66 protein-coding genes and 3 pseudogenes (2 of these 69 cut by a window edge) are annotated in these 55697 nt (G+C 43.1%); 48 read left to right on the top strand and 21 right to left on the bottom strand.

Annotation, left to right across the window (positions count from 1 at the left end; all coding sequences use genetic code 11):
* From ACUUHJ_RS18030 to ACUUHJ_RS17920, 23 genes are all read left to right on the top strand, one after another.
* Positions 1–222 carry the 3' end of a phage tail protein gene (locus ACUUHJ_RS18030; protein ID WP_472299554.1) on the top strand. Its footprint begins 360 nt before the window's first position, so only the last 222 of its 582 coding nucleotides appear in the window; its start codon lies beyond the left edge, outside the window; its stop codon occupies positions 220–222.
* Positions 223–226: 4 nt separating this feature from the next.
* The gene (locus ACUUHJ_RS18025) at positions 227–676 is read left to right on the top strand and encodes a hypothetical protein (protein WP_472299553.1); all 450 of its coding nucleotides are present in this window, start codon (positions 227–229) and stop codon (positions 674–676) included.
* A complete protein-coding gene (locus ACUUHJ_RS18020) occupies positions 676–999 on the top strand; it encodes a hypothetical protein (protein WP_472299552.1) in 324 nt (107 codons plus the stop codon). The genes ACUUHJ_RS18025 and ACUUHJ_RS18020 overlap by 1 nt, the downstream gene beginning before the upstream one ends.
* The gene (locus ACUUHJ_RS18015; RefSeq protein ID WP_472299551.1) at positions 999–2447 is read left to right on the top strand and encodes a phage tail sheath family protein; all 1449 of its coding nucleotides are present in this window, start codon (positions 999–1001) and stop codon (positions 2445–2447) included. Before ACUUHJ_RS18020 ends, ACUUHJ_RS18015 begins: the two co-directional genes overlap by 1 nt.
* Before the next feature lie 17 nt (positions 2448–2464).
* Positions 2465–2986, top strand: coding sequence for a phage major tail tube protein (locus ACUUHJ_RS18010; protein ID WP_472299550.1), 522 nt, complete (start codon positions 2465–2467; stop codon positions 2984–2986).
* Positions 2987–3000: 14 nt separating this feature from the next.
* A complete protein-coding gene (locus ACUUHJ_RS18005; RefSeq protein WP_472299549.1) occupies positions 3001–3354 on the top strand; it encodes a phage tail assembly protein in 354 nt (117 codons plus the stop codon).
* 164 nt (positions 3355–3518) lie between these two features.
* On the top strand, positions 3519–6032 hold the full coding sequence (locus tag ACUUHJ_RS18000) for a phage tail tape measure protein (RefSeq protein WP_472299548.1): 2514 nt from the start codon (positions 3519–3521) through the stop codon (positions 6030–6032).
* Entirely contained in the window at positions 6032–6241 is a 210-nt protein-coding gene (locus ACUUHJ_RS17995; RefSeq protein WP_472301216.1) for a tail protein X, read from the top strand. Before ACUUHJ_RS18000 ends, ACUUHJ_RS17995 begins: the two co-directional genes overlap by 1 nt.
* Positions 6241–7257, top strand: a complete 1017-nt coding sequence (locus tag ACUUHJ_RS17990) for a phage late control D family protein (protein ID WP_472299547.1) — start codon at positions 6241–6243, stop codon at positions 7255–7257. The genes ACUUHJ_RS17995 and ACUUHJ_RS17990 overlap by 1 nt, the downstream gene beginning before the upstream one ends.
* Complete coding sequence (locus tag ACUUHJ_RS17985; protein WP_472299546.1) at positions 7257–7730, top strand: phage baseplate assembly protein V; 474 nt, start codon at positions 7257–7259, stop codon at positions 7728–7730. The genes ACUUHJ_RS17990 and ACUUHJ_RS17985 overlap by 1 nt, the downstream gene beginning before the upstream one ends.
* On the top strand, positions 7700–8101 hold the full coding sequence (locus tag ACUUHJ_RS17980) for a phage tail protein (RefSeq protein ID WP_472299545.1): 402 nt from the start codon (positions 7700–7702) through the stop codon (positions 8099–8101). The genes ACUUHJ_RS17985 and ACUUHJ_RS17980 overlap by 31 nt, the downstream gene beginning before the upstream one ends.
* Positions 8102–8106: 5 nt before the next feature.
* Entirely contained in the window at positions 8107–8424 is a 318-nt protein-coding gene (locus tag ACUUHJ_RS17975) for a hypothetical protein (protein ID WP_472299544.1), read from the top strand.
* A complete protein-coding gene (locus ACUUHJ_RS17970; protein ID WP_472299543.1) occupies positions 8411–9523 on the top strand; it encodes a baseplate assembly protein in 1113 nt (370 codons plus the stop codon). The genes ACUUHJ_RS17975 and ACUUHJ_RS17970 overlap by 14 nt, the downstream gene beginning before the upstream one ends.
* The gene (locus ACUUHJ_RS17965) at positions 9516–10160 is read left to right on the top strand and encodes a phage tail protein I (protein ID WP_472299542.1); all 645 of its coding nucleotides are present in this window, start codon (positions 9516–9518) and stop codon (positions 10158–10160) included. Before ACUUHJ_RS17970 ends, ACUUHJ_RS17965 begins: the two co-directional genes overlap by 8 nt.
* 18 nt (positions 10161–10178) lie before the next feature.
* Positions 10179–10538, top strand: a complete 360-nt coding sequence (locus ACUUHJ_RS17960) for a hypothetical protein (protein WP_472299541.1) — start codon at positions 10179–10181, stop codon at positions 10536–10538.
* Between the two features lie 5 nt (positions 10539–10543).
* Positions 10544–10864 (top strand): hypothetical protein, encoded by a 321-nt coding sequence (locus ACUUHJ_RS17955; protein ID WP_472299540.1) that lies wholly within the window; start codon positions 10544–10546, stop codon positions 10862–10864.
* A 1-nt stretch (position 10865) separates the two neighbouring features.
* Positions 10866–11420: a hypothetical protein gene (locus ACUUHJ_RS17950; RefSeq protein ID WP_472299539.1), complete on the top strand. Its 555-nt coding sequence runs from the start codon at positions 10866–10868 to the stop codon at positions 11418–11420.
* Between the two features lie 16 nt (positions 11421–11436).
* Positions 11437–13110, top strand: a complete 1674-nt coding sequence (locus tag ACUUHJ_RS17945) for a hypothetical protein (RefSeq protein ID WP_472299538.1) — start codon at positions 11437–11439, stop codon at positions 13108–13110.
* Entirely contained in the window at positions 13107–13283 is a 177-nt protein-coding gene (locus ACUUHJ_RS17940; RefSeq protein ID WP_472299537.1) for a hypothetical protein, read from the top strand. The genes ACUUHJ_RS17945 and ACUUHJ_RS17940 overlap by 4 nt, the downstream gene beginning before the upstream one ends.
* Entirely contained in the window at positions 13270–14442 is a 1173-nt protein-coding gene (locus tag ACUUHJ_RS17935) for a polysaccharide deacetylase family protein (protein ID WP_472299536.1), read from the top strand. The genes ACUUHJ_RS17940 and ACUUHJ_RS17935 overlap by 14 nt, the downstream gene beginning before the upstream one ends.
* A gap of 83 nt (positions 14443–14525) precedes the next feature.
* Positions 14526–14984, top strand: a complete 459-nt coding sequence (locus ACUUHJ_RS17930; protein ID WP_472299535.1) for a phage holin family protein — start codon at positions 14526–14528, stop codon at positions 14982–14984.
* Between the two features lie 2 nt (positions 14985–14986).
* Entirely contained in the window at positions 14987–15733 is a 747-nt protein-coding gene (locus ACUUHJ_RS17925) for a peptidoglycan DD-metalloendopeptidase family protein (RefSeq protein WP_472299534.1), read from the top strand.
* On the top strand, positions 15730–15867 hold the full coding sequence (locus ACUUHJ_RS17920) for a hypothetical protein (protein ID WP_472299533.1): 138 nt from the start codon (positions 15730–15732) through the stop codon (positions 15865–15867). The genes ACUUHJ_RS17925 and ACUUHJ_RS17920 overlap by 4 nt, the downstream gene beginning before the upstream one ends.
* Positions 15868–16355: 488 nt before the next feature.
* On the opposite strand, the gene ACUUHJ_RS17915 is transcribed toward ACUUHJ_RS17920, so the two are convergent.
* A complete protein-coding gene (locus ACUUHJ_RS17915; RefSeq protein WP_472299532.1) occupies positions 16356–16811 on the bottom strand; it encodes a hypothetical protein in 456 nt (151 codons plus the stop codon).
* A 192-nt stretch (positions 16812–17003) separates the two neighbouring features.
* Here ACUUHJ_RS17915 and ACUUHJ_RS17910 point away from each other — a divergent pair, with 192 nt between their 5' ends.
* The gene (locus tag ACUUHJ_RS17910) at positions 17004–17342 is read left to right on the top strand and encodes a YolD-like family protein (protein WP_472299531.1); all 339 of its coding nucleotides are present in this window, start codon (positions 17004–17006) and stop codon (positions 17340–17342) included.
* Positions 17343–17650: 308 nt separating this feature from the next.
* Positions 17651–17980 carry a helix-turn-helix domain-containing protein gene (locus tag ACUUHJ_RS17905; protein ID WP_173606711.1) on the top strand — a complete coding sequence of 110 codons (330 nt, stop codon included), beginning with the start codon at positions 17651–17653 and terminating at the stop codon, positions 17978–17980.
* A 371-nt stretch (positions 17981–18351) separates the two neighbouring features.
* Here ACUUHJ_RS17905 and ACUUHJ_RS17900 read toward each other — a convergent pair whose 3' ends face one another.
* Complete coding sequence (locus tag ACUUHJ_RS17900; protein ID WP_289673388.1) at positions 18352–18906, bottom strand: site-specific integrase; 555 nt, start codon at positions 18904–18906, stop codon at positions 18352–18354.
* Positions 18907–19595: 689 nt separating this feature from the next.
* Positions 19596–20003 carry a transposase gene (locus ACUUHJ_RS17895; RefSeq protein ID WP_289673387.1) on the bottom strand — a complete coding sequence of 136 codons (408 nt, stop codon included), beginning with the start codon at positions 20001–20003 and terminating at the stop codon, positions 19596–19598.
* A 226-nt stretch (positions 20004–20229) separates the two neighbouring features.
* Here ACUUHJ_RS17895 and ACUUHJ_RS17890 point away from each other — a divergent pair, with 226 nt between their 5' ends.
* Positions 20230–21597: a DJ-1/PfpI family protein gene (locus ACUUHJ_RS17890; RefSeq protein ID WP_289673386.1), complete on the top strand. Its 1368-nt coding sequence runs from the start codon at positions 20230–20232 to the stop codon at positions 21595–21597.
* A 678-nt stretch (positions 21598–22275) separates the two neighbouring features.
* On the opposite strand, the pseudogene ACUUHJ_RS17885 reads toward ACUUHJ_RS17890, so the two are convergent.
* A pseudogene (locus tag ACUUHJ_RS17885) lies at positions 22276–23025 on the bottom strand (SDR family oxidoreductase).
* 174 nt (positions 23026–23199) lie between these two features.
* Here ACUUHJ_RS17885 and ACUUHJ_RS17880 point away from each other — a divergent pair.
* The 5 genes from ACUUHJ_RS17880 (at position 23200) to ACUUHJ_RS17860 (ending at position 27725) form a co-directional block, all read left to right on the top strand.
* The gene (locus ACUUHJ_RS17880) at positions 23200–23775 is read left to right on the top strand and encodes a TetR/AcrR family transcriptional regulator (protein ID WP_472301215.1); all 576 of its coding nucleotides are present in this window, start codon (positions 23200–23202) and stop codon (positions 23773–23775) included.
* A gap of 587 nt (positions 23776–24362) precedes the next feature.
* Complete coding sequence (locus tag ACUUHJ_RS17875) at positions 24363–24965, top strand: tyrosine-type recombinase/integrase (RefSeq protein WP_472299530.1); 603 nt, start codon at positions 24363–24365, stop codon at positions 24963–24965.
* A 204-nt stretch (positions 24966–25169) separates the two neighbouring features.
* Entirely contained in the window at positions 25170–25550 is a 381-nt protein-coding gene (locus ACUUHJ_RS17870) for a DUF6262 family protein (RefSeq protein ID WP_472301214.1), read from the top strand.
* A 120-nt stretch (positions 25551–25670) separates the two neighbouring features.
* Positions 25671–27296 carry a WG repeat-containing protein gene (locus ACUUHJ_RS17865; protein ID WP_472299529.1) on the top strand — a complete coding sequence of 542 codons (1626 nt, stop codon included), beginning with the start codon at positions 25671–25673 and terminating at the stop codon, positions 27294–27296.
* A 237-nt stretch (positions 27297–27533) separates the two neighbouring features.
* On the top strand, positions 27534–27725 hold the full coding sequence (locus ACUUHJ_RS17860; RefSeq protein WP_472299528.1) for a leucine-rich repeat domain-containing protein: 192 nt from the start codon (positions 27534–27536) through the stop codon (positions 27723–27725).
* Positions 27726–27980: 255 nt separating this feature from the next.
* Here ACUUHJ_RS17860 and ACUUHJ_RS17855 read toward each other — a convergent pair whose 3' ends face one another.
* From ACUUHJ_RS17855 to istA (ACUUHJ_RS17840), 4 genes are all read right to left on the bottom strand, one after another.
* On the bottom strand, positions 27981–28640 hold the full coding sequence (locus ACUUHJ_RS17855) for an SOS response-associated peptidase (protein ID WP_472299527.1): 660 nt from the start codon (positions 28638–28640) through the stop codon (positions 27981–27983).
* A gap of 99 nt (positions 28641–28739) precedes the next feature.
* Positions 28740–29078, bottom strand: coding sequence for a hypothetical protein (locus ACUUHJ_RS17850; protein ID WP_472299526.1), 339 nt, complete (start codon positions 29076–29078; stop codon positions 28740–28742).
* 35 nt (positions 29079–29113) lie between these two features.
* Positions 29114–29833, bottom strand: a complete 720-nt coding sequence (gene istB / locus ACUUHJ_RS17845) for an IS21-like element helper ATPase IstB (protein ID WP_092272886.1) — start codon at positions 29831–29833, stop codon at positions 29114–29116.
* Positions 29830–31332 (bottom strand): IS21 family transposase, encoded by a 1503-nt coding sequence (gene istA, locus ACUUHJ_RS17840; protein WP_472298126.1) that lies wholly within the window; start codon positions 31330–31332, stop codon positions 29830–29832. The genes istB (ACUUHJ_RS17845) and istA (ACUUHJ_RS17840) overlap by 4 nt, the downstream gene beginning before the upstream one ends.
* A gap of 423 nt (positions 31333–31755) precedes the next feature.
* Between istA (ACUUHJ_RS17840) and istA (ACUUHJ_RS17835) the strand changes: the two genes are divergently transcribed.
* Together istA (ACUUHJ_RS17835) and istB (ACUUHJ_RS17830) are read left to right on the top strand one after the other, a co-directional pair.
* Entirely contained in the window at positions 31756–33159 is a 1404-nt protein-coding gene (istA, locus tag ACUUHJ_RS17835; RefSeq protein ID WP_472299525.1) for an IS21 family transposase, read from the top strand.
* The gene (gene istB, locus ACUUHJ_RS17830) at positions 33156–33899 is read left to right on the top strand and encodes an IS21-like element helper ATPase IstB (protein WP_087349016.1); all 744 of its coding nucleotides are present in this window, start codon (positions 33156–33158) and stop codon (positions 33897–33899) included. The genes istA (ACUUHJ_RS17835) and istB (ACUUHJ_RS17830) overlap by 4 nt, the downstream gene beginning before the upstream one ends.
* 99 nt (positions 33900–33998) lie before the next feature.
* Here the strand turns inward: istB (ACUUHJ_RS17830) and ACUUHJ_RS17825 are convergent, their stop codons facing one another.
* Both ACUUHJ_RS17825 and ACUUHJ_RS17820 read right to left on the bottom strand, forming a co-directional pair.
* A complete protein-coding gene (locus tag ACUUHJ_RS17825; protein WP_472299524.1) occupies positions 33999–34502 on the bottom strand; it encodes a hypothetical protein in 504 nt (167 codons plus the stop codon).
* Positions 34487–35551: a hypothetical protein gene (locus ACUUHJ_RS17820; RefSeq protein ID WP_472299523.1), complete on the bottom strand. Its 1065-nt coding sequence runs from the start codon at positions 35549–35551 to the stop codon at positions 34487–34489. The genes ACUUHJ_RS17825 and ACUUHJ_RS17820 overlap by 16 nt, the downstream gene beginning before the upstream one ends.
* A 507-nt stretch (positions 35552–36058) precedes the next feature.
* On the opposite strand from ACUUHJ_RS17820, the gene ACUUHJ_RS17815 reads away from it, so the two are divergent.
* Positions 36059–37273, top strand: a complete 1215-nt coding sequence (locus ACUUHJ_RS17815) for an IS256 family transposase (RefSeq protein WP_064203457.1) — start codon at positions 36059–36061, stop codon at positions 37271–37273.
* Positions 37274–37387: 114 nt separating this feature from the next.
* Here the strand turns inward: ACUUHJ_RS17815 and ACUUHJ_RS17810 are convergent, their stop codons facing one another.
* Together ACUUHJ_RS17810 and ACUUHJ_RS17805 are read right to left on the bottom strand one after the other, a co-directional pair.
* Positions 37388–37651, bottom strand: coding sequence for a hypothetical protein (locus ACUUHJ_RS17810; RefSeq protein ID WP_472299522.1), 264 nt, complete (start codon positions 37649–37651; stop codon positions 37388–37390).
* A 3-nt stretch (positions 37652–37654) separates the two neighbouring features.
* On the bottom strand, positions 37655–39013 hold the full coding sequence (locus ACUUHJ_RS17805; RefSeq protein WP_472299521.1) for a tyrosine-type recombinase/integrase: 1359 nt from the start codon (positions 39011–39013) through the stop codon (positions 37655–37657).
* A gap of 115 nt (positions 39014–39128) precedes the next feature.
* Between ACUUHJ_RS17805 and ACUUHJ_RS17800 the strand changes: the two are divergent.
* A pseudogene (locus ACUUHJ_RS17800) lies at positions 39129–39494 on the top strand (SOS response-associated peptidase); the annotation flags it as partial.
* 592 nt (positions 39495–40086) lie between these two features.
* Here the strand turns inward: ACUUHJ_RS17800 and ACUUHJ_RS17795 are convergent.
* Complete coding sequence (locus ACUUHJ_RS17795; protein WP_472299520.1) at positions 40087–40296, bottom strand: hypothetical protein; 210 nt, start codon at positions 40294–40296, stop codon at positions 40087–40089.
* A 544-nt stretch (positions 40297–40840) separates the two neighbouring features.
* Between ACUUHJ_RS17795 and ACUUHJ_RS17790 the strand changes: the two genes are divergently transcribed.
* Complete coding sequence (locus ACUUHJ_RS17790) at positions 40841–41407, top strand: DUF4062 domain-containing protein (protein WP_289673379.1); 567 nt, start codon at positions 40841–40843, stop codon at positions 41405–41407.
* Positions 41408–42213: 806 nt separating this feature from the next.
* Here the strand turns inward: ACUUHJ_RS17790 and ACUUHJ_RS17785 are convergent.
* Positions 42214–43038 carry a DUF6492 family protein gene (locus tag ACUUHJ_RS17785; protein ID WP_289673378.1) on the bottom strand — a complete coding sequence of 275 codons (825 nt, stop codon included), beginning with the start codon at positions 43036–43038 and terminating at the stop codon, positions 42214–42216.
* A gap of 1011 nt (positions 43039–44049) precedes the next feature.
* Between ACUUHJ_RS17785 and ACUUHJ_RS17780 the strand changes: the two are divergent.
* Positions 44050–44550 (top strand): annotated as a pseudogene (locus ACUUHJ_RS17780) (DNA methyltransferase); the annotation flags it as partial.
* A 63-nt stretch (positions 44551–44613) separates the two neighbouring features.
* Positions 44614–44961, top strand: coding sequence for a DNA methyltransferase (locus ACUUHJ_RS17775; protein ID WP_289678111.1), 348 nt, complete (start codon positions 44614–44616; stop codon positions 44959–44961).
* A 56-nt stretch (positions 44962–45017) separates the two neighbouring features.
* On the opposite strand, the gene ACUUHJ_RS17770 is transcribed toward ACUUHJ_RS17775, so the two are convergent.
* On the bottom strand, positions 45018–45212 hold the full coding sequence (locus tag ACUUHJ_RS17770) for a tautomerase family protein (protein WP_289673377.1): 195 nt from the start codon (positions 45210–45212) through the stop codon (positions 45018–45020).
* A gap of 233 nt (positions 45213–45445) precedes the next feature.
* Between ACUUHJ_RS17770 and ACUUHJ_RS17765 the strand changes: the two genes are divergently transcribed.
* From ACUUHJ_RS17765 to ACUUHJ_RS17745, 5 genes are all read left to right on the top strand, one after another.
* A complete protein-coding gene (locus ACUUHJ_RS17765; protein ID WP_472299519.1) occupies positions 45446–45688 on the top strand; it encodes a hypothetical protein in 243 nt (80 codons plus the stop codon).
* Complete coding sequence (locus tag ACUUHJ_RS17760) at positions 45663–45836, top strand: hypothetical protein (RefSeq protein ID WP_472299518.1); 174 nt, start codon at positions 45663–45665, stop codon at positions 45834–45836. Before ACUUHJ_RS17765 ends, ACUUHJ_RS17760 begins: the two co-directional genes overlap by 26 nt.
* A 213-nt stretch (positions 45837–46049) precedes the next feature.
* Positions 46050–46427 (top strand): PH domain-containing protein, encoded by a 378-nt coding sequence (locus ACUUHJ_RS17755; RefSeq protein ID WP_015891615.1) that lies wholly within the window; start codon positions 46050–46052, stop codon positions 46425–46427.
* 772 nt (positions 46428–47199) lie between these two features.
* Positions 47200–47409 carry a MerR family transcriptional regulator gene (locus ACUUHJ_RS17750; protein WP_289673374.1) on the top strand — a complete coding sequence of 70 codons (210 nt, stop codon included), beginning with the start codon at positions 47200–47202 and terminating at the stop codon, positions 47407–47409.
* Positions 47396–47767, top strand: a complete 372-nt coding sequence (locus ACUUHJ_RS17745; RefSeq protein WP_289673373.1) for an SDR family NAD(P)-dependent oxidoreductase — start codon at positions 47396–47398, stop codon at positions 47765–47767. Before ACUUHJ_RS17750 ends, ACUUHJ_RS17745 begins: the two co-directional genes overlap by 14 nt.
* 378 nt (positions 47768–48145) lie before the next feature.
* On the opposite strand, the gene ACUUHJ_RS17740 is transcribed toward ACUUHJ_RS17745, so the two are convergent.
* Positions 48146–48481 carry a hypothetical protein gene (locus tag ACUUHJ_RS17740; protein ID WP_289673372.1) on the bottom strand — a complete coding sequence of 112 codons (336 nt, stop codon included), beginning with the start codon at positions 48479–48481 and terminating at the stop codon, positions 48146–48148.
* Positions 48482–48809: 328 nt separating this feature from the next.
* Positions 48810–49448 carry a flavin reductase family protein gene (locus tag ACUUHJ_RS17735; RefSeq protein ID WP_289673371.1) on the bottom strand — a complete coding sequence of 213 codons (639 nt, stop codon included), beginning with the start codon at positions 49446–49448 and terminating at the stop codon, positions 48810–48812.
* Positions 49449–49941: 493 nt separating this feature from the next.
* On the opposite strand from ACUUHJ_RS17735, the gene ACUUHJ_RS17730 reads away from it, so the two are divergent.
* Complete coding sequence (locus ACUUHJ_RS17730; RefSeq protein WP_289673370.1) at positions 49942–50889, top strand: ABC transporter substrate-binding protein; 948 nt, start codon at positions 49942–49944, stop codon at positions 50887–50889.
* Positions 50890–50985: 96 nt separating this feature from the next.
* Here ACUUHJ_RS17730 and ACUUHJ_RS17725 read toward each other — a convergent pair whose 3' ends face one another.
* The 4 genes from ACUUHJ_RS17725 to ACUUHJ_RS17710 all read right to left on the bottom strand — a co-directional run bounded on the left by ACUUHJ_RS17725 (position 50986) and on the right by ACUUHJ_RS17710 (position 53036).
* The gene (locus ACUUHJ_RS17725) at positions 50986–51390 is read right to left on the bottom strand and encodes a hypothetical protein (RefSeq protein ID WP_289673369.1); all 405 of its coding nucleotides are present in this window, start codon (positions 51388–51390) and stop codon (positions 50986–50988) included.
* A 436-nt stretch (positions 51391–51826) separates the two neighbouring features.
* Positions 51827–51913 (bottom strand): YjcZ family sporulation protein, encoded by an 87-nt coding sequence (locus ACUUHJ_RS17720; protein ID WP_016743434.1) that lies wholly within the window; start codon positions 51911–51913, stop codon positions 51827–51829.
* A 287-nt stretch (positions 51914–52200) separates the two neighbouring features.
* A complete protein-coding gene (locus ACUUHJ_RS17715) occupies positions 52201–52413 on the bottom strand; it encodes an immunity protein TriTu family protein (RefSeq protein ID WP_436406369.1) in 213 nt (70 codons plus the stop codon).
* Positions 52414–52898: 485 nt separating this feature from the next.
* Positions 52899–53036, bottom strand: a complete 138-nt coding sequence (locus ACUUHJ_RS17710) for a hypothetical protein (protein ID WP_155801098.1) — start codon at positions 53034–53036, stop codon at positions 52899–52901.
* Positions 53037–53517: 481 nt separating this feature from the next.
* On the opposite strand from ACUUHJ_RS17710, the gene ACUUHJ_RS17705 reads away from it, so the two are divergent.
* The 4 genes from ACUUHJ_RS17705 to ACUUHJ_RS17690 form a co-directional block, all read left to right on the top strand.
* Positions 53518–54024, top strand: a complete 507-nt coding sequence (locus tag ACUUHJ_RS17705; RefSeq protein ID WP_289673368.1) for a TetR/AcrR family transcriptional regulator — start codon at positions 53518–53520, stop codon at positions 54022–54024.
* Between the two features lie 111 nt (positions 54025–54135).
* Positions 54136–55101, top strand: coding sequence for an SDR family NAD(P)-dependent oxidoreductase (locus tag ACUUHJ_RS17700; protein WP_289673367.1), 966 nt, complete (start codon positions 54136–54138; stop codon positions 55099–55101).
* A gap of 170 nt (positions 55102–55271) precedes the next feature.
* On the top strand, positions 55272–55616 hold the full coding sequence (locus ACUUHJ_RS17695) for an ArsR/SmtB family transcription factor (RefSeq protein ID WP_289673366.1): 345 nt from the start codon (positions 55272–55274) through the stop codon (positions 55614–55616).
* 31 nt (positions 55617–55647) lie between these two features.
* Positions 55648–55697, top strand: partial view of an SRPBCC domain-containing protein gene (locus ACUUHJ_RS17690; protein ID WP_289673365.1) — the start only. 466 nt of this gene lie beyond the right edge of the window; the window shows 50 of its 516 coding nt (coding positions 1–50); its start codon is at positions 55648–55650; its stop codon lies beyond the right edge, outside the window.

Raw genomic sequence — 55697 nt, 5'->3', positions numbered from 1 at the left:
AGCGGGCATGTCGGCGTGTTCAAGCGGGCGCGATCTTGGCGCCATAAAAAGGTCACGAGAAACGGACGAACGTACTGGTCTGGTCTCCCGATCCGTGAGCTGTACGGACCATCTGTTCCAGGTATGGTTGGTAGCCGAAAAGTTGTGGATCACGTTGAACAGGAAGCAAAACGACGTATGGAGACACGCTTGGACCATGAAATAAACCGATTGTTGAGGTGATGATATGACACCTGTATTGCTTATGCGCAGCTTGCAGACATATTTGGAGCAAGTCATCGCCAATGTTGAGCTGAGCAGTCCAAAAGGAGTGCTTACGCAACCTAAGGTTTTTCTGGAAGCCTTGCCACAAAAGGCTGCATCCAGCCAAGAAGAAGATTTCCCGTTCATCATTGTCAGAGCGATGGGCGGAGAGGATCAGGATGGCAAAGCGTCTGTCAGCATTAATTTGCTTGTTGGCACGCACTCGAAAGACGATGACGGCTTTATCGATGTGCTGAATATCATCGAGGATGTACGCCAAGCTCTATTAAAAAATCCAGTTGTCGGAGGAAGCTTTCGACTGGATTTACCCCTCAAATGGAAACTGTTTGACGAGCAGCCATACCCGGGGTGGATCGGGGAAATAAATACACTTTGGGAGATTCCTAGAGTAGCAACGGAGGTGTTTTTCTGATGGCAGTGAGAAAAGAAGAAGGACAAGAAGTAGTAAATCCTACAGGCGTTTCGGTACCAGATAAACGGCAAGAGAAAAGGGGAGCCAAGCAGCAGGATCAATTAATCTATGTTGGTCCAAATATCCCCGGCGGACACCTGATGCAGTACACGGTGTTTCGCGGTGGTGTTCCCGAGTATCTGAATGATCTTTTTGAAAAACAGCCCGCAATCCGGCAGCTGATTGTTCCCGTGAAAGAGCTTGCGTTATTCCAATCTCAGGTAGGTACGCCAGGAACGCTTGAACACACACTATTCCAACAAGTAAAGGACGGTGGTAAATAATGCGCCACGGAGTATATGTACGGGAGGTTCCGACGTCTGTTTTGCCGCCAGCCACAGCGTCTGCATCACTTCCAGTGGTCTTCGGAACAGCACCAGTTAACCTGTCCAAGCGAGATAAAGCGCCTGTGAACGAACCGGTCCTCTGCTATAGCTATTCAGAGGCGGTGGAAGCACTCGGGTACAGCGATGACTGGAAATCATATACACTCTGCGAGTTTATGTACTCGCATTTCCAATTGTTTCAGCAGGGGCCTATCGTATTTATTAACGTTCTTGATCCTACTGAGCACAAAAAAGATAGCGCGGAAAGCGAGATTCCTCTCGCCAAGGGTGTTGCCAAGATCAATCAGTCAGGCGTGCTATTAACTTCATTGGTGATCAAATTGGCGGTTGCTGGTCAGCCATTGGAAAAAGGAAAAGATTATGCTGCTGCTTTCGATGAAGACGGAAATGTCATGATTAACCGGATTTCTGGAGGCGCAATTCCCGATTCGCAGACAAGTTTGACCGTATCCTTTGCAAAACTGGAGCCTTCTAAGGTAATTGCCAAGGATATTATCGGCGGTGTGGACGTTACGACAGGCCAATTGACAGGACTGGAGTTGGTTCAGCAAGTTTTTCCGCGTTTCCGCCTACTGCCTGGGCTCCTGCTTGCTCCGGGATGGTCACAAGATCCGGTTGTTGGGGCTGTCATGAAAGCCAAGTCCACCAATATCAACGGGCATTTTCGATGCATGGCACTACTGGATATTCCAACGGATAAGGTCAAGAAGCATACGGATGCGCCTGCGTGGAAGGAACAGAACAACTACACAGCTGAGACACAGGCTGTTTGCTACCCAAAACTGAAGCTAGGTGACTATATTTTCCACCAATCCACACAATTGGCTGGTGTCATTTGCCAAGTGGACCAGAAAAACGAAGGTGTGCCTTATGAGTCACCATCAAATAAACCATATCAGGCGAACAGTGCGGTCATAGAAGATGGTACAGAAGTTCTGCTTGGTCTTGATCAGGCGAACTATCTGAATGGTCAGGGGATTGTTTCGCCATTGAATTTTACTGGGGGATGGAAATGCTGGGGGAACCGAACATCGGCATATCCTGCCGTAACAGACCCAGTAAAGAGCTTCATTCCAGTCCGCCGCATGTTTGACTGGATTGGAAACACACTGATTCTCACCTTCTGGCAAAAGGTCGATGATCCAGCCAACAAGCGTTTGGTGCAAACGGTGGTCGATAGCGTCAATATCTGGCTGAACGGATTGCAAGCAGCAGGATATATCCTGGGTGGCAGAGTTGAGTTTGTGAAATCTGAGAATCCGGTCACGGACTTGATGAACGGCACCCTGCGATTCCATGTTTTTGTGACACCACCGTCTCCAGCAGAGGAGATTCAGTTCTTACTGGAGTACGATCCATCATACCTGGGCGGCCTCTTCGCCTAGAAAGGAGATGAACGAAATTGGCAAAACAAGTATCTGAAAAGCTCATTAGTTATCGCGTGTACAAAGACGGAAAAGACTTCCTTGGAACAGCTGATGTTACCTTACCAAGCGTAGAATACCTTACGGAAACTGTGAAAGGAGCGGGGATCGCTGGAGAAGTGGACAGCCCTACGATCGGCAACTTTGGATCGATGGGCCTAACCCTGAACTGGCGAACCATCGAAGCGGATGCAATCCGGTTGGCTGCCCCGCAGGCACATGCATTGGACTTCTGGGGCGCACAGCAGGTATTCAATCAATCTTCTGGTACTTATGACAGCGTGGCCGTAAAAGTATCTGTTCGCGCTATTCCGAAAAAGTTCGATATCGGTAAGTTCGAACCCGGAGCGACCACGGACAGCTCATCTGAATTCGAGGTCATCTATCTGAAGCTGTCCCATAACGAAAGAACACTGTTGGAAATAGATAAATACAACTACATCTGCGTAATAGATGGTGTAGATTACTTGGCAAAAGTTCGTAGCCAGTTGGGCTACTAAGGGAGGAAAAAAGAATGTTGGAAAAAGAAGAGCGGAAAGATCACAACGATGTTAACGATGTTAACGAGGAAAATGAGGATGTTGATGGCCTGATTCACTATAAACTCCGTCGTCCAATTGTGGTTGACGGTCAAACTTATTCAGAACTGATCGTTGATTTAGACAGTTTGACAGCAGAAGATATGATGGCGTGTGAACGACAACTGAACAAAACCAAAGAGTTCATTTACGTAAAAGAGATGTCCAAGCCTTATTTGGCCCTAGTCATTGCAAAAGCGGCAAAAGTGCCTGTGCATGTTGTCAATAAATTATCTGGTAAGGACTTTAGCAAATTAACCGTGCAGGCTCAAAATTTTTTGCTAGGCTAGGGCTTGCAGTGGAATACAGGGGGCAGCTACTGAAAGAAGTAGCTGTCTCTTTTTCTATTGCAACCCGGGATTCTACTAGCTACTGGCTAAACAAACCACTAGTTGAGTTGAAAGGGTGGGCCAAAACCATTAATGAGATACAGCAAAAAAGGTAGGTGTTAGCTGTGTCAAAGGTATACAAAATTGCGTTCGAGCTCGCGGGGAAATTAGAATCAAGCTTTTCTAGCTCGTTTACACAGGCTCTAGGTGATATGAACCGTCTTGAACAACGAGCGAGAGAAATCGGTAATATTCGTATTTCTGGGAGTACATTCGAGCAAATTCGGGACTCTGCACGTGAGGCAGCTAACGAACTGCGGGATGTAGAAAGGGCGCTACAGGCCATACGAGGGATACGCCTCACCGACCAAATGGGCCCTTTACGCGATGATCTTCGACGTTCGACCCAAGCAGCTGAGGAATTACAAAGGCAACTACGCGAGTTGGAGAGAACCAGAGGCCCACGGCTTGATCCGTTGCCTGATGACTTGGATGATTCCAGCGGCCAGGTGGACATTCTTGGTGGGAAATTTTCCAAGATGGCTGTGGCGGTAACAGCATCGATGGCAGCGGTTGGTGGGGCGATCATGGGCGCATTCAAAGCTGTATCCGTAAGTGATGAATACCAACAAGCCATGAATAAAATTGAAGCAGCAACAGGTACATCTGTTGAAAACATGGCAGAGATAAAAGAGACAGCAACCAACCTTTACAACATGAATCTTGGTGAGAATTGGGACGATTTGGCGAAAAGCATATCAGCTGCGAAATCGGTAACCAAACTCGAAGGTGCTGAACTCGAAAACACCACCAGAAACGCGTTGTTGATGAGAGATACATTTGAGTTTGACATCAAAGAATCTGTGAAATCAGCAGATACCATGGTAAAGAACTTCGGTATTACATCAGAAGAAGCGTATAATCTTCTGGCACAAGGTGCGCAAAATGGATTAGACAAGTCTGGTGAATTGCTGGACACAGCCAATGAATACAGTGCTTATTTTAGCAAACTGGGATTCTCCGCAAATGACATGTTTAACATCTTTAGTTCTGGATTAGAAGCAGGGGCTTTCAACCTGGACAAAGTTGGGGACGGGATCAAAGAATTCGGTATTCGCACAAAAGATGGGGCCAAATCCTCCTTGGAGGCCTATAAATCAATCGGTCTGAACGGCGAGGAAATGACCAAGCAGTTCGCCACTGGCGGAAAAACAGCTCAAGAAGCGTTTTTAAAGACGGTAAAAGCTATCAATGAGGTGAAAGACCCTGTCAAACGTAATGCTGCCTCCGTTGCTTTGTTTGGTACGCAAGCGGAAGACTTAGAAGAACGGGTCATCAAAGCTTATGGAAATATCAAAAAGACTTTCGACATGACGAAGAACACAATGGATGGAATGTCCAAAGTCAAATTTAATTCAGTAGGACAAGCATTCCAAAGAATCGGGAGACAACTTGAAACAGGCTTCCTTATTCCATTAGGAAACGCTGTCTTACCACTTTTAGGGGAACTATCTGAATCCATTTCTTACATGCTACCCGTTGTAAAAGAAACGTTCAAATCAATGGGCGGCGAAATGATGGGATTCTTTCAAAAAATTAAATTTGGAGATACCTTTGAGCCAATCAAACAGCTTGCAAATGAGGTCGGCCCGAAATATCTAGGGTTTATGAAGAGTATATGGAGCGCGACAAAATCCACGTTTCCCGTTTTCGAGGGACTGGCGGGCATAATCGGGAATACGCTGAAGTCAGTCATCAAGTATGCGGCTCCAGTAGTTACCTATTTCGGAAATCAGCTTTATCCGATTCTGCAAGACGGCTTTCAGTTCCTAGCAAGCGAAGTATTTCCGGCAATATCATCTGCCATCCAACGATTTTCGCCACAAATTCAGACCGTCATTAACAGCCTGGGACGCGGCTTTACAGCCGTTTGGGGAGTCATCAAGCCCGTTTTAGACAAATTGTTTGCCACATTCCAGTTTGTTTTCCCTACCATAAAACAAACGGTCGTGAAATCAATAAACGTTATATCTGGTGTAATTGGCGGGCTTCTTACCACGCTAAGTGGAGTTATCGACTTTGTTACAGGTGTTTTTACAGGCAACTGGGGTGTCGCCTGGCAGGGTGTAAAAACCGTATTTACTGGCATTTTTGAGACGTTAGGAGCTGCGCTCGCAGCACCAATTAACGCAGGAATCGATATGATCAACGCAGCGCTCAAAGGAATCAATTCGATCAAGATCGATGTTCCTGAGTGGGTTCCTGGTATGGGCGGACAAACTTTTAGCTTCAGCATCGCCGAAGTACCTAAAATTAATGGATACGCGAATGGTGGCATTGTCAATAGACCAGAACTCGCTTGGATCGGCGAAGGCGGAGATACAGAGGTCGTTGTCCCGATTAATAACTCGCAGAGATCGCTTGACTTGTGGACTGCTGCAGGTCGGATGCTAGGCGTTGGCGGAGCGCCTACTGGTGGATCGACGTCGGTTGGCGACTTTATTTTCTCTCCGTCCTATAACTTTTATGGGAACGCTGACCAATCGGCAGTTAAGCAGATGGAAAACGCAACGCGGAGCGACTTTGAACGGGAGTTCAACGAATACAAGCGCCAGATGGGGAGGGTTGCATTTACGTGATGAAAACTTACAACACCATTCAAGGCGATATGTGGGACACAATCGCCTACAAAACGCTTGGAAGTGAGTACCACATGACCGCCTTGATCGATGCTAACCCCAAGCATCGCGAGACGGTCATTTTTTCCGGTGGCATAACCTTAACTATCCCAGAAATAGCTGAACCTCAACCGGAGACGCTACCACCGTGGAAGAGAGGAGGAGACTGATGAGCAACACGCGCCGAACACACCTGGAACTCAAATATGAAAACGTTGATATCTCCGCAGACCTGCAGCCGCATTTGAAGAGTTGGACTTATACGGATAATCTCAGCGGGCAAGCAGATGACATTCAAATCACGCTGGAGGATACGGCACATAAATGGATCGGCTCTTGGATGCCAAATACTGGTGCAGTCCTGAAAGGTGCGATTATTCGCGAGAATTTTGAATCGGAAGGGAAGTCTGACAAACTCCCTTTGGGGCAATTTGAAATTGATACGATCGATTTTAACTTCCCACCGAGCGAGGTCACGATAAAGGGGATTTCCGTACCGGAATCCTCTTCTTTGCGCGGGCAAGCAAAAAGCAAAGCATGGGAGAAAACCAAGCTCTCTGTTATCACAGGAGATAAAGCAAAAAAAGCAGGCTTAAAACTACTCTTTGATGTCAACGAGAACCCGGAATATGACCGGATCGAGCAAACAGAAGAGACGGATCTTGCCTTTCTCATGCGGCTATGCAATGACGCGGGATTGTGTCTGAAGGTCACAGGGACACACCTGTGCGTTCTGGATGAAGTCAAATATGAACAGCAGGAAGCTATTCTAACCATCCGAAAAGACTCAAACATCAAGAGTTTTCGGGCGAGCATCACAACAACCGGGCTATATAGCTCTTGCCGTGTAGAGTATCACGACACTAAGTCAAAGAAGACCATCAAGGCAGTCTTTACGCCGCCTAAAGCGCCGAAGACAGGCAGAGAACTATTCATCAACCAGAAAGTTGCTTCCGTTGCCGAAGCGCAGCGATTAGCAAAAAAGAAACTGCGAGAAGCAAATAAAAATGCCGTAAAAGTCTCCCTGGCGATGGTTGGCGATCCAGTGTACGTCGCGGGTGTCACTTTGAATCTTGCTGAATTTGGTTTCTTTGATGGAAAGTACATCATTACGCAAGCCACGCACAGCCAGCAGAGCGGTTATGATACTTCACTTGAGTTGCGCAAATGTCTGGAGGGGTACTAATGCTGAAGCTGATCCAATCGATTGTAAAAAACCTGATTCGTGTCGGCATTGTCTCCTCTGTAGACTATCGCAAGGGTACCGCGAAAGTCGCTTTTGAAGACCGTGATCAGGTAGTGTCCCATGACATGGACGTTTTGGGGAAAAACTCATTTCGTAACAAAGATTATTGGCTCCCTGATCCTGAAGAGCAGGTCCTTTGTTTGTTTCTGCCAATCGGAAACGGACAGGGCTTTATTTTAGGGTCTTTGTATTCGATTGACGACAAACTGCCTATTAAAAATAAGAACAAGCGGCACGTCCGGTTTGGAGACGGGACATTCATCGATTATGACCGTGAGACACATACCCTCACAATCGATTTCTTGCACCCCGAAGGCGGTCATATTGTCATAAACAATGCAAAGGTGACCTATAACGAAACGACGCAGCGAGGTGAACCAGAATGGCGGTCATCGGAAGTTTTGGAGACTTGATTTTTGAGGTTTCTGCCGACAAGATTCGAACCTTTGACGAATTCTCTCGTTCTGCTTCAGGGCGCTGGACAGCCCACGAAATTATTGGTCGTAAGCCGATCTCTGAGTTTGCGGGGCCTGCTTTGGATACAATCAGTTTTAAAATGCGGTTTGATGTTCGTTTCGGTCTGAATCCAAAGTCAGAGATGGATAGGCTGCTTGCGCTTTGCCGTGAGGGGCGGGCAGAAACGCTCATCATTGGCGGAACAGCCATTGGTATTTACAAATGGGTCATTACTTCCGTTAAGCAGGGATGGAAGCATTTTGATGGAGCAGGTCGAGTCCTTATTGGTGAGGTTGACGTGACCATGGAAGAGTACATGAGGAGGTGATCGGGGTGGCGGAATACGAAGTGACGATAAATCAACAGCCGATTGATTTTGGAGCAGACGGGTCAAAGGCTATTTTACAGAATATCCGTATGATTATGGCCTCACCTGTATACTCCTGCCCAATGGATCGCGGTTTTGCTTGGAGTCCCGATGTCGATTCTCCATTACCAATTGCGCAAGCTCGAACGGCAGCTAGGATTACAGAGGCTATCCATACCAACGAGCCGCGAGTGGAAGTGGTCAGTGTTAAGTTCGAGGGAGATGGTCTCGAAGGACTGTTGAAACCGCGAGTGAAAGTGAGGATTCGCGATGGCACGATTTAATATGAAGAACATCACCATTACAGAGAAAGATCCAGAGAAAATTGAGAATGAAGCGGTAGCTATTTATGAATCCGAAACCAAAATCAAGCTTGTACCTGCTGATCCAAGGCGGAAATTCATGCAGGTGATCATCGCTCTTTTGGCCCAGCAAAGAAGCAATATTGATTTTTCAACCAAGCAGACTTTGTTGACCTATGCTATCGATGACAATCTCGACCACCTTGGAGTTTCCAGGGATACACCACGCCTGGAACCTTCTTTTGCGAAGACCACTCAGCGGTTCCACCTATCCGTTGCACAACCTCAAACAATACCGAAAGGGACGCGAGTTACTGCAGGTGACGGCGTCTTTTTTGTAGTTCAGCAAGACACGCCAGTCCAGATGGGGCAGTTGTTTGTGGATGTAGAGGTTTGGTGTACAGCGGCTGGGGATGCCGGCAATGGATATGTGCCAGGCGAGCTGAATCAATTAGTGGACCCACTTCGTTGGGTAGCAAAGGTGGAAAACATCACGAAAAGTGAAGGAGGAGCAGGTTGGGAGGAAGACGACCCATATGCAGATCGTATCCGGCAGGCCCCTGAAAAATTTTCGGTCGCTGGACCGGAGGGTGCTTACCGTTATTGGGCTCGAACTGCAAGTTCGTTAATCGTGGACGTATCTGTGAGAAGCCCGTCCCCTGGAGTCGTAGAGATCCGAACCCTATTGAAAAATGGTGCTATCCCGGGGCAAGAGATATTGGATTTAGTAACTGAGATATGCAGCGACCGGAAAGTGCGCCCATTAACAGATCTTGTTCGGGTACTTGCTCCAGAGGTTGTAAGCTACGACATGACAGTGACGTATTGGATCGGCCTAGACAAAAGTACGATAGCTGCCAGCATTCAGGCAGACGTAGAAAAGGCGATTGAGGCATATAAGATTTGGCAGAAATCGAAACTTGGCAGGGATATTAACCCTTCTGAATTGATTGCCCGGATAAAAAACGCTGGAGCGAAGCGTGCTGCGGTCACACTCCCCACCTTTACAAAACTGGAAGAATATCAGGTGGCTATCGAAAAGACTGTAAATATCTCTTACGGAGGACTGGAAGATGAGTGATATCTACAATATTTCGCTCCTCGACATCCTGCCTGACAGCCTCAAAAACGACAAAGACATGGTAGCGATGGCAAAAGCATTCACGCCAGAGCTGCAATCTTTATCCAAAGAAACGAAACTTTGCATGCTGCTGAAGATGATCGATCACCTTTCCTCCGAGTTGGTGGACCATCTGGCGTGGGAAATGCTCGTTGACTTTTATGATCAAACGTTACCACTTGAAAGTCGACGTGAGCTCGTCAAAACGGCAATTGGAGCTCATCGATATAAGGGCACGCCCTGGGCAATTGAACAGGTCGCATCCATCGTATTTAAAAATTCATCGGTCCGGGAATGGTTTGAATATGGGGGAGAGCCCCATCATTTTCGGATTGAAACGGAACAGTTGATATTTGAGCCGGGTGATTTGGCAAAGTTCCACCGTCTGGTAGAACGTGTGAAGCGCAAAAGTTCCTGGCTTGACGACATTGTTTTCAAAATCATAGCCAGCACGATCAAGGTAGATATTTCTTCCAAGAGTTTTATCGTTGATTACTTTGTGTGTAATACCTTCTACCCTGACGAAATTGTTGTCAATGCTCCAAGCATGCCAGTCTTTGTTGCGCCAGGCATGCCTATGTTTACTGCAATCGAATGATGAAGGAGGGAATCTCAGATGCCAATTGGCACAAAACATATATTACGTGACGGGGGTCTACTTCCGGTCCCGCAATACTTTAATGAGACGAAGGATGAATTCCAGGAAATTCAGGGCCATAAAGGCGCTATGTTCGTGCAACTTCGTGGGTTATCTGCGAAAGAGCCTTTTAGTGGTGCCGCAGATACTACGCAAATTTTCAAAGAGACCATGTACGGCTTTGTTATTAAGAACGACGGAACGAATGATCTGACATTTACGATTAACAACTACACTTTTACGGTCAAAGAAGACGAAGTATTTGACGAATCGTTTGAGCCGTTTACCCAAGTGATCATCAAAACAACTTCTCCATTTCGCGCTTATGGGAAGGGGTAATCCAGATGGCTATTAAGGTGGAACCTGCTTTCCTGGAATTTATCCGGAATACAGTGAGCGCGAAAATAAGTAACGCCACAATCACCGTGGACGGGAAACCTGTCATTCATCCAATTACACAGACGAAGCATCTTACCAGTGCCCAGAAAACGGTTGTGCAGTTGTACGTCTACTTGGACGCTGTGGACGCGGCAGGCACCATTACCGAAGCAAAGCTTGTTGACGCAAGCGGAGCGACAATGATTACCTCTGATGCACATATTACCTCGCACGAAACAGGGGCATTGTTGCTGTTCGAAATCCCTTTCGAAGTGAGGAGTGTGTGAAATGCCTTATGACCGGCAATATTGGGCTGACCGGCTTGTAAATCCGGAAACAGGTGAAACGATCCAAGAAGGAACGCGTTTTACAGCACGCCGTATGAATCACATAGAAGAAGGTATAAAGGACCTCGATGGCATTGTAATCAGATTAGAAAATCGCATTCTTTATCTTCACGCCAAAATCACGACAGGAGATAGGACTGCTGGGAATAGTGGGATCTTTGTTGATCTGTTTGACGGCATCCAGGATGCGGTCATTTCTTTGGACAAAACGAGAACAACCATTCAGTCGATTTCCGGTACGAATGTTACCGTTGCATCGGTGACAGGCTTTGCAGTGGGGCAAGAGGTGACGTTAGCCTCGGTCAACAATCAGGAGGAGCGTATCATCACGGCAATTAATGCATCGACAAAAATTATCACACTAAGCGCAGCTCCAACAGCAACCTATTCAGCAAATGCCGTCCTAGCAAGGTCAACCGTGGAAATTGATACAGTGGCGAAACGCATGCGACGAGGGTCAATTGATACTTATAGTGTGCAAATAGCCGTAACGTAAGAAAGGAGGCGTTTGGATGGCAAGCAAAACAACCGTTGTTAGTATCCCCGAATCCACATCACAAAGCCGGTCACAAAAGATAACCATTCTGAACCTAAAGCGTGTTGTTTCTATTGCAGTCAACACGGGCAAAGTGACCCACTCTGTCAATGGCAGCGAAGTGACGGTCAATGTCAGCGATGGCTCTTATACCCGATATACAACATCAAGCACCCCAAATACAAAAACCGTATCGGATACTCGTACCAGCAGTACGGATACTTTTCAATCGACCATCAGCTACAACGATGGTACTTATAGTGGAACCCTGTCCAAGTCAGGCGGATCAACTCCCTATCTAGTTAGCGGGAGTGGTCCCGATCAAAAAACAGCAACTGGTACTCGCAATTCTTGGTATGACCTCGGAACGTCTTGTAGTGGAGCGCAAAGCGGAGCATTGTCCGCGTTACCGTCATCGATTCCTTACTCTGATGGTGAAGGATACACTGGCACTTTACAACGTACCGGGTCTTCTGCGGGATCTTGTCAAAAATTAAGCGACGAGGGAGGCGGTGAACGCTGGTACGGTGCTTCCGCGACAGGCACCTATTCCGGTACGGTATCTAAGCCTGATACGCGTAAGTACAACTACTCCCAAAGCTATTCCGGTACAGTATACGGACCATCATCGGTATCTTATACCTACTACTACGCTTATACCGTAACCGTTACGTATGAGGACAACTTTGGTCAGACGCTCACGCTTACTGCTCCAGCAAGCGGGGTCAAGTTGTCTGTGGGTAATACTTATGCAGTCACTGGCACAACATTGGACACTGACCCTGGTGATATCGTATCCGTCTATGTACGTGTCAACAAAGGCACTCCCTATCGTATCCTGCAAGCATCAGCGGACGGCGTAAATCCACTCGCTTTTAGTAAAATTTTTACCTTTGCGGGCGGGGCCATTAAGGACGGTACGACAGCCGTTTCTGGGCTACTAGATGAGGGAACTACGCACCTGTTAGAAGTATGGTCGGAGGATACCAAAGGTGGTACTTCCATCATTGCTGAACGTACGTTTACCGTGATGTTGAATCGTCCGCCAACTCTTACACACACATTCGTGGCGAACAATGATAATTTGTCGGATGATTCGCCCATTACGATCAATGGGACGGTGTCCGATCCAGACGGACAAGCGGTATCCATGAAGTATCGTCTGAACGGTGGAGCAGATGTCCCCATATCGATCAGCAGTGGCGCATGGACGATAACCGTCACACCAAAGCAGATGGTTAATGGACCGAACAGTCTCGTCATAACAGCAGCCGACTCATTGGGAGCAACGACAGTCCTCACGTTTTCCCTGACCCGTTCGGTAACGAAATCACGCCTCAAAACTGCCCATGCTCGCTACAAGCTATCTCCTCAATCAACGACAGCTAAAGAAGTGCTTGCTTGGCTCCAGCATGAAACAGGAGATTTGATGGTAGATGGAGCTCTTTCCATCGTGGCTGCTGGCGCTGCCGAATCTTACAAGGCCATGACCAAAACGTCTGCTCCTGTTATTACTGGAATCGTAGAGAAGGAATTTATCGGAACGTATGCGACACCAGACGCTCAGCTCCATTTGAAATTTACACTGACTAGTAATGACGCCAACTCAACAGCTGCAGCTACGAATTTATCGGGGGCGATCAAAGCATGAAATACCGACAAAGAAATCAAGACGGGTCGTTAGGAGATTGGGTTTACACGCCGGCAGGCGAGGAAGAGCGACAGCAGGAAGAGGCACTACAAAAAGAGCTGGAAGAATTGCGGAAAGAAAATGAGAAGCTGAAAAATGCTCAAAAAGAGGGTGGAGCGAATGGCGTGGGCTAAGCCGACAGACAAGAAAAGCAAAGACTTGATTCTCGCCCAGGTCAGGGATTACAAGAAAGGCCGTCTTGTGGAGCCATTTAGTGATACAAACGTCTGGTTAAAAGCATATGGCGGCGGATCAGTGTCATTTAACAATGGCAAGCTGCAAGTCACCTCTACGGGTACATCGATTGCTGCTAGAAGAAATGTTTTTCTCAACCTTACGGGTGCAAAAACATTGAAAGTGAAATTCTATGTGGACAATTTGATAGACCTCTATGAGTTTCAAATTTATCTGGCACATGATACCGGCTATGCAGAATTTTTAGGCTACACCGTGCGAGGATGGCGGATGGCGCTGGGGTGGAACGAGCATATCATCGATGTCAGCAAGCTGGAGCCCGTGGGGTCTGCAAGTCTGACCCGGGATATCGTCTCGATGCAAATAAGAGCAAAGTCCAACGATAATACTACGGCGTCGATCGTTTTTGACTCGATCATTCGAGATGAATCGCAGCGCGGTAAGGTAATTTTCATGTTTGACGATGGTTGGTCTTCACAGTACACCGAAGCGTTCAAGTACATGGGAAAATATAATCTACCAGGTGTCATTGCCGTCATTCCGTCGCACGTAGGGTGGTCTGGCTATTGCACGCTACAACAGCTAAAGGAAATGTATGCTTATGGCTGGGACATGGCCAACCATACGATGTCCCACGCGACGCTCAAAGACCTGAAAGATACAGCGGCAATCGAGAAAGAGGTAGCGGACGCTGAAAAATGGCTGAACGCAAACGGATTTCCTCGAGCGTCAAATATCTTGGCATATCCATACGGGGCGTATGATGCCAGGGTACTGCAAGTTATGCAATCTCGCAGAGCGGGCCGAACCGTCCAAGAAGATACGGCGACCACACCGCCGCCGGATAAACGGACAATCAAGATTCGAAATGTGGATCATACAATTACACCTGCCACACTAAAAGGGCACATAGATGATGCGGCGAAGGTAGGGGGCGTGTGTTTGTTCATGTTCCATAAGATCGTTAGTGGTGAAGCCTCGTCCAGTATCGAGTACAACGTAAGCAACTTCCAAGAGGTTGTTGATTACGCCTATTCCAAGCGAGCTGACATCGATATCGTGACAATGAGCGAATGGCTGGACAGTTGCGGGTTGTAGTAAAGAATATTGTTTTTCATGAGGAGCTGCTAACGTGGCTCCTCTTACTTTTGCCCCAAGGAGGGTGAGGAGGACCGTAACACATGAAATTTCTACAGAGTTTAGAGAATGTAGCAACCCCAGCGAACGGTTGGGCGACCACAGCCGGTGCAATCGTATCGCCCGCCTTTCTCTATCTGTACGGCACGAACCGCCAGGATATCCTGATCGTGCTCTTTTTTATGATTGCTCTTGATTGGATCACAGGCATTTCCGCAGCGAAAAAGAACCAGTCGTATTCGTCCGATTATGGCATATCCAGAATTCCACGGACTTTGTTTCTATTTGCATTACCAGCTGTTGGTAATATGTTGGATCGGGTCATGGGCACACCAGGATTCCTGTTCTACGGCGTTACCTTCGGTCTAATCTACCACACTTGGACAAGCCTCACCGCCAATGCTCACCGCGCAGGCTGGCCTATGCCAAAATCTATCGAGAATCTGGTTGGATCAGAGATTAAAGCGAAAGCAGAGAGATCCGCACGGAAGGGGCACGAGTAATTATGATTCCAATGATGAAAGAGTATCGAGTAACCAGTCCTTACGGTCCACGAATGAGCCCTTTAAATGGAAAGCAAGAATTCCACACTGGGATTGACCTTGTAAAGCCTGCATATGCAAACATCCAAGCTTTCGTTGCGGGGACAGTTGTTTATGCAAACATGGGGAAAGCGGGTACTGGAGTCGGCGGTTTTGGAAACACAGTAATCATCAAAGACAAAGATAATCACTTACACATGTACGCACATCTCACGGATTACTGTGTTTCAGTTGGTCAGTTCGTTGCTCAAGGTCGGGTGATCGGTCGGCAAGGGAACACTGGAAAATCAACGGGCCAACACTTGCATTTTGAGGTTCGGAAAAATGGTCCGAGCTTTGGCTTTGGAAACCATGTTCATCCGGTGAAGTATGTCGACGATTTTTATGCGAGGGAATGTCCACAACTAGAGAATAAACCTGTGGATAAAGTGTCTATCGAGATCAATGGGGAGATGCTTCCGGTTCATGGCTACCTCAACAGTGGTGTCTCAACATTGCCAGTGCGTGCGGTTGCAGAGGCTGCAGGTGGAAAGGTGGAGTGGATCGGAGCTACACAAGATGTCCGAGTAAACGGCAAGCAGCTGACAGTCACAATTGATGCAGGAACGTCCTATGCTCCTGCTCGGGAGTTGGCTGCGGTACTCGGCTTGCAAGTGGAGTGGGATGGATCAAATAAAATTGTAAAGCTGAAAGGGAGTGTTAATTCTTGAAAGACTTTCTGAAAGAGCATAAGAAATCTGTGTTGCTTATTTTGACCGGGACGTTGGCTATTGCGGGAACATATGCAGGGATCGGTGAAGAAGCACAGCAGCAGATACTGAAAGCCATAGGAAGCTTATTTTAACGAGCGAAGCCCTCCTTCCGGTAAAACGGGGGAGGGCGTTTTTTATTTGAAAATGGACGTCTTTTATCACATGAATTATATTACAGTTTATTACAAATATGCGCATTAAGACCCATGGAATTTATTTCCAAATAACTTGGCGGTGTGGTATCATAATGAATAAAAAAGGGTTTCTTGTAGTATCATTCTGAAAAAAGGGTGATTGTTGTGACTGGAATGGCTATTAAAAAAATGCTTAAAAACTTCTCTATTTTTACTGTTGTACTAGTTGTTATGTTGGGCTTTATTTCGTATTTCCGAGTTGGATACGTAGACTACAATGATAGTTTCTATGTGTGGTTAATCTCATCACTCGCATATCTAAGCGTATTAGTTTTATTCGAATTAAGAAATAAAACAGGCAAGAATACCTCTGGTGATTGATTGGGGGTAACTTGCAACCGAAAAGACCCAACTCCTACCGAATAAGAGGAGTTGGGTCTTTTTCATTATTTCGGTGCGATGTCGCCGCCGTGATCTGCATCAGCTTCATACTCGATCACATCTTCATCAATAACCGTGTTGCCCATCTTTATTGTTGTTTCAACTCGATAGAAAGCTTTTGTCGGGAATTTAATCCATCTGTAGTATGTCGTTCCGGAAACTTTGATATCGCCAGTAACAGAGGAACTTGCCCCAGCTGAAATGGCAGCCGCAATAGGAGCTGACCATTGAACCGGCACTCCACGCTTTTCCAATAATTTAGCGATAGCGGCAGTTCCGCCAGCTATAGCAGCAATAATGGCACTTTTAGGAATTGTATAGCTGTTGCTAAAAGACCCATCCCATGTTGCTTTAGCTTGTGCTTCCTGAATTGCTCGGTCTTGAGGAGCAGCGAACGCAGGTGTAATGGCAGATACAGCCATTACAATAGCCATTGCTCCAGATAATAATACTTTTTTCATTTGAATCCACTCCCATTATTTGGATTATTTGTAAACAATTAGAGTATAATGGTTATTTCTATGAATGTCAATTATTGGAAGTTAATTCATATACTCATATTTCATCTTTCTGTTTGGAAAAAATTGTGGTTGCACGTTAGTATCGTGTTCTCATAAAATAGGAACAAACGTTCTATTTTGGAGAGATACGAATTGTCCATAAAAATTAACGACCCGATTGGAATGGGCTTCAAGCTGCCGGAGCATGTCGCGGCACTGATCAACCATGCATACGAGACTACGCTGGTTCCGAAGCCAGAGCTGGAGGATGACGAGATGGTGGACATTGACCGACTCATGCGTGCATCGATGACGGAAGATTTTGCTGTGACCGTTCGCTACTGGGTGGAAATGCGTCCTGGTCTTGGTGAAATCCATCAGATGTGGGGCGTGGTACAGAGGATTGATCCAGTGCGGAAACAAGCAAAAGTCGTAAACACCGCCGATATCATGTGGATCAATTTGAGCGATATTACAGCCGTCATCGGATAGCAGGAATGCCCGCAGGGACGTAATCCCTATCGGGCATTTTTTTAGTACCTGTCCATGTAATCAGCCAAATATACTAAATGCTTTCCTCCACCAATCATGTACCGTTTCAGTTTCTCCCGAAACACCTGGTCAGCGAGAGCCAGCTCAACAACAAATGCCTGGGCACTCCTTAATGACCGATTTGGTTTCGCCTTTCCATAAAATATCGGATTGTCCATTTTTTCGCGAATGAGGGCTTGAATAATCTTTAGATCCCTTGTCTAAACTGCGGATAAGGTCAGTTAAATAATTTTAAAAGGTGAATATAATTGAACAAATCCGTAGATATTCTCGAAGTAATCGTTCAGCAACTATTAGAGGATGATAGGCTGGTAAAGATGTTGATACCGAGATTACTAGAAAGGATGGAGACGAGAGGCGAGCCTACGATTGAAAAGTGGTTAACTGTTAATGAAGCAGCCAAATACCTGAATATTTCTTCTTACACGATCTACATTATGGTACGTGAAGGTACATTACCAGCATCTCGACTCGGATCATTAAGTTCACGAAAACCAGCACTTCGCTTTCAACTCAGTAAATTAAATGATTGGATGGAAGCTGGAGGGGTCCGCGATCCTGTTAACAAACAAACATGAAGGAAAGAAATTATTCCATATAGTAAAGTGCACCCAGGAGTTTGATGCCTCACGGGTGCACTTTTTTAAAGAATAGTCCTTTCGAATTTTGCCCACTTAGTTGCCCACTTTTTGCCCACTTTCTTACTACAAGATATTAACGGCAATTGATACTTTGGAAGAGAAAAGCCTGATTTATCAAGGTTTTTTAATGAGCATTTACAGGAATTTAACGTAAAAACATGTTCCGTACACGCGTTCACGATTGGGAGCGCGAGCAATACATGACTGCTTACTAATAAGCGAAACCCCTTGTGCCTGTAGGTGCGAGGGGTTTTTCTATTTGGTGGGTGCGGCTGTAAAAATTGTTTCACCCACAAATCACCCACAAATTACTCATAAATCTTCTCCATATGGTCTTCAAATTTTCTGATGTTGTCGCTTTCGATTTTTTTAGAAATGTGGGCATACACATCTGCGGTGATTTGCATGCTGCCATGACCTAGACGCTCCTGGATGTATTTCATATCCGCTCCAGTTTCCATGAGCAAGACTGCGTGAGTATGACGTAGTGAGTGGATAGGCATTGAGGGCATGTTTACTTTCTTTAGTATTCGTGAAAAGGCGTTAAACAATGTAGACTTCGGTATGAAATTACCATCTTTTCTACACAAAACGAGATTTAGATCATGATGGTAGAGTTCGTCGAAGCCTAATTTATTTTTGTTTTGGTAGGATAAGTGATGTTTGAGATCATTGATTAGTGATTGGCTAATTTTGATCGTCCTATTGGAGTTAAACGTCTTAGTATCACCAAAAAGCTCGGTTTTGTTTTTTGCTCCGAAATCGAGAGTCTTATTAATGCTAATCGTATATTTTTTAAAGTCTATGTCTGGCCACTGTAAAGCAGCTGCTTCACCTTTTCGCATACCAGTTTCAATTAACACTTAAGAATATCCAGTAGATGTAATCATATTGAAGGGTTGCCTGTAAAAAACGAGGTATGTCACTTAATTCCATGAACTTAATTCCATCATTTTTTGACTGACCTTTGATTGTAACTCCTAAGCATGGATTTTTCTCAATTTTAGCTAATGTGACTGCTTTCTCCATAGCATTAAACATTGTGGTATGGACGATCTTGATGGATCGTTTACTATAGTTTTTATCAGTAAGTTGATTTGAAAATTTTTGATACATGATTGGCTTTGCGTCTTGAAGCCTCATCCAGCCAAATCTGAAGAAAGCTCTTTAGTGTTATGTCACTCCGTTCATGAAACTCTAGCAATTTTTGTTCATCTTCAGCTGCTGCAAGTTGTGCTTCCTTTTTTCTGTGAAAATCCATTCGTTGAATAATTGCCAAGTAAGGAACGGAGTTTTTAGCTAAATCACGAAGTAACCAAAAATGGCAATAGAATGCCCGAGACATCGAATTTTTAGATGCCTGTATAGTCACCTATAAAAATGGACATAATAAATAAGTTCAAGAGGTAGTTGTTCAATCTATGTACGATTCCTTGTTAGACAACAAGTGCCTTTTTCTTGCCTCGACTAGATGCCAATTTCCAATACCTTGCAGACATATACGTGTTGCGCGTTCGAGATGCTGCCCATGCAGTTTCACAAAGGGCAGATTTTATGTGTGGATTCCCCTTCGGGGTGCGAACGGCTTTTTTTTACCCGCACTTTCATGATTGCCTGGACAAACACCAGCCCATGAAGCTAAATGGACAGCAGTTGGGAATTGACTCATATCAGGCCCCATTTCAGCAAGTAGAGTCGCTGCCGTTAGCTTATCAACTCCAGGTACGGATTGAAGAAGCTGTACTTCTGCCTTGTAAGGCTCCAAATATTTGTCGATTTCTTGGTCAAGAGACCGAATCGTTTTCTCCAAAAACACGATGTGGTTCCACGATTGACGGATCAAGAAGATTTGGTGATGAGTTATCGTACCAAATAACGAGTCCGAAATGTCTTTAACTTTGCTTTTGACTTTTCCTTTCACACAATTCAAAATTTCATTTTCATCAACAAACCTCTTCATAAACCAGCTTGAACGAGGTAGCTCCATTTTGGTTACCGTATATCATTTAAAAACATTTTTTGCATATAGCCCTTTCGAGTCACGTTTAGAAAAGGAAAGAGACCTGGGTCCATAGGTGGTTCCTACATTAGGCCAGCCCCGTAATCGGTCTACAGACTGATGATAAGTATATATTGGTTTGTTACATTTTATGGGTAAGAAATTTAGCCTGAGGGAGAGTAAACATGTGAAAAATGTATGGCGAATCAGTATTTATCTCATCGTTTTTGTTGTCGTAGTAGGAGGTGCAGGCACACTCGGGTTCGTCAATACAATGAATGAGGTAATGTCGGTTTACGATAAAGCCGCACCTGCATTGACGAATGTGCAGGTACCGAAATATGACGCAAACAAACCGACAGTGGCAGTGTTACTGGCGAATGAATCAACAGAAGTGTTCGATTTTCTCGTCCCATACGAGATGTTTGCGATGACGGAAGCTTACAATGTATACGGAGTTGCACCCGATCGTGAAATAAAATCACTAACCGGCGGACTCGATGTCGTTCCGCATTATTCGTTTGACGAAATGGATGCGATGCTCGGCAAAAGCCCGGACATTATCGTCATACCGTTTATGCCGATTCTAGATGAGAAAAAATATACGCCTGTCCGCGAATGGATTCAGAAGCACGCAAGCGACAAGACTTTATTGCTTTCCATTTGCAATGGGGCAGAAAACCTGGCTGATACTGGCTTACTTAACGGTAAATCTGCCGCGACGCACTGGGGAGACATCGACCGACTCATTAAACAATATCCGAAAGTCCAGTGGGTGAAAGATCTGCGCTACGTCCCACAAGGCAATATCATATCTTCTGCGGGTCTGACATCGGGAATTGACGCTACACTATATGTCATCTCACAGCAGTTGGGTGAGGAGGCGGCGGAGAAAGTAGCGGTAGAGATGAACTATCCATCTTACGATTACGTGAAAAAACCGCAAATGGAACCGTTCACTGCCGGGCTCAGCGATATAACGTTCATACTTAACAACGCTTATCAATGGAACAAAGTAAAAGCGGGTGTTCTGCTGTATAACGGCGTTGATGAACTAGATTTGTCCGCCGCATTCGATACGTACGCTGCTTCTGGCACGACTTCGACGTTGACTGTTTCCGGTGCAAATGAACCGATCGTAACGAAGCATGGCCTGAACTTAGTCGCGCGCTATCAGATAAAAAACGTGCCGAAACTAGCGAAAATGATTGTCGTCGGTGCCGATGCCGAATCAGCCGCCGCCAAAGACATCAACCAATGGAACGAAAGCGGCAACAGCGCGGAACTACTGTACTTACATCGCGAAGCAATGGATCGGTTTGCAATGGATCCTGCATTCGAGGATTTGGCCAAGCAGGAGGATATTGGGACGGCGAAATTTGCTGCAAAGCGGCTCGAATATCGCGCCACCGATCATCTGAAGCTAGAAGGTAGAACCTTCTCTTTTGAAGCGTTTGGCGTACCAATTTTGCTCGGCATCCTATCCTTGATCGTTGCTTTTTTCATCGATCAGCGCTTCTTCCGCAGGAAAAAAGATATAAGCGCATCAAGGTAGTGACATTCTATCCGACTTGAAGGTGGCCGATCAGGGGTGCTGGCTGAAAGAATAGACTGTTTTCTACGCCTCTCCATCTTTCCGATGAAAAAATGATTTATACTGGTGTTGTTGATCTAGTGATTTCTTAACCATAACTGCTCGTTAGTTGGATAACTTGCCGTCAGATTTTTGCATGGAGCAACAACCATTTCAACTAATGCGGAAGCCCTCCCTTGGACAATCTGGGAGGGCTTTTTTATTTGAACAACTTCTTAATTAGCGAGAAAATATCAAACGATGTTCACTGGTAAACCTTGTTGTGTACATACTTCTTCGGATTCCTAAACCATCCCCATCCCGAGGCTAGGCAAGAAAAGTGTCAGAAGTGTCGATGCTGGCAGTGAATGCGCCTCTGACGGTACTTTCGCTTAGCAGAAAGAGAAGATGCTCTAGATCACAATCGTGAAGGGGCACTTATATCTGGCCAAAGAAAAAGCCCCGTCCACCTTGTCGGTGGAGGGGGCTGCGACTACCAGACACTGTCGTAGGGTCTCGTCGAATTCCAGTTCAATGTCTCGATGCTTCTGACATTGCTGAACGGCAATCTGCTTCACTATGGTCTGTATGAAAGTCTTCTGTGATGGGAGACATCACAGTCATGTTCGTCTAAATTTTTGAAATTGAATTATAGGTGGATTAATGAATCTTTGGAGGCTCAGACTTCATCGTATCGTTAAGTTGGGTCACAAAACCACCTTCGTTCGGGCCAGGGTTATTTCAAAACATTTTCGCTTCTTCGACCAGAACTTCGTCTGTATCCGTACCAAGTATCTTTATCGTTGCATCAATGAATGACGCAAGTGGCATTGCACGCGGTTCATCGTTGTTGCTTTGAACCCATGGTGGCACAATTTCTATTACTTTTACCGATGTGTCTTTAAGCAGGTATCTTTGGGACAGCGTATAGGTATGAAGAGCTGCCTTCGTCGCGGAGTATACAGCAGTTGCCGCTAACGGAACAAATCCAAGTATCGAAGTCGTGTTGATGACAACGGCTTCTTCTTTGGACTTCAAATGGTCGATTAATGCAGAAGTCAACCGAATCGGACCTAACAAGTTTGTGGCGACTGTCGAAACCAAAATATCCTCATCAATCACGCCCGCCGCGTCATCGGGTTGAATGATGCCTGCGTTGTTAATCAAGACATTCAAATCCGGGAATTCTTCGATTAACTGCTTGGCAGCCCCTTCTATACTGGCAGGGTCTTGTACATTCAATTCCATTGGGGACATGCCGGGATTCGCTTTGATTGTCTCCTCCAAACGCTCTTTACTTCGACCAGAGATAATAACTTTATTTCCAAGATGGTGGAGTGCTTCTGCTAACGCACGTCCAATTCCCGAACCACCACCTGTAATGAAAATCGTGTTTCCTGTAAGTTTCATAATTATACCTCCTCTTAATTTGAACATATGTTCAATTACCAAAATATGTTTTATATAGTGAATGTATCAGTGCGATAAATGGGGTTCAATGGTTAAAACAAGCTCGGTTGTTGATTTTTCAACAGAGGGCTTTGAAGTGATCATTTTTTTGGATGGGATAAAGGGGAGAAGGATCTGGCCAGGCGTATTCAAAAATCGAGACAAGCGATTATAGATGCTTTTATGAGGCTGATGTCAGAAAAGGAATTCGAGAGCATAACGATCAATCAAATTGCGGTAGAAGCAAATGTCAATCGAGGAACAGTGTATTTGCATTTCGATGACAAGTACGATCTGCGCGAGCAATGTATAGCAGCTCAAATTAACCAGTTACTTCGACATTGTATGTCTGGAGATCACCTAGTTCATCTCCCTTCCAAAACCGCATTACTTCACACTTTTGAATATTTGGAGCAACATGCTTCTTTCTACTCCATAATGCTGAAGAGTAAGGGAAGCACAGTATTTCGAAATCAAATGGAGACCATGTTCGGGGAAAGTCTGAGTGAATATCTGAATTCAATCAATCTCGATAAGGAAATGAACAGGGACATTACAGTACAATTTTTAACTTCAGCAACAGCGGGTATATTGGAATGGTGGATTATCCGTTCGATGCCATATCCCCCATCGGTCATGGTTGAACAATTTTGGAATTTGCTGAACCGAGGTGTCGAAGGACACGAACATCTTTCCCATGGAAGTCGCTAATTTGGCGGCTTCTTTTGTATTAATGAAGGCTTGCAGATTAATGAAGAGTTTTCTTAGGTTAGATAGGGGGAGGGGGGATAATTGAGAGTATAAAAAAACATCTTGAACCTCGTATGAATGTGCGCAGTTTAAGATGGGATCTTTGATTATAATAAATGCACGTCTAATCTTACTTATTCATTGACTGTTAGAGCTTGTCGTTGCGGATGCCAATGTCTTTATGCCAATAAGTGGATTATATAGTACGTGCATTGAACTAATGGGTACGTTAGTTCAATGAAAAAGAGGCAGTATAGGACTTTATTTTCGTGTCCTGGACTGCCTCTGACTCTTTTAACAAGGGTTGTAGAAAACTGAAGACAGCTGATTTAGCAATGAAAAAAACTGATTAGATCAACAACGCCAGTCTAAAACTTATATCTCTGTACACTTATTAATCCTTCAAGCCTCCTTATATGAACTACCACTTTATAGCGTCAATGTTTTAGTATTGAGTCTTTAACATAATCTTAAGTATATAGGTTAAAAGCACGCGCTGAGACGCTCACTGAAAAGCAAGCCTTTCGCCGGCTGTTTGAGAAAAAACGGTGCGAGACGAGCTTGAAATAGAGGTACCGAAAGCATCCAAGAAATTACCCTATGTCCCGACTGAAGAAGAGTTAAAACGATACTACGAAGTAGTCTGGAAGACAAAGAATTTTCAGGACATGATGATCGTGAAAACTCTGATGTATACTGGTGTCCGTGTCAGCGAATTAATCAACATTAAGTTGACGGACATCGACTTTCATTACTGCCAGATCCGGATCAATAAAGGAAAGGGCAGCAAGGATCGGATCGTTCCTTTTCCACAGACCTTTAAAGAGCTGCTGGCCATGCACGCAGATTCGATGAAAAAGAAGCAGGCGGTTTATATATTTGAATCCTCCTGGAAGAAAAAATACACGGATCGGGGGATTCGCAAGATTTTGACCAAATATTCCGAGGCAGCCGGACTCACTCAAAATCTATCACCACACAAGCTCCGCCACTTTCTACTGACCTGGTTAAAAAAGCAAGGAATCGACGACGCGTTTATTCAGCCATATTCCGGCCATGAAAGTCGAAAATCGCTTGAGGTATATTCAAAGTTAGCTATTACAGATGCACAATTTGAATATAATGAGGTCATAAATAAGTTTCCCATATAATTTCTGCTACTTTGCGGGTGGTGTCAGCTACGCTGGTACTACCCCTACATCGAAAATGATTGATAGCCCAACAATATGGGCGCGAAGAAATTGCAGTTAAAAATCAAAAGAACTTAGATAGGTTACATGACATATATAACACAATTAAACAAGGCAACATCATCTTTGGGCAACTAGGTCGTGTTAAGCGAAAACAAGGGTCAAATGGTTAATTATGACCGAAAAAGGCAGTTACAGCTTCTACATGAACAGAGAAAGGCCAAAACCTTGATGAAGGTTGATGAGGCTATTAAGCGGCTTTTAAAGGCTTTTAAAAGCATTAATTTTAATAGTGTAGCTAACGAGTCAGGAGTTAGTAAAGCAACGCTCTATAACAATCCAGAACTCAGAAAGAGAATTGAGTCTCTTCGGCTAAAGCAAGCACTGGTCCCAACACCTAAACAACTTAACCTTGAGATGAACGAAAATAATAAAGATGCTATCATTGCATCTTTAAAGCGTCGTATAAAAAAAATAGAAGATGAAAATAAACAACTACGTGAACAATTAAAAGTTGCCTACGCTGACGTATATAAAAATCTATGAGTTTCGAGTGTTAGCATTGCTCATCACGAGCCAGGGGACGGCTTCTTTAATGTTTCCGAAACTTTTTACTGCAATGCTTCGTCTAAAATGATAAAAAGCTCTAAGTTAAGGAGAATACGCGTGATCAAGTACAATTTTATTAGAAAAATTTCCAGTTTTGTAGTGGTAGGAATGTTAATGCTACCGATTGTTAATACATCTGAAGTATCCGCAGGATCCATAGAACAATACATAGACGTTAAACCAAGCTTTTGGGGCTATCAAACGATTCAATGGGGCTTAGAAAAACAAATCATCTCAGGCTATCCCGATCATACAATGAAACCTGACCGTCCCGTCAAAGAGTCTGAGTTTTTGGTAATGCTGCTTCGATACTATTCGAATACCAAGAATTCCGTCTTTGATAAACCAATCAAGCATTGGGCAGAGCCATTTTATAAAAAAGCAAAAGAGCTCAATTGGACAGTGAATGGAATCTCAGATGTAAAACCTACCCTCCGAGGGCAGGTAGCTCAATTGATTGCAGACTCACAGGGTTATCAATATGACATGAATAACTCCATCCAATACCTAATTAACGTTGGCTTAGCCAAAGGGAGAAATGGCTACACCATTGAAGGTTTTGAAAAAAGCGGCCAATTGACAAGGGTGGAAGCTCTTCAATTCATAAAAAATTTGGAAGATAAAGATCTAAAGCATGCGAAAAAACGCGGCAGTGAATTCTCCCCTACTCTCGTTAAGCCTAAGCAAGTACTTCGGGAAATAACAGTAAATGGAAAGCAGGGATTAATTGATCCCAATGGAAAGGTCGTTATTCAACCGAAATATAAATATATTGCCGAACCATTTGGAAATGAACCTATCAAAGTTATTTTAAGAGTAGATCCCGTTTCATCGGTAAGAGAGATTAGCTTTATTAATCGTCAGGGAACTTTTATTACCAAGCAAAAGTATAAAGAAGCTGGAGAATTCTCGGAAGGTCTGGCATTTGTGCAAATACCAAATTCAAAGACAAATCCTGAATCTACAGATTCATTTGGATATATCAACGAAACCGGAAGGTTGGTAATCCCTGCTAAATTCCATAATGCCTTTAAGTTTTCCAATGGCCGTGCAATAGTTGAATACTGGGAAGGAAAAACACTGAAACGTGCGGTAATAGATCGAAACGGCAAGGTAATCTCTGAACTTAAATTTGAATATGAAGGTGATTATCAGGATGGTCTGGTACTCGTAAGAAATTCAACACCCGATGGAACTCCTCTTTATGGTTATGTAGATATGCGTTCTGGAAAAATGATCACTCCCATTCAATACACTGCGGCACAGCCGTTTTCGGAAGGTCTTGCTGCCGTTAGTTTAGGACAAGGGACAGGATTTATTGATTCAACAGGGCGGATGGTCATTGAATCGAAGTTTCCCTTTGCCGGTAATTTCTCTGAAGGTCTTGCTGCTGTTTCTATAAAAACAGAGAATGGATCAAAAGTGGGTTATATCGACTATAAAGGAAACTGGGTTATAGAGCCAACGTATGACGAAGCTCAGCCTTTCTCTGAAGGGTTGGCGGCTGTTCGTGTAGGTGGCAAATGGGGATATATCGACCGGTCAAATCAATGGATTTTGAAACCCCAATATAAGTATGCGAATATGTTTATTGCTGGTCTAGCAGCAAATTCCATTGATGATACTGGAACTACGTGGGGGTACATAAACAAACAAGGGAAAGTTGTACGTAAAATTCAGTAACCTTTCTACAAAATTTGGATTAGAAATGAGCTATAAATTTTATCGGGTCCGAAAGCTTTATTACACAATGGCTGCCACGAGGGCAGCCTTCTTTATTAACTGGAAGATCTCTTCATTAATACATGACAAAATGACTCCCCCATTTCGTCAGTCAGCTCTCGCCATCAAAACCTTACGCCTATAATCGAAAAAAAGTAATTTGCAACTTTTTGCTTTCGATGAATTAATAACAAGCTCATGAACATAAGATTCGTTTCCAACCTTACTCAGTTAAAACTGTTGAATGTGTCCGGAAACCAGCTTCAGTCCATCCCATCGCATGGGAAATTAACGCAACTGAAAACCTTGTATCTTGATAAAAATCCATTGAAAGACATTTCCCCTTTGGCATCATCCGAGTCTAAAGCTACTTTCTCTGACCAACACTAAAGTGACGGACATCTCACCACTTCCTTCACTACCTTTACTGAAAGAAGTGGAACTGTTCGAAATCCCTGTTAATTGGAAAACGAATTTGGTAGCGACTCAGGTTCGTCAGCAGTTGGAGCAAAAAGGGGGCGAAGTCCGGTTTTGATTGGGTGAGATGAGTTACTCGTACTGGTACGGGGGCATTTTATAATCCTAATAGAAGTGCACATATTGTCCATGTATAATATGTGCACTTCCTTATTTAATTAGCTTTTATCATTTTAGGTCTTGATAAATATCGTTTTTTACATTACCAACAATTGAGCTAACAGGGTACACCTTCATTATTTTTTCATCAACAGGTTGGAGGAGCGACTGCAGAAGGTCCAGATTCGTAACACTACGATCTAACCATAACGCCTCTTGCTTGCGTGGGATAATAGCCGGCATTCTATCATGTACGTTAGTCACAAGTGAATTAGGCTTGGTTGTGATGATAGTGCAACTGTGTACTACTCGACCATCTGTAGTTTTCCAAGTGTCATATAACCCTGCGAAAGAGAATATGGATTCATCTTTCATCATAAATCGCATGGGAGTCTTGCCTTTCTCAGTATTTTTCCATTCGTAGAATGAGTCAGCAATTAGTAGACATCTCTTCTTAGGTAATAGGTGACGGAAGCTTGGTTTTTCAACTAGGGTTTCTGCACGGGCATTCAGCAATTTATAGCCCATCCTATCATCAGTAGAGAAAGAAGGAACTAACCCCCATTTTAACAATCCAATGCGATTGGTTCCTTTGTCATTGATGACCGCTGGAATCATTGTTCCAGGACTAATGTTATATCTCGCTTGAATGGGAAAGAGACATCCTCTAATTCGTACCGATTCATTAACACTTCTGGATCTGAGACCACGAGCGTAAATCTTCCACACATGAAAATCACCTCATTAATGATTTAGGGTCGTAGTGTTCTATTCTGTACCTCGAATGACTAGTTCCGTTAAACAACTCTTCACAATAATTCGGAAGAATTATTTCGGAAAAGCCTTAAATTGTTCTGAGATCCAAATCTGCATTTTTTCAGCAATAAATTGTTCAGCAGAAATCAATTGATCTATTAACTGCTCCTTTGTCATGTGTCTGTAACGTTTACGGACATCATTTAGATTTCGTTCTAATTTAATTTGATGAAAATGCTTTATATTAGAAGTCTCTTTTTTCACTTTCCGACGATTTTGTTTTGCTAATTTCTTTTTATATGAAGTACTATGCTGAACATAGTATGTATGAAGTTCTGGGTTCGTTCGGATCGTATTTTGATGTATTCCCTTTGTATTTGGCAAGTAAAAAGTGCAGAGTTCGGCAGCCATTTTGTGCATAGCCTTGCCAGGCTAAATTTTTATTATTAACGGTGGGAAAGAGCATGCCGAAGGCGATAACTCTCTCCTGTGAAAGCTACGATGTGAGCATGATGCACAAGACGGTCAATCAAGGCAGCGGTTAAACGGTTATCTCCGAAAACCGTATTCCATTGGCTGAATTCCAAATTCGAGGTAACAATGACACTGATTCGCTCATAACATTCTGAGATTAGATGGAAAAGTAGGTCAGCACCATCCTTGTGAAACGGAACAAATCCTAACTCATCTAAGATTAGTAAATCAGCATCCATTAATTCCTTCTGAAATCTCGGTAGATTGCCAGCATGAAACTTGGTTTGCAAAATGGAAACCAACTCTGCAACCCGATAAAACCTCACATTTTTCCCCTGTTTACACGCCTCTACACCAATTGCCGTGGCCAGATGCGTCTTTCCTGTGCCTACGGCACCCAGCAAAATAACATTTTCCTTTCGTTCTACAAACGAGCCTCTCTTCAATTCCTCAATCGTTACACTCTCAGGTAGCGAAACCGACTCGAAAGAGTACCCTTCAAAAGTCTTTATTTGCGTAAATCTTGCTTTCTGTAACAATCGTCGGATTTTTCCCTGCTCACGGGAACTTCGTTCCGCTGATAGAACCGCATGAAGAAACTGAGTTGGGTGTTCAAACGGTACTTGATCATAGATATTCATGACATGTGCTAATCTCATCTGCTTGCATAGTTGACGTAATTCTTCTCTCATTTTCGTACCTCCGTCCGTTGAAGTTGATCATATCTCGAAAGATCTGGCTGATACCCAACGAAAACAGACGGTGTTCGATTGTCTTTCATAGGTGTTGGGATTATCTCTGGATGACGTAAACGGTACAGAACATGCTCCAATCGACTCACATCATCCTGCTTTTCTTGCGTAAGGCATCTTTCGATCTCCTCAATTTGGTATGTTCTTAGCATTCGAATGATCCAGCCGATTCTTGCTTTGCGACTTTTTCCTTCCACAGATTGAAGAAAAGCTTTTGTTTGGCTGGGAAGCAAAGCAAGGACAGAACTGTAATCGAGAGCCTTCGGCCTATTATAAAGTGGCTCCAACAGCGTTTGCAGATCAATTGGGATCGGCTCGTCTATATATCCCCTTGGTAGTGAAATGAGGACTTCATAGCTGTCATTTAGTACGTCTACTTTGTTCCACCAATACTTCAGCCATACTCGTTCGTGAGAACGGATAGATGGAACCTTTAACGTTTTTTGATCAACGAGAACTTCACCGTATCCATTGGCTTTTACGGATTCTAAACGGAAAGCCTCGTAAGGTACGAGAGGAAGTTCCAAAAGCTTGATTTTCTCTCGCTCCCAAAGCTCTTGCTGTAAGACTCCCTTCGCATAATGGAGTCTTTTCAAATCCTCAAAGGCTTGCTGATTGATAACATACTGTAGTTGTTCCAAATCATTGGCTACAGGTAATGGAACACACCAATTTCTTCGTGCATAACCAACTTTATTCTCAACATGTCCTTTTTCGTTTCCCTGAGCTGGATTACAAAATACAGGCTGGAAGCGATAGTGAAGAGCAAATCGTTGAAATTCGTCTGTAAGCTTTCTCTTTCCATCGGTTCCTACAGATACAACTGCCGCTGAAAGATTGTCAAACCAGATTCGATTAGGCACTCCGCCGCTCATCTCAAATAACCGCCGTAACCCTTCCAAGAAACACTCGGTGTTCTCCTTCGGAGTAACAAAAACAAATGCCGCGTTGCTGTAAGGGTAGGAGAGGATCAACATTTTCCGCTCTACCAGTTCACCGCCAATAATTGCTTGAAATGTTCCAAAGTCCGCCTGAGCTTCTCCACCTGGATGTTTTAAACGAATATAAGGTTCCGATTTTTCGATTTGCAGTTCTAACTTCCGCTTGGCAACATAGTACCGTACGGTACGATCTGATCCTGCAAAGCCAAATTCGGAAACAAGGCGATCATAGATACGTTTTGCCGTGTGCCTCTGCTTTTTGGGGCGGGTTTGATCTTCCATAAGCCAAGTATCCACTTGCTCACGATAAGCTTCCATAATAGGGAATTTTCCTCGAAGAGGACACTCTTCTTTGTTCCAGTCCGAACAATCTGCATATTTCTTTGCTGTTCTCCAGTTAACACCAGTTTGTTCTGCTATCTGGGAGATCGATTGATCTTTTACGTCCCGCAAGTATTTGATATAGTATTGTTGAGCCATTGCCAGCATTCCTTTCATCCCTCTCCTATCTGTTCCGCAAATAGAAGAGTAGGGGGTTGTTTAGTTAGCTGGCAAGGCTTTTTTCATGTTCGGAAATGGTCTGCACTTTTCGGTTGCCAAAGTGTGTACTTTTATTTTGCCAAACACATTCCCTTACCATCTGGATCTATCTCTTTAGATTTTTTTACAATAAGTGAATAAGTGATTTCCTTGTCCTCACGAACTAACTCGTTTATTGCTTTTACTCCAAGCTCTAATGAACGACTAGATCGTTTTTGACGCGCAGCCTGTAACCATTGGGGGTCATTTTTATTATTTGTGAATGCTAATCTAATTATTGACCACTTTGCAGTATAACGCTCAAAAAAAAATTGACCACCTGAGCACCTCTTTCCTATATCTTGAAGTTGCTGAGACTAACAAGATATAGGAGGAAAGGAAATGCTTCAGATGGCTAATTATGAGTTTATCAGGAAACAGCACTTCGTGCTAGGCAAACCGATTCGTCAAATTTCCAGAGAGACAGGATATTCTCGGCAAGTCATACGTAAAGCCTTAACAACAACAGAAATTCCTGTATACAAGCTTTCTAAACCGAAGCCGAAACCAGTCATTGAATCCGTTAAACCAATCATCTTGGAATGGCTGCGTCAAGATGAACATGCTCCTCCAAAGCAGCGACATACTGCCAAACGCATCTATCAAAGACTCGTAGAAGAATATGGCTTCATAGGCGGCGAATCAACCGTTCGTGGCTATGTTAGACAATTACGAGTTTCTCCGCCAAAAGCGTACGTTCCTCTTGAATTCCCGCCAGGGAAGTTTGCTCAATTCGACTGGGGAGAGGTGGATATCCTACTGTTTGGAAAGCAAGTTACCGTCCAGGTATTCTGTTTGCGCTGCACGTATAGCCGGAAAATATTTATCCAAACATTCTTTCATCAAAAGCAGGAAGCACTTTTACAAGGTCATGTAAATGCTTTCGAGTTTCTTGGAGCCGTACCTCAAACCATTGTCTACGACAATTTAAAGACAGCTGTGAAAAAAATTCTGGAGGGGAAAAATCGAGAAGAACAGGAACGGTTTACCCAATTACGAGCACACTATTTGTTCGAAAGTTACTTTTGCGAGCCCGCAAAAGGGAATCAAAAAGGACAGGTCGAGAACCTTGAGGTTCCGCGATCAACCATTACAGTGGCGGATGCTTTTATTGAAGATAAGGAGCGTATGTTGCCACTTCCGCCTCAGCCTTTAGATTGCTGTCGAATGGTAACCGTCAAGAGCAATTCGCTCTCCTTGATTACCTTTGAGCAAAACGCGTACTCTGTACCTGTTTCATATGCATCAAAGGAGTTAGTATGCCGAGTTTACGCTGATGATCTTGCGATCTATCATAATGGAGAGCTAATCGCTACCCATAAACGCTGTTTTGAAAAAGGAAAAGAGATTTTCGATTATGACCATTACCTCGATCTCATGTTGATCCGTCCTGGATCTGTTCTTTACGCTCGGCCCTTGCAGAAGGCCAAATTGCCTGATGTTTATCACCAGTTTCTAGATCGGTGCAAACATCGGTCTGGAGGAATGAAAGACTTTATTCGTATTCTCTTATTGCATCGGGAGTTCGAGCCCACCTTAGTGGAGAATACATTGCGCGAATCAGCCCAAAAAGGGATTTTCCAGTACGATGCCGTAAGGCAACTTCTTCTCCAACGAACAATACCAGAGCATCGGGTTCCGTCTCTTGCTTTTGAGACTGACAGCCATGTCCCTGTTATCCGAGTAAAGTCCCCTAATCTTACTCAGTACAATGACTTGTTGCGAAAAAGGAGTGTGGTTCATTGAGTACATCATTTTTACTTGAAGCCTATGCAAAACGTCTACGGTTGCCCGCAATCAAGAAATCCTATAAGGAAATGGCTCATGATGCCATGGAGCGTCAAATCCCTTATGAAGATTTTCTCTTGGCTCTTTTGGAGCAAGAGGTTTTGCAACGAGATGCGAATCAAATTGCATCCCGCACCAAACAAGCAAAGTTCCCTACAATTAAAACCATAGACCAATATGATTTTTCAGTCATGCCAGCTCTAAATAAACCGAAGGTTCTCCAGCTTTCTCGTTGCGAGTACATCGAGAAGGCTGAGAATGTAATCTTTATCGGAAATTCAGGCACCGGGAAAACACATTTATCGATTTCCCTTGGGATGGAGGCTTGCCGTCACGGTTACACTGTTCAATTCTGGACAGCAGCCAAACTGTGTAATGAGCTGATGGAGGCGCAATCAGAGAGGCGCTTGCTTCAATTGGAGAAACAATGGTTAAAAGTCGATCTAGCCATTCTTGATGAGGTAGGCTTTGTTCCTTTAAGTAAAACAGGTGCTGAGCTACTATTTCAATTTTGTGCTGCTCGTTATGAAAAAGGAAGCATGATCCTTACTAGCAATTTGGACTTCGCTAACTGGACTCAAGTGTTCAAAGATGAACAAATGACGGCCGCTTTAGTGGATCGACTTACGCACCGAGCTCACATTTTTGCAATGAACGGTGATAGTTACCGATTTAAGCAAAGTCTGAAGCAATCGTGATCATGAAAAAGTTACCCACCCGTCGGGTGGAATAATTTTTGCCATGGTGGTCAATTTTTTGATGAGCACGGTGGTCAACATTTTGATTGACATTCACAATTATTCTTGGATTCGGAATGTAGGCTCATACAGTTCATCCTTTTTATATTTCTCAATTAACTCGATTTCGAGTAATTCCTTATCAGCTGCTCTTATCGCGGCCTTCATTTTGTGGGCTTCAAGAGGTTGGTGTTGCTCCTCCCACAATTTCAAACTCTGTTCCGCCCAATTTCTATATACAATTAGCTCATGTTTTTTTTCAGGTGTAGGAACTTTCCCTCCACAACCAACGTAAGCCATCTTTACGGGGCAAACCGCATCAACAGAGCATAAACCTCCCACAGTCTGGGTGTAAACACCAACATTCTTTTTAGCTTTCTCCAGAGCCTGAAGCAATTCATTGGGTTCACGTAAAACTGTAGAGTTTATTTCAATATACGTAGCCATAATTTGATGTAACTCATGGGTCTTTAATGCGACTTGGCTGTCGGTTGCCTCAGCGTAATATTCTGTTGTATTAAAATCTTTTTGATGCAAAATAGAAGCAATCAAATCGATTGGCATTTTTTGAGCATATTGTAAGTGGTTTGCAAACGCGTGACGCAGCAAATGAGGTTTAATGATAATCGGATTGTTTTCCTGGTCTTCAAAATCATTCCGTGTAATAAAAATCGCATACAAGCTGTAAGATCTTGTCTATTAAGACCAGTATGGCTGTATTGAAACAAGTAGGGTGATTCTTTGTCGATAAGTTGACCTCGTAAACCCCCATACTTTACATTAGGAATCTTACCGTCGATATAATGATTGATGAGCAAATTTCGAACTTCTCGAATAACTTTCACAGATTCATCTGACAAATAAAAATTCTCAGGTTCTGTACGTCCCTTAGGTATTGCTCTAAATAAATACCTTGTTATTTGTTTGTCACCGTCCGTTATGTTTTTAACTATAAAGCAATCTTTCGTATTACGAATTTGTAGTACTTCATTAATTCTTGCTCCAGTCGTCGTAATAATATCAAGAGCCGCTAATCCAAAGGTAGCAGCAGAAAATAATGGCTCGGGTTGAAAAATGGTACCTTCTGATTTCCTCTGAGTCCATGTAATAAAACTCCCTTGTGTCATAACACCGACGGGGTCAACTGCAAAAGGCTTTGGATAAGAATTAGGAGCTAGAGCATCACCATATCCCCACTTGAGTAGAAATTCTTTTTTTCTCTCTTTACTTTCATCATTAGTGCTTGTTCCCCAACCTCCTAACACACCTTCTTTGAGTAAATCTTCAAACCATAACCCTTCTAGTTCAGATTGACCACAAAGTGCTTCTTTAGTATTTTCAGCCTTTACAAATTTCAAAAAGTACTCTTTATTTTCATCAGAATATGTCCTAGCTTTACGCTTTGCCTCTCTCACTTTCTCTTTTGAATATTTATCTTGATGAGAAAGTACGAAAGATCGTTGATCCCAAAGACGAAAGAAAAATGTTACTGCATTTTTGATTGTCACATCATTGACATCTTTATCGTCGTAATTAAACTCTAGAGGAAGTGGTATGTTTTTACATTCAACTTCCTCTATAACCTTTAAAAATTGGACACGGAGACGCTTCAATTGATTCCATCTTAAATGTGCTTCTGCTCGAAGGCGAGGATAAAGCGGAACAATGGCATCCGTCTCGTTTTTTCGAGTTTGTTTTGCCTGTTCATTTGCAGATCTCCATAGATGAATTTCTTTTGGATGATACGAGAAGGGAGGAAACACATATTGCTTTAATTTAGAGACTGTAATCTCATCATATTTTGTTCGAAGCCATTCATGGACAAGCCGATTACATGAGTTATAGAAGTTTAAAAATTTTTATTTTTTAGCGCTACTATGTGTCTCCAAAATCTGATTAGTAAGATATTTATAAATATGTTCATCAGGTATTAATTGATCGATTGAAGTCAGGCCATAAGTCGAAAAAAGGTCTTTCAAACTCGGATTTATCTCTTGCATGGATCTAAGAACGGTTACCAAGTCATATTGATTTAATGTTCTGGCGAGTCTGTAAAATATTCTGTGTAAACTCTCAACCTCTAAACTACAATTAGTCTTAGAAAGGTTGGGAGATTTTTTATGATGTCAAAAGAGCAGATCAAACAGTGGATCAAAGAGAAGGATATGAAGTCTGTGGACGACGTACAGTCGGCTTTGAAAGATTTGTTTGCTGAAACGATCCAAGAAATGCTCGAAGCAGAAATGGAGTCCTCTCTTGGATATGCGAAGCATGACATGAAAAGAAAGCGGACAACGAATAGTCGTAATGGATACAGTAAAAAAACAGTCCGTTCCGAGTATGGTGAAGTTGACATTCAAGTCCCTCGTGATCGTGAGGGAGAATTTGAGCCTGCCATCGTAAAGAAGCACCAGTCCAATGTAACAGGGATCGAAGATCAAATCCTCGCGATGTATGCGAAAGGCGTGTCCACACGTGATATCCAAGACCATCTGCAGCAGCTCTACGGCATCGAAGTCTCACCAACACTCATTTCAAATGTCACGAACAAAATTGTTCCCCTGATTAAAGAGTGGCAAAATCGCCCTTTGCAATCGATATATGCCGTTGTTTTCTTAGACGCTATCCACTTTAAAGTAAAACAGGACGGGGCTATCGTCAACAAAGCTGCCTATATGGTCATTGGAATTGACCTTGACGGTCATAAAGATGTCCTTGGAATCTGGATTGGCGAAAATGAATCAGCCAAATTCTGGTTACATGTACTCAATGAGCTGAAAAACCGTGGAGTCCAGGATGTTCTCATTATGAGCGTTGATAACCTCCGAGGCTTTACGGAGGCCATTTCAGCATGTTATCCAAAGACAGAGATTCAGAAGTGTGTCATTCATCAAATCCGTAACTCCATTAAATATGTTTCCTATAAGGATTTAAAGAAAGTTACGGCTGAGTTAAAGCCTATTTACAAGGCTCCAACGGAGCAAGCTGCACGCGAAGAACTCGATCAGTTTGAGCAAGCTTGGGGAAGTAAATACCCCTTGATGGTACGCTCTTGGCGCACCAACTGGGATGAGATTGCGACCTTTTTTAAATATTCTCCAGAGATTCGAAAGCTGATCTACACCACCAACGTTATTGAAAGCTACCATCGACAACTTCGTAAAGTAACGAAGGGAAAAGCCGTCTTTCCCACAGACGATGCTCTTCTCAAAATGTTATATCTCGTAACCATGGATGTCCTACGTAAATGGACGGGACGAGTCCACAATTGGGGACAGATTCTCATGCAGCTATCTGTTTTCTTTGAGGATCGCGTACGACCACACATCCGTTAAGCAATAAAAGAAAGGCTCCATCCCCGAAGAGATTGTCTTTTTTTACACCAACGCGTCAAGGGTTCGCTTCGCCTTACGCCCTTGACTCTGTTGGCTCCGAAAAAGATATCCCAATTAGGGGGATGAAACCTTTTCATATATCGGTTGATTGAGTTTACACAAAATTCTTGACAGACCCGTTCTGGCTAATACAATTAAGGCTAAGTGATTTGTCCACGGTAATTCTAAACAATTTCTAATAAAATATCCCAAAGATTTTTCGTGAACGCTCTCCCAAGCAAGGTTGCCTTTTCCATCCCTGATATCTAGAACTTCTTCTGCGATTTTTCCTTTTAGCGCCTTATACCATTTAGAATCCACTTCACTTGCTGTTGACAATGTTTAATCCTCCAATCCTGCAAAAAAGTCGAGTATTTCTTCATCCTCGATAATTACCTTCTGAGGTATTAATTGATTATTTCTGGAACGGACCGTTTTCTTTTTTCTCTCAATCTTGTATTTTTCCTCAGCAACTTTCATCTTCTGATGAACCTGCTCGATCAATTTTATTTGTTCCTTTTCGTTAAAGAAATGCTCATAGACTTCTAGCGTTTCTTTGCTTTTCCACTTCATATATCTAACAAATTCCTTTAAACGTATTGATCTTTCAACCTCCGTTAGAGATGTCTCATAAATAACACGCAATACATTAGTAACATACCAATGTCTTGCCTTGTGAGGATTCACATTTAAACCGGCTTCTTTAATTGTCTTTTTCCAATGGGGATACCATGCATGATAGGTGTACGCAGTTCCTCTTTCGGTCAAGAATAAAGAGGCGTCATTTGGTAATTCCTCAAACGAATACCCATTTAAGTCACATTTCTTTCGTTCGTTGTTTATATATCTCATCAGTAGGGTGTATGTATCATCACTGAATAGTAAGTATTTAACTCGTCGGCCGTGACTCCCTTTACTGAAGGTTGAAGCCTCCCTAATTGACCTCCTAGCACGATAGTCCCCAATCGTTATTTGAATTACCTCTGTTGCTCTTGCACCCGTTTCGAATAGTAACCTAGTTATTACTTCATCACGTAATCTCCAGCCTGTATCTTTGCCGCCTTTATATAATTGTAAAGGTAGGGAAGGGTCATCTATGATTATAGGGTGCCATTCTTCATTGATAATCTTAAAGAATGAATCGGTTTGGCGGCGATACTCATGGGGTAAAGGTCTTTCTGTACCGGCAACCGAGGGCATCCTAGGGAGTTCCTTTCTTTCACCCATCAGGCTTATTTTAACCTCATTAGAAAGTGCCATAGAATCAATTAAGGGGTTAGGGTAGGAGTAGAATCTTCGGTGAATCATAGCTTTGTAAAACGCTTTTACTGCCGCCAAAAATCGATTAATGGTATTTGGACTCTTTCGTGTTAGATGCACAAATTCAAACGATTCATATGGACGAACCTTACAGTACATTTCCTCCACGAGATAATCTTTTAGTGCTACTCTTATACAATCTGGTCCCATATCCCAACAAACACGCTTGCCCTTATAATTACTAAATTGATTAAGCCAATCAAAAAATGGAATTAATATGTCAAGATAATTTCGAGCAGAGGATTCAGCAATTCGGTCCTTTTCATGGTCATAAAAATTTGTGAGGGGGGCAAAAAGGTTTCCTCTAATATCAAAAACTATGAGGGAGTACTTACTGTTGATCCCTTTGGGGCAAATCTTATAGAAATAACCGTCCTTCATTGTTGATTGGACTCCCCTTTATCATATAATATGGTACATTCTATCAAATCATTGAAATTAAAAGAATTAAACTGTATTCAATAGAAATTAACCTTACGTATTATATGAGTGGCAGCAGCGCGAGTCAGGTAAACAACCGATGCGAATCATGATGAAAAACGGAGAGCCTTTTTCGTTCGCAGGCTTGTTTGATATATGGATGAATTCAGCAGGCGAGAAGTTGCATACCTGTACGATCATCACAACACGCCCAAACGAAGTGGTCAAGGACATCCACAATCGCATGCCTGTGATATTGCGGCAACAGGACGAATCGACGTGGCTTGATCGCGAAAAGTTCGATGCCGACTTGCTCCAATCACTGCTTGTACCATATGATTCAAACCTGATGCGTGCTTACCCTGTTTCTACAATGGTAGGAAGCCCACGGAATGATGTACCTGAATGTATCCATGAAATAGCTAACCCGTCCCTGTTTTGAGGAGACGGGTTTTTGCTGTGAAATGTCTATTCGTATCCGGAATTTATGGGTACACGAAACAAATACTAAACGAAGACAAAAGCCCTTCAAAATTGAAGGGACAATTCAGCATTATATCGGGCATTTCTACATGCAAAGCCCACCCACAAACGCACCCACAAATCACCCACAAAATCATGAAATGATTTGATTTCATTTGAAATAACAGCAGATGAAAGTGTTGATTTTATGCGGTTTTCATGGAGTTTTGAAACCGATTGAAAACGAAAAACATGTTCCGCACACGCGTTCACGATTGGGAGCGCGAGCAATACATGACTGCTTACTAATAAGCGAAACCCCTTGTGCCTGTAGGTGCGAGGGGTTTTAAAAATTTGTGGGTGTGGTTATAAAAATCGTTTCACCCACAAACTACTCACAAATCTACTGCATATGGTCTTCAAATTTTATCATGTTGTCGTGTAAGTACTTGGTGATCCATAAAAACAAAAAAGCTCCCTCATCGGAAGCTGATAGGGATCCATACACCACATGATTTGATAAATAGGGTGAGCGAATGGTGGGAATTCCCGTTCCTTTACAATCTAGTGCCTTATCTCACATCGTTATCTTGTGCAATTGGATAGGTTCCACTATTTTCAGACGAATTGGTTAGAGATTGAAAACCATTGAGGATACTCTTCATCTGTTTTATGTCCTCGCTTAGTTCATTTGGGGAGTTTACATGTTTTTTAATATTTGAAGCAAGACCCTCCATTTGATCAGCAAGCCTGTGAACCAATCCAACATCGAATTGAGTCATTCGAATTCACTCCTTCAACTGTTTTTAAATTCCTTGCTTACAATGCCAGTGTGAGAAAGAAAATCCTCGAATCTCGAGGATTACAGTCTACCGATATGTTTGCTTACTTCAAAGCCGCTTAGACTTATCTTGGTCCCAAATTGATTCGCTTCATAATTCTCAGGTAGGCTAGCCTTCGTAACGCTCTTTTCTAGCGTAGTTTTTCCAAACAAGTAAAAATGAATTCCTTTTTAGGTTTGTACCCGAGGGAAGCGAATAGCATGGAGACTCAAGCGCCAGCAATGCAATGGGGGGTAAAGCGACCGAAGAAGTTTACAGGCTGAGACTTAATCCGATATCCGATCGAACCAACGGATTCAGTACTTTTTGTATGGCGGCATACGTCCCAAAATTTAATCTTTTTTCCATTCTTTCTCTGCACGAATAAACCTCCTATTTGCCGTTTGGCGAAAGCTTCTTGCATGAAAACTCCAGTCAATTTTGACAAATAAAGTGAGTGAGTGGTAGATTCTATTTATACGAATTCTTGAATTTGGGTGGGCTTATGAGAAAAAAATTACAAATATACATATCGTCTACTTACTACGATCTTATTGAGGAAAGACATACCGCTGTTGAAGCCGTACTTCAAGCCGGTCATATCCCTGCTGGAGTCGAGCAATTTTTCAAGGAAAGTCCAATGAAAATGAGGAAGAGATGGATCGACGAGTCCGATGTATATATCCTGATTCTCGGAGGATTCTATGGTTTAACACTTCCTGATGAATCCAAGAGCTATACGCAATGGGAATATGAGTATGCCGGAGAAGCGGGCAAACCTAGATTTGCTTTTGTTGTCACAGATGAAGCATTAAGACAAAAGCCTTACGACTTCGCAGCAATTGAATATTATCAGAAATTTCAAGAGTTTAAGCAATCGGTCATGGAACAAATTCCTATCTATTATGTTGAAGATGTACGGCACATTAAAATGGTACTTCGTGATCAATTGCCAGAGTATGCAGCAAGAGACGATTTGTATGGCTGGTTTTCCGGCAAGGATGTCCCGGACGTTCAAAAGCTGTTGGAAGAGAATGCAAGATTAAAAGCGGAGTTGGAGAAAAAGAAATGAAAGAGGGGCTGGCACAACTAGTCCCTTTCTTCCGACTTCCATTAATTTTTCTCATGTAATGACAAAGAACAAACCGTGAATGCTCCCCGCCAGCGTAGACTTCTGCCTGGCGAACTTAAACTTCCCTAACTCCGCAGGATTCCCTCAGAAAACTTAAACCCAACAAATGGACATCTTTTAGCACATTATAAAAGCAGGTATCATTCTGAAAAAAGGTGATTGCTGTGACTGGAATGGCTATTAAAAAAATATGTAAAAACTTCTCTATTTTTACTGTTGTACTGGTTGTTATATTGGGCTTTATTTCGCTTTACCGTGTTGGATACATAGACTACAATGATAGCTTCATTGTATGGCTAACCTCATCACTTGCTTATCTATGTGTATTAGTTTTATTCGAATTAAAAAATAAAACAGGCAAGAATACCTCTGGTGATTAGTGGGGAACTTGCAATCGAAAAGACTTACCAACTAAAATGGCAGCTACAATAGGAGCTGTCCATTCCGTAGGCACTCCACGTTTCTCCAATCATTTAGAAATACGAAATGAAGACAAGAGCCCTCCAAAGTTGAAGGGCTCTAAGTAGCATATATCGGCCATTTTGACATGTATAGCCCACTCAGAATTCACAAATGTTGATTTTATGCGGTTTTCATGGAGTTTTGAAACCGTTTGGTGGGCAACTTTTCAGGAGTTTAACATTTTTGCTCGCTATTTTCAGAATACATACTTTCCATGTTGTTTTCAAACTTGTCCATGATATCTATCTCAATTTTTTTTCAGAAGTGAGCATCACATCAGCGCTTCATTTTCTCGCGCTCTTCTTCTTCCGGACGTACCAGCCGCGTTTATGAAAGGAGATGGACCTGTATTTCTGAGCCAGTCTGATGGTTCGTTTGCGAGTAAGTGATGCTGGTTTTGAAGATAAGCTTTTGTTAAGGGAACTTCTTACAACCAGATGACCGGGGTAGTGAGCTTTCACGAAGTTACCATAAGTTTCGAACTCGGAGAAGCCGGCATAACTCTGCTTGTTGGTCTTCTTGATAATCGCCCAGTACCATCTAGTCTTGTGCCTAGCTTCAATTTTAGACTTCAGTCGGGAGAGCTTCGATTTGTCGAACAGCATATAGTGGGCAACGAAAGAGCGCGAAGCGGTTGGTTTGGCCCCCATTAATTTCCTATAGGTACGAAAATACTCGGGACGACTCCAGTTACGGCAGTAAAAAACGGTTTTCCCATTGACGAGAAAGACATGAGGTCGGATGAGAATGGTGTCGGCGTCAATCACAAGATAATACCTTTGCTTGGTCAAGTTTCCTCCCGCCAGCTTCAACAATTGTTGGAGCAGCCAGCCTGAGCGATTGGTGCGTTTGGTCTGGTAGTGAATGTCTTTTTTTGTAATCGGAAGGACGCGTCTTTCATTGATGAAGGTGCAGTTTTTACGTCGGCAGAGGGCTTGAATTCGTTTGCTTGGTGGCGATACAACCATGATCTTACCGAGAGGATGCTTCACTTGCTTACGGATGCTGTCAATGACATAGGGAAGAGTTCCGAGGTCTTTCTCAATGGCGGGGATCAGGACATCAAGTTTAATAGAGCTGTTGAAGGTGCTTTTCGCTGAACGTGTCAACTTCTCAACTCCTTTTCACTAGGCAGTTTCAAGAATAGGTGCCTGAGTAGGTTGGCCAAAGGCTCCGACTTTCCAGATAGGATATGATTTTCTCCCTTAGGGTGAATAAGACAGATATGGAAATCCTACAAATTGTGTATTTGTCTGCCTTCTTGAGTCATTGAGAAACTCTCCTCACTCCCTTTTGTCTTGTCGAAATCGTTGACCTTCAACAATGGCAGCTTGATCCGACTCCGATCATACTGACTGGGTAAATGCGCTACTTTGAAGGTAGACAGTATAGATGGAGCTGGCAGAAAAACAGGAGGGCTGTGATGGCCGCGACGAAATTAGACGAATCGGCAAAAGGCGTTTGGAGGAGGGTAGATTGAAAGCCGATAGGAATGGTCTTTGACCATGAAAGGCCTACACAAATTCATATCGAGGATGGATTCATTCACATTTTAACATTCGTTGTACAAAGTAAAATAGCCGTTCGATTTGAACGGCACTTCAGGTGAGTAGTTACGGTTTAGGTAGTGTATCTATAGTTGCTGTACCACAGTTTACTAGGACTGCCGGATGATTTCACCATTGCGGTTAATAATAGATCGTTTTCAACAGATCTTGCTTCGGCGTAAGTGTTATCCTCAAGGTTGTATTGAATCACCTCGATAGTATGTAACAAAACGGTAATTATGTTAAAAATCCATCAATCGTTTCTTACAGTGAACATAACCCAATCCACCCCAATAAAAGTTGGTTTTATGCAAATTCCGTCAAAATGCCAAATATCCTGTGCTCCGAGGCGTGGACCAGTTACGGACCATTTTCGACCAAGCTTACGTGATGTAAGCAATGCTTCTACGACCGCGTGAGCAAGGTCTGTCTGATTTAAGGGTGAAATAAAAATGAGTGAATACTTGTACTCCCCTTCCGTATATGGTTCACAAGCTAAGAGAGTAAGTTTGGTTCCGAGAGACATTTCAAGCTCTGAGAATACCTTCATTGCTTTTTGTTTAGAAGAAGCCTTTGAATAAAAAAGATTTGATAGGCATTCCATGGCGCGTAGCATTAGCACTACAAGCAGACGGATGGTATCTCAGGATGGACAACATCTGGAACAAACTGAATCGAATGCCCGAGAGCGTTGAGGATCGACCAACAAAAGCGCACGAATACTTTTTCCTGCTATCAAAGAGCCAGATATATTTTTACGACGCTGAAGCAGTCTAGGAACCGGCTGTAGGGACAAATTTTGTTCCACCTGCAGGTTCTCAGGGGGCTTTTGGACCAGAGCAGTCCCGGAGAAGAAAGGGGAATGCAAAAACATTCCGTGGCGGCGGAGCATATACCCAAGGTCGTAGTTTTAACAATTCTAATCAAGTGGAACGTGAGAGCACCGGGAATGTTCCAAATGAATCAGAATTAAGGAATCGCCGCAGTGTTTGGACAGTCGCTACCGAGCAAACTCCTGAAGCTCACTTTGCCACATATCCGAAAAAGTTGATTGAACCGTGCGTGCAGGCAGGTACCAGTTCGCGAGCTTGTGAAGAATGTGGCGCACCTTGGAAGAGGGTTCTCAAGAAATCATCTATGTTTCAGGGAGGTTCTGGAAAGGCTGGGCGTTCGGCAGATGACCTGAATAATAGCGGAAAATGGCAGAACGATCAATTGAAGGGCAATAAGAATTTGAAACGTGGACCTGTGGTTAGCACTCAAACGGTAGGATGGGAGCCAACATGTAGATGTGATAACACAAATGGCAGCGGACACTGCGTAGTCTTTGATCCTTTCATGGGATCCGGCACAACTGCCGTTGTGGCAAAAATGATCGGGAGAAATTACGTCGGGATAGAGTTCAATCCTGAATATATCCAGCTCGCTGAGAGCAGAATCCGTCGTGAAACAGCTCAAATGAACATATTCGAGTTTGGTACTTAACACTTTGTGTAATAAAAAAAGTCCCAGTATCAAACTGGAACTTTTACGAAACATGCTTAAAGTTTTCTGAAATCATCAGTGAGAATGCCCGCATACCCCCAGTTTTCATCGTCAACCTCTTCAATAACGATGTGAGTATGTTCAGGCTTTTTGCCAAGAACATTAACAAGAGTTTCAGTGAACTCTTTCACAATCTGAGCTTTTTGATCACGGGTTGCACCTTTTGTAATTTGAAGGTTGATATATGGCATTTGTCCACATCTCCAATCAGGTTCTTTTATAACGTAGACGGGCAAGTTAGCAAATAGTTTCACTCATATCAACAGTTTGGATGACAAGGATTTTTAACTTAATAGTTATTCAGGAAAGGCGGGTCCGAATGGTGAAGTGCCACGCTTGCGGCGGTAAGGGTACTTTTGATCAGCATGAAACGTGTTTATATTGCGAAGGCAGAGGAATACAAGAAGTTGGGGAGGAAAAAACGATGGAAAATAAAGGTCTGATCGTGAAATACGATGTGCGCAAAGTGGACAATAGGGAGCTGGTAAACAACTGCTTTGTTCTCCGTCCAGATAAAGATGGGGCGGCATTCACTGCGTTGAAGGCTTACGCTGAAAAAACCGCTAACGAAGAGCTGCGCAAAGACATAAATCAATGGCTCGATTCCATCCTGGCTGAGAAGACCAAAGAATTGAAAGCTTTTGCTATTGGACCGGATCCGTTATGAGGTAGTGGTCGGATATGACCGGGAATCAGTGGTTGAGTGGTACAAGCAGCAAACCAGGATAAGCGAGGCTGATTTTGCCGAATATGAAATTGACGAGTATCCGATGGATAAGCCAGTTCAGATCGATGCCAGTTACAATGTTTTTTGATGCGAAATACCTTGTCGTACAAAGAAAGTGACTGAACCATGCCACTTTTCGAGTGATGTAACACAATATTTCAGGAGTCTAACAGCAAAGGCTTCTATATCCAGTATTTCAAGGTAATCACTCCCCCTTGAGGAAAAAGTAACTACTTCAGTAGGAATTTTAAGCTGTTTGGAGAATATGATTTATCAATTAGTTGAATAGGGGGACGTTCATGTGGGTTTATTAGATGGTCTAATGGGTAATGCTTCGGAAGTTAACATTGCAGAGGTTCAACAGGAGTATGCTCAAATCTTAGCGAACAATGAGAGAATAGAAAAGGCGTACAAATTAATTCGTGATATGTTCATCTTCACCAACAAGCGGTTAATACTAGTTGATAAGCAAGGTATTACTGGCAGAAAGATAGAGTACCATTCCATTCCTTATAAAAGTATTCATCATTTTAGCATTGAAACAGCCGGAAATTTTGACTTGGATGCGGAATTGAAAATTTGGGTTTCAGGAAGTGCAGTACCGATCCAAAAACAATTTAACAAGAACTTGAATATTTATCAGATACAGAGCGTATTGGCCGAGTATATTTTGGGTTAATTTCGCTTGATTAGAAGTCCTCATTCAAATGGGACTGCCCCTAGAATGAATCGATTTCATAGAAACATTCTCAGCGGGCATTCTCTTGGGGATAAGGCGTACGACTTAGTCTGTACTGATGAGTCTGCGCTATTTTTTTGGCAAGAGAAGGTATGCATACTAATATATACTTGTAGTAAATATTGCGCTGATATCCTATTATATTGAAGACTACTTTTTTATTCACGTATTACTTCTTGTAACCCCCAATTTGCTTACAGCAGTTGGGGGCTTTTTTTATCAAAGCGACCTACGAAGCTGCTCGAACAGGTAGATAAACCGTTATCGTCCTTTACATTTCGAACCTAAAGTATCTCTATAAAAAAATTTGTACATCATAAATACCAAACATGACAAGCAAAATTGAATTTGAACACAAGTATCATGCTGTACAAAATAGTCTGTGTGAGCAGCTATTTTTGTACAGTTTTTTTAAATAAGGCGATGGTAAACATTGTTGCTTGCCGCTGCGTTTTGATGGATTCCAGGTAACATGCCCAGCCATTCTATTTCCAAGTGGTATGGTTGTCTTCACGTATCGATTTCTAGTTCCGTCCCTGATTCCCCATTAGAAAAAGAGCAAGGAAGACCTTGACTTGGAGCTTACTCCAAGGGGTAAGTACGAGAAAATCGGGCTGCTTACTTCGCCGACGAGAGGCGGCGGACAAAACGAATGTACGACGAGGGAGATATCGGTCGTATCCGTTTTTTGAACCATCTCAGAAGAACAGACATGCCACTCAAGAAAATCAAAGAGTACGTAGAGCACTACTCACTAAAAGACGATGCGCACTGTTATGCGTTGTTGGACGCGCACCGGGAGGCGATCGAGCAACGCATATCCGAATTAAACGCGACCGTTGAAATCATTCGATACAAGCTCAAGCATTTTCAAGAGATCAAGGATGGGCATCAACAGGAGGAAAAAGATGATGACGATTGAAGCAAACCAACGGATACGGCAACAACCGCTGCACACCGGTTACGGATCACGTACAACTGCCGAAGAGATCATGCAAGGAGTAGATTTGGCCGGTAAGGTTGCCATTGTGACTGGCGGATATTCTGGTATTGGCTTGGAGGTATCGAGGGTACTCGCGAAGGCAGGCGCCCAAGTAATCGTTCCTGCCCGTTCGATGGACAAAGCCAAAGTCGCAATGGAGGCCGTTCCTGAAGCGGAACTAGGCGAGCTTGATCTTGCCGATCCAGACTCAACCGATGCCTTCGCCCACCAATTTGAGGAATCGGGCCGCCCCCTTCATAGACGAGCAGGCTGCCAAGCGGCTCTGGTCCTTGAGTGAAGAACTCACCGGAGTTAGTTTTACCATGTGAGCTATTCGACATTGAAACACTGTAAGAAGCTGTGCTTCGTTCACCAGTATTTGTTGACTCTACTCTTTTTTTGTATAGTCAGCGTCTTCAAAAACTTGAGGCACCTTCCTGTTAAAGAAGAGGTGCCTCGTCGTGTTATTTGGTATACTCCATCACTTCAAACGATTGAATCTTACTGAATGCTACATAATCTTTTCTTGAAGTAAAAGGCCCCTTGTTAAAGTTTTTATCGAATATATATGTTTCTTTGCCACGTCCATCTGCACGGCTATTGTACCAGTCGATGAAATCCTGGACTTCGGATGAAGGTAATTCAAATTTCTTCTCGAGACCACTGATCATTTTAATTACAAGAAGTGCGTTTTCTCCATCATTTCCATTTCGCCGAATCCCATATAAATGCCATCATTACTGGCTCTTATATGGATGCGATAGAAATTGTATTTATTTGTGTTAACGAACGTAAACTCCTTTTTTTCTTCAGGAGACCAGTCAGTAATACTGACTCTCTTATCTAAGATGATCCATTCCGATAGATTCTGGTCATAGCCTTCAAAAGTCCAATCTTTGGGCCATTCTTTTATCACATCATCTCTATCACTTCGGGCTGTAATCGTGTATTTTTCTATTTGCTTTGGCTCAGTGAACTGATAAGAAAGCCATCCAACCATAATAATCGACATTATATTCCCCCTTCGTATACAACTTTGGTTGACTGCACCATTAGGAATTATTTCAAAACAAAGGTACAAATAAGTGAAATGTTCAGCTTACGTTCAAGAAATCGAAAACCCGTCCCTATTCGAAAGAGACGGGTTTTCTTCCTATCAGGGAGAATACGGATGAGTTCTTGAAACGCTAGTCTATGTGGACAGGGGTTATACGCTACAATTCCAATTCCTAAGCCAATACGCTCCGCTTCATCTTCTGAAGTTCAACTGTATTTTTCCAATGCTAACTTCTGGTAAAAATATTCGATAAGAAAGGGCGCTCAAAAGCACCTAACGATTTTTAATTCGATTTACCAATGGAACCTGGAGAAGGGCCAAAAACTGGGGCTAATCTTGACGGGTGCACCTTGGGGCTAAGGCCAAAAAATTCGCAGAAGTTCATAATCAGTGGGCTCCACTTCTCAGGATCGATGTAGTTCTTCTCGCCAGTCATTAGGATTTGTTCATCAATATGAACGCGTATTATCTTCACTTCAATAGCTTTTAAAGAGCTGGGCAGGCCAAAATTATGGACCTGCTCTACGATTGCCTCTAATTGAACTGGACACTCAGCAACGCGTGGTGGACGAATCAGGTCTGAATCTTGGGGGGTGAGCCTAGCCGTTCCGAATTTATCCGGCTCAAATCGGTATCCCACATTAGCCTTACGTTCCGGGACAGGATTTCGCCCAGTAAGGAGAGCTAGACGGTCTACCGCATGAGCTAGATCAGACGAAGGAAGATTTAAAACACATTCACGCTCACGCAATAAATTGGCAACGGTTTGAGATGAACTACTCATTCCAAGCATGCATGATTGATTCAGCCACCATGCAGAAGACATAGGTGCCAAGTTGACAGAATTATCCTCATTTAATGTGCTGATGAGTACAACTGGCGTCCCAAAGTAAAGTATTTTTGGTTCAACTACCTTATGCATAATCGCGCTCCCTCCACTAAGAAAAGGAAAGTTTTCATACTCGTCTCAGATAAGAGACCTAGTTCAAATTATAATCGTTATTCGTTTCGTTATTTTGCTGTTTCAATTCGATTGAACGTTACTCCAAATTACTTAAGAGAAGGGGAAGAGGGTAATCAAAGGTTGCGTGATCAAGAACAGTTGAATCGGGGAGGAACATGAAGCACGCTATGAACCAAAGTAGTATTGCTACGATGAGATTAAAAAGCAAGAGGGTGCGGAGAAGTTCTCAATCTGCAAATGCTTTTTAAGCATCAACTTGGCCTTAGGTTGGAAAGCGTCCTAAAAGTCGAGAGACAATGGGACAAGCTCTTTTTTTATATATACACAAAAAGTATAAAAATCGTTGACATAAGAACTCAAATATGTGATTATCTACTCTGTCACTTATAATGATAATCATTATCAAATGATATTTTACACCAAACATCACGTGACGAGGAGAAATGAGCACATGAAAAAAGGAACACGAATTGTATTGGCCTGCTTGGTCGCAGTAGTCACTGCCGTGTCGGCGGGTTGTGGAACCAGCCAAACGGCTTCGGAAGCAACGAAAAAGCCTGAGACACGCGTAGTCAAGCATCTGATGGGGGAAGTGACGATCCCAGCGGAACCAAAGAGAATTGCTGACGTATCGGGAGCAGCGGAGGAGCTTCTCATTTTGGGACACAAGCCGGTTGCTTCGGCCAATACATACAAGACAAAAATCATGTCTCACGTAGCGGACAAGCTGATAGATGTAAAACCAGTTGGCTGGATGTGGGATGACTCCATCAATCTAGAAGCTGTGGTAGAAACAAAGCCAGACCTAATCATTATGAATAACCGCCAGCAAAAGATGTACGAGCAGCTATCCAAAATCGCGCCGACTGTCGTTCTGGAGACAGACATGGACAAATGGCGTGATAAGTTTAAAGAAATCGGTCGCCTGTTTGGACAAGAAGAGGACGTGAACAAATGGCTGGCTGGGTATGACGTGAAGACGAAAGAAATGCGCGAGCAACTCAAACAAGCGTATGGCGACGAGACCTTTATGTTCCTGGCCGTAACGCCAAAATTGTTCCGCGTGTACGGGAACTATGGATATGCAGATATCTTGTTCACTGATCTCGGCCTGAAGCCAGCAGCTGGAACACCTACAGATAAAACAATGGAAATGATCGAGCTAGAAGGACTGACGAATTTTCACGCAGACCATATGTTCCTCGTCAATTTCGGCGGGAAAGCGGATGATGTTTACGCAGAACTGAAGAATAGCCCAGTATGGAAAAGCAACATGGCAGTTCAACAAGGCCATCTCTATGAGGTTACCAATGAAACATTCAATACCAAAGCTTTTGGCCCAATTGGAAAGGAAATGCTCCTAGAAGAGATTGGTGGCATGCTGCTGAAAAAGCAATAACTACGTAATTTCAAAGAAATGCTTACAAGGAAGTGTGATGCAAAACGTTATAAAGCCCGTCTTCACTATCAAGACGGGCTAAAATCTATTCATGCTTTACTGAATCGAATAAGTAGCTACGATTACATTTTGATCCTGATAAGAATACGGCGCTTGAAATTGTACGTAGCGATACCCGTCCTCATCAGCCTTAATAATGATACCTGTCGTACCGCTCCAAATCTGTTTATTTTGAGCATTATAAACTGTGTAATTAGCAAAGCTACCTTTTGCATGGATACGGAGCTCCTGCCCTTTCTTTAGATAAATCGCTTCTTTTGGACTTAACTGCCCATGAGTAAGGTAGTAATATTTGGTGAATGATTGTGCTTGTTTTTGTTGCTCAACGGAGACTATGTCTGTTTCACTTTGTACGTGAGCACTGGTAGAAGCAGAAGCATATGCAGGTGCGCCAGAGAGGAGTAAAGCGAACAGCGAAATAGAGAGAAGCTGTTTTTTCATACCTAGAACACTCCTTTTGATCAATTTTGACCAAATTCTAACTACATAAACCAAAGGTAATTATACTAAATTTCAATAAAATGGTAAATAATTACATGTTGTAACGTAAACTTTCATTTGATGACAATGACAGATGCAAAGCAAGTCGCAAGTGAAAAGCGTAAAATATATAATACTCTGGAAGTATGTAGTCGCAAGTCATTAGACTCCTGACATGAAGACGTTAAGCCGCTCGGAGAAAGAACCGGGCGGCTCTTTTGTTGAAATCGTAGGTTTTGTCGTCTGACAGGGTGTCCTCATCTATCCTCTCCATAATACGAATCCTCTTTCTACGAAAGCGTACCGTGGGAGGATTGGACAAAGAAGGGCTCAAAGCTCAATGATTTCGAAGAGGGAGGAAGAGGGCAGCTTAGCCGCCCATAACATTGGACAGGTATTAGCACTCATCACAACTGCAAGCAACAATTGTTAATAAAACGAAAAGAACCAAGACCAATGCAAAATTGTCGTCAAAGAATCCCATCGATATCACCCCTTTGAAAAGTATGAGGAAGAACCTCAAACTCAAGCTATGCAAATTGCGGAGCTATGTAAGGGCGATATCACAGTAGGCGAAAAATTTAGGCATATAACAAACGGTTACCTGTCATGTCCAACCGTTCAAAAATGTCAAATCAACAGGGGATATACGACAAAAAAAGGCTATCCCCTAGGCATATTTATGGTATTTGGGACAGCCTTCTTGGTACGATTTTGTCGAGGGTAAGTGATTATAATAACACGAATTTCATTTGAAAACTGTATACGGTGTCAAAGTTTCAAACCGGTTCGAAAGACATGGAAGTAATCTGAAGTGATTTCGTCTAGATTGGAGTCTATTTTCTCCTGATACTTCCAATAAATTAATTCTTCTGACTCAATATGCAAGATTTCCATTTCAAATTGTTGTGACTTCCACACAATGATCTGACCAATGCAAAGCTGGGATTCATGAATAACGCTTATAGAAGGGTCATGAACGATCTTACTGTCGATAAATTCACGACTGATAATTTCCGAAGTTTAGTGATAGCATGTGTTCTTGAGCAATAGAACGTCCCCACAAAAGAGTAGGAATAGACAGGAAGATATGTATTTTTCCATTAGTGTGAACCTGACATAGATGAGAGCTACTACCGAAAAGGATCGTGTCCCAGGTTGAAATGGTTACTGGAATATCGCTTGACCAATCATCATTTTCAAAAGACTTTTCATACTTTCTCTCCCTGCTAACTACGTCAATGAAAACCATATCACTCGCGTAGAAGAAGGTCGTGAGTGTACAAATGAGAAAAAGAAAAACATCATACCGATAGTATAGCAGTCGGTGGATGATGTTTGATTAATAATCCAATGTAGAAATTACAAACCTTTTATAGGTACCTTAGCACCTTTGTCGCCAATATTGCTTGTCATTTGTATGGTTTTCTTTCCAAGTTTCATCTCAGTTTTCATTGGATTGATTGGCGTTAAACGCTATAGGTTGGCCATCCGCAATACCCATCAACTTCACATGGTATACGTTGTTCTTTTGCGCTGCTAACACTAGGAAATGAAAGTGATAGAAATAATGCAGCAGCAATACCAAACAAAGCAATTTTTTTCATAAATCTTCCCCCTTTATAAGTTTCACTTCCAAAAAAGTATAGAAAACAAATCGAGTAGCTGGTGAGCTAGAAAGGTTGGCGCAAAAAGACCATCCCTCTGCCAAGCACATAGCTGTTGGGACGGCCTTTTTACTTACTATTTAACATTAATCGTAACACAGGCAGTTTCTCCCTGCAGGTATGCACCCCCGAGGGCATGGAATGATTGCGTTAGCACCCATTTTTTGAAGTAATTTCTTCAACATTGTTTCGATAATAGCACACACAAATTCAATTTAGTATATAAAATATGGAAAATTCGGAAAAATATATTCTGCGGTAATGTAAATTATCAATATTCCAGTCATTCTGGCCCATCATCATCAACCGCGAAGTTCGTGGCAAGCCTGTATGGGAGTTTTGCACGTCATTTGAAACCCACCACAAACTGACGTATAATCAAGTATTATTGATGAGTCACTAAAAGGGAGACGATCTAGAAATGACGTCGGTCAATCGTAAAACGGAAATTATTTCTGCTGCCATTGAAGTCTTTGCTGAAACCGGATATTTCCGGGCAACGACAGCGCAAGTGGCAGAGCGTGCAAAGATTTCTCAGCCATATATTTTCAAGTTTTTTGCATCGAAGGAAGCTTTGTTACTGTCAGCATTAGAGGCATCGTGGGAGCGGATCATCGACTCTTTCCGTCTCGTTGTGGAGTCCGCATCCAAAGAGCAATTGGAAACAGATTTAATTAAGGCATATGAAAAGATTTTGGCTTCGCATCAAAATGAAATACTGCTTCAAATGCAAGCCCAGACGATTCCAGAGCCTTCGATTCGAGAGGCAATGCGCGAAGCATTTCGAGGGATTCGCCAGATCGTCCTAACAGCTTTTCGTGAAGCGGGCATCGAGAATCCGGAAGAGAGAACACTTATTTTCCTGGCAAGAGGAATGCTGTGTAATATTTCAGTGGCTTTGGACATGCCAGAATTGATGGAGGAATAACGGAGGGAGAATTGAGACAATTAGTTATTGACTAATCACTAACTAAAGCGTTATTCTTCTAGTTAGTTAGTGATTGATCAATCACAAATAAAACAAATGGAGTTGATTTGAATGAAAAAAGCGATGGTAGTCGGGGCAACGGGCGGAACGGGAGCGGCCATTTTGACAGAGCTGGTCAATCGAGGGATTGAAACGATTGCTTTTGGGCGTTCTCTACAAAAGCTAGAGCAGATGGCCTCAGAATTGGGGAATCCAGCACATTTGTCATTAGCAGTCGGGGATGCATTCCAGTCTGCAGACATCGTAGCAGCATCGGAAGGAGCGGATGTACTATTTCATTGCGCAAACGTTCCTTATCATGAGATGGTGAATAAGCTGATCCCACTCGGCGAAGCGATCATGGAAGCCGCCAACAAGAGAGGAATGAAAGTTGTTGCGGTAGACGGCATCTATCCATACGGAAGAAAGCAGATGGAACCAGTGACGGAGGAGCATCCAAAGCAACCGCATACGAAGAAAGGAAAAATCAGGTTGGCATTTGAACAGATGCTGTTTAGCAATCGCTGGGATCGTAATCGAACGATGATTGTCAGACTACCGGATTATTACGGACCTACTGCTAACCAAGCATCGTATTTGGGGTCCACACTAGAGGCAATTGCGGCTGGAAAACCTGGGATTTTTATTGGGAATATGCATGTTCCTCGCGAGTTTGTTTATTTGCCTGATGCAGCGAAGATGATTGTAGAGTTGGCCAGCCACGAGTTTGCTTATGGACAAAATTGGCACATTCCAGGTGGAGGCATCATTTCCGGTCGGGACATTGTGCGAATTGCTCAAAAAGCAAGTGGGACCGTGAAGCCTGTCATTCCTCTTGGGAAAATGGGTTTGTCTTTGCTGGGGATGTTCGTCCCGGTGATGAAGGAGGTTGTCGAGATGCTGTACTTAACCGAAAAACCGTTGATTCTTAGTGGAGAAAAATATAAACGGCTTATTGGGCCGATTCCTGCGACGAATTTCGAGGAGGGTATAACGGAAACGATCCAACATTTGCAGAATCGTACTTCTATGAAATAAATAATAGCTATCAGTTATTGATTAATCACTTACAATGACCAGTCGGATTTTCTTTAAATATTCCTTTACAGGAATATTCCCTTTGGTGTATATTATTCCTAACAAAGATCACAATAACGCTGAAGGGGATGAGATGAACGTAGAATCCATCATGTAACGAGGTGAGTGACATGTCAGGGATGAATCCGGGCATGGACATGGCGACGCTGAGTGCTTTGGCTGAACCAAATCGTATGAAAATCGTCGAACTTTTGCGCGACGGTCCTCTGACAGTAGGGGAAATCGCTGACAAACTGGGGCTTCGCCAGCCCCAAGCCTCGAAGCATTTGAAGGTGCTTAGTGACAATGGGATCGTGGATGTGAAGGCTGAAGCCAACCGCCGATTTTACAAGCTCAGGCCCGAGCCCTTCCGAGCGCTGGATTTTTGGGTGAGGTCATTCCAGCGTGTTATGGAAGAGCGATTCGATAACCTGGAAGACTATTTGCGAGAACTGCAAAACAAGGAAAAAGCTTGAGATCCATTCAAAAGAATGAGGAGGAATTACTATGTCAAGAAACGCAATGGTTTCAAGGGTAGAGAACGAGCGAGTGCTGGT

The organism is Brevibacillus schisleri, assembly GCF_055685845.1.
This window is presented reverse-complemented; position numbering and strand designations above follow the sequence as displayed.

Excerpts from the sequence above, each read along its gene's own strand:
- ACUUHJ_RS17710 (WP_155801098.1), bottom strand. The coding sequence starts at position 53,036 with ATGAAAAAAATTGCTTTGTTTGGTATTGCTGCTGCATTATTTCTATCA.
- istA (WP_472298126.1), bottom strand. The coding sequence starts at position 31,332 with ATGAAAGGAATGCTGGCAATGGCTCAACAATACTATATCAAATACTTG.
- ACUUHJ_RS17775 (WP_289678111.1), top strand. The coding sequence starts at position 44,614 with ATGTTTCAGGGAGGTTCTGGAAAGGCTGGGCGTTCGGCAGATGACCTG.
- ACUUHJ_RS17990 (WP_472299547.1), top strand. The coding sequence starts at position 6,241 with ATGAGCAACACGCGCCGAACACACCTGGAACTCAAATATGAAAACGTT.
- ACUUHJ_RS17700 (WP_289673367.1), top strand. The coding sequence starts at position 54,136 with ATGAAAAAAGCGATGGTAGTCGGGGCAACGGGCGGAACGGGAGCGGCC.
- ACUUHJ_RS17940 (WP_472299537.1), top strand. The coding sequence starts at position 13,107 with ATGAAATACCGACAAAGAAATCAAGACGGGTCGTTAGGAGATTGGGTT.
- ACUUHJ_RS17965 (WP_472299542.1), top strand. The coding sequence starts at position 9,516 with ATGAGTGATATCTACAATATTTCGCTCCTCGACATCCTGCCTGACAGC.
- ACUUHJ_RS17725 (WP_289673369.1), bottom strand. The coding sequence starts at position 51,390 with ATGAAAAAACAGCTTCTCTCTATTTCGCTGTTCGCTTTACTCCTCTCT.
- istA (WP_472299525.1), top strand. The coding sequence starts at position 31,756 with ATGCTTCAGATGGCTAATTATGAGTTTATCAGGAAACAGCACTTCGTG.
- ACUUHJ_RS17825 (WP_472299524.1), bottom strand. The coding sequence starts at position 34,502 with ATGCCAATCGATTTGATTGCTTCTATTTTGCATCAAAAAGATTTTAAT.
- ACUUHJ_RS17720 (WP_016743434.1), bottom strand. The coding sequence starts at position 51,913 with ATGGGATTCTTTGACGACAATTTTGCATTGGTCTTGGTTCTTTTCGTT.
- ACUUHJ_RS17695 (WP_289673366.1), top strand. The coding sequence starts at position 55,272 with ATGTCAGGGATGAATCCGGGCATGGACATGGCGACGCTGAGTGCTTTG.
- ACUUHJ_RS17995 (WP_472301216.1), top strand. The coding sequence starts at position 6,032 with ATGAAAACTTACAACACCATTCAAGGCGATATGTGGGACACAATCGCC.
- ACUUHJ_RS17735 (WP_289673371.1), bottom strand. The coding sequence starts at position 49,448 with ATGCATAAGGTAGTTGAACCAAAAATACTTTACTTTGGGACGCCAGTT.
- ACUUHJ_RS18005 (WP_472299549.1), top strand. The coding sequence starts at position 3,001 with ATGTTGGAAAAAGAAGAGCGGAAAGATCACAACGATGTTAACGATGTT.
- ACUUHJ_RS17745 (WP_289673373.1), top strand. The coding sequence starts at position 47,396 with ATGATGACGATTGAAGCAAACCAACGGATACGGCAACAACCGCTGCAC.
- ACUUHJ_RS17915 (WP_472299532.1), bottom strand. The coding sequence starts at position 16,811 with ATGAAAAAAGTATTATTATCTGGAGCAATGGCTATTGTAATGGCTGTA.
- ACUUHJ_RS17795 (WP_472299520.1), bottom strand. The coding sequence starts at position 40,296 with ATGACTCAATTCGATGTTGGATTGGTTCACAGGCTTGCTGATCAAATG.
- ACUUHJ_RS18025 (WP_472299553.1), top strand. The coding sequence starts at position 227 with ATGACACCTGTATTGCTTATGCGCAGCTTGCAGACATATTTGGAGCAA.
- ACUUHJ_RS17945 (WP_472299538.1), top strand. The coding sequence starts at position 11,437 with ATGGCAAGCAAAACAACCGTTGTTAGTATCCCCGAATCCACATCACAA.
- ACUUHJ_RS17740 (WP_289673372.1), bottom strand. The coding sequence starts at position 48,481 with ATGTCGATTATTATGGTTGGATGGCTTTCTTATCAGTTCACTGAGCCA.
- ACUUHJ_RS17790 (WP_289673379.1), top strand. The coding sequence starts at position 40,841 with ATGAGAAAAAAATTACAAATATACATATCGTCTACTTACTACGATCTT.
- ACUUHJ_RS17705 (WP_289673368.1), top strand. The coding sequence starts at position 53,518 with ATGACGTCGGTCAATCGTAAAACGGAAATTATTTCTGCTGCCATTGAA.
- ACUUHJ_RS17770 (WP_289673377.1), bottom strand. The coding sequence starts at position 45,212 with ATGCCATATATCAACCTTCAAATTACAAAAGGTGCAACCCGTGATCAA.
- ACUUHJ_RS18015 (WP_472299551.1), top strand. The coding sequence starts at position 999 with ATGCGCCACGGAGTATATGTACGGGAGGTTCCGACGTCTGTTTTGCCG.
- ACUUHJ_RS17765 (WP_472299519.1), top strand. The coding sequence starts at position 45,446 with ATGGAAAATAAAGGTCTGATCGTGAAATACGATGTGCGCAAAGTGGAC.
- ACUUHJ_RS18020 (WP_472299552.1), top strand. The coding sequence starts at position 676 with ATGGCAGTGAGAAAAGAAGAAGGACAAGAAGTAGTAAATCCTACAGGC.
- ACUUHJ_RS17805 (WP_472299521.1), bottom strand. The coding sequence starts at position 39,013 with ATGAAGGACGGTTATTTCTATAAGATTTGCCCCAAAGGGATCAACAGT.
- ACUUHJ_RS17860 (WP_472299528.1), top strand. The coding sequence starts at position 27,534 with ATGAACATAAGATTCGTTTCCAACCTTACTCAGTTAAAACTGTTGAAT.
- ACUUHJ_RS17930 (WP_472299535.1), top strand. The coding sequence starts at position 14,526 with ATGAAATTTCTACAGAGTTTAGAGAATGTAGCAACCCCAGCGAACGGT.
- ACUUHJ_RS17870 (WP_472301214.1), top strand. The coding sequence starts at position 25,170 with ATGGTTAATTATGACCGAAAAAGGCAGTTACAGCTTCTACATGAACAG.
- ACUUHJ_RS17985 (WP_472299546.1), top strand. The coding sequence starts at position 7,257 with ATGCTGAAGCTGATCCAATCGATTGTAAAAAACCTGATTCGTGTCGGC.
- ACUUHJ_RS17925 (WP_472299534.1), top strand. The coding sequence starts at position 14,987 with ATGATTCCAATGATGAAAGAGTATCGAGTAACCAGTCCTTACGGTCCA.
- ACUUHJ_RS17970 (WP_472299543.1), top strand. The coding sequence starts at position 8,411 with ATGGCACGATTTAATATGAAGAACATCACCATTACAGAGAAAGATCCA.
- ACUUHJ_RS17850 (WP_472299526.1), bottom strand. The coding sequence starts at position 29,078 with ATGGCTGCCGAACTCTGCACTTTTTACTTGCCAAATACAAAGGGAATA.
- ACUUHJ_RS17960 (WP_472299541.1), top strand. The coding sequence starts at position 10,179 with ATGCCAATTGGCACAAAACATATATTACGTGACGGGGGTCTACTTCCG.
- ACUUHJ_RS17980 (WP_472299545.1), top strand. The coding sequence starts at position 7,700 with ATGGCGGTCATCGGAAGTTTTGGAGACTTGATTTTTGAGGTTTCTGCC.
- ACUUHJ_RS17955 (WP_472299540.1), top strand. The coding sequence starts at position 10,544 with ATGGCTATTAAGGTGGAACCTGCTTTCCTGGAATTTATCCGGAATACA.
- ACUUHJ_RS17950 (WP_472299539.1), top strand. The coding sequence starts at position 10,866 with ATGCCTTATGACCGGCAATATTGGGCTGACCGGCTTGTAAATCCGGAA.
- ACUUHJ_RS17750 (WP_289673374.1), top strand. The coding sequence starts at position 47,200 with ATGCCACTCAAGAAAATCAAAGAGTACGTAGAGCACTACTCACTAAAA.
- ACUUHJ_RS17895 (WP_289673387.1), bottom strand. The coding sequence starts at position 20,003 with ATGAAGAGGTTTGTTGATGAAAATGAAATTTTGAATTGTGTGAAAGGA.
- ACUUHJ_RS17935 (WP_472299536.1), top strand. The coding sequence starts at position 13,270 with ATGGCGTGGGCTAAGCCGACAGACAAGAAAAGCAAAGACTTGATTCTC.
- istB (WP_092272886.1), bottom strand. The coding sequence starts at position 29,833 with ATGAGAGAAGAATTACGTCAACTATGCAAGCAGATGAGATTAGCACAT.
- ACUUHJ_RS17730 (WP_289673370.1), top strand. The coding sequence starts at position 49,942 with ATGAAAAAAGGAACACGAATTGTATTGGCCTGCTTGGTCGCAGTAGTC.
- ACUUHJ_RS17815 (WP_064203457.1), top strand. The coding sequence starts at position 36,059 with ATGATGTCAAAAGAGCAGATCAAACAGTGGATCAAAGAGAAGGATATG.